Origin of the sequence: Paenirhizobium daejeonense, assembly GCF_014280875.1 — a bacterium.
Classification (GTDB): Bacteria; Pseudomonadota; Alphaproteobacteria; order Rhizobiales; family Rhizobiaceae; genus Allorhizobium; species Allorhizobium daejeonense.
Genome location: NZ_JACLAL010000008.1, coordinates 98,428 through 154,978, shown reverse-complemented (window position 1 = coordinate 154,978; position 56,551 = coordinate 98,428). Strand labels below are relative to the sequence as shown.

At 59.5% G+C, this 56,551-nt stretch carries 57 protein-coding genes and 1 tRNA gene (1 of these 58 cut by a window edge); 24 read left to right on the top strand and 34 right to left on the bottom strand.

From position 1 onward, the window contains the following. From lon to clpP, 3 genes are all read right to left on the bottom strand, one after another. Positions 1–2,241, bottom strand: the 5' portion of a protein-coding gene (gene lon, locus H4I99_RS19390) for an endopeptidase La (RefSeq protein ID WP_163904832.1). Its footprint begins 177 nt before the window's first position; only the first 2,241 of its 2,418 coding nucleotides appear in the window; the start codon lies at positions 2,239–2,241; its stop codon lies beyond the left edge, outside the window. A gap of 426 nt (positions 2,242–2,667) precedes the next feature. Next, entirely contained in the window at positions 2,668–3,945 is a 1,278-nt protein-coding gene (clpX, locus tag H4I99_RS19385; RefSeq protein WP_163904830.1) for an ATP-dependent Clp protease ATP-binding subunit ClpX, read from the bottom strand. 297 nt (positions 3,946–4,242) lie between these two features. Further along, on the bottom strand, positions 4,243–4,875 hold the full coding sequence (clpP, locus tag H4I99_RS19380; protein ID WP_163904828.1) for an ATP-dependent Clp endopeptidase proteolytic subunit ClpP: 633 nt from the start codon (positions 4,873–4,875) through the stop codon (positions 4,243–4,245). A 365-nt stretch (positions 4,876–5,240) separates the two neighbouring features. On the opposite strand from clpP, the gene H4I99_RS19375 reads away from it, so the two are divergent. Further along, positions 5,241–6,503 (top strand): GGDEF domain-containing protein, encoded by a 1,263-nt coding sequence (locus H4I99_RS19375; protein WP_163904827.1) that lies wholly within the window; start codon positions 5,241–5,243, stop codon positions 6,501–6,503. 48 nt (positions 6,504–6,551) lie between these two features. Continuing rightward, a complete protein-coding gene (locus tag H4I99_RS19370) occupies positions 6,552–7,796 on the top strand; it encodes a cytochrome P450 (RefSeq protein ID WP_163904825.1) in 1,245 nt (414 codons plus the stop codon). Between the two features lie 15 nt (positions 7,797–7,811). On the opposite strand, the gene H4I99_RS19365 is transcribed toward H4I99_RS19370, so the two are convergent. From H4I99_RS19365 to H4I99_RS19355, 3 genes are all read right to left on the bottom strand, one after another. Then, on the bottom strand, positions 7,812–9,110 hold the full coding sequence (locus H4I99_RS19365) for an MFS transporter (RefSeq protein WP_163904823.1): 1,299 nt from the start codon (positions 9,108–9,110) through the stop codon (positions 7,812–7,814). Positions 9,111–9,169: 59 nt separating this feature from the next. Then, on the bottom strand, positions 9,170–9,592 hold the full coding sequence (locus H4I99_RS19360; protein WP_163904821.1) for a MarR family winged helix-turn-helix transcriptional regulator: 423 nt from the start codon (positions 9,590–9,592) through the stop codon (positions 9,170–9,172). A gap of 105 nt (positions 9,593–9,697) precedes the next feature. Beyond that, entirely contained in the window at positions 9,698–10,588 is an 891-nt protein-coding gene (locus H4I99_RS19355) for a LysR family transcriptional regulator (protein WP_163904818.1), read from the bottom strand. 96 nt (positions 10,589–10,684) lie between these two features. On the opposite strand from H4I99_RS19355, the gene H4I99_RS19350 reads away from it, so the two are divergent. Continuing rightward, the gene (locus H4I99_RS19350; RefSeq protein ID WP_163904816.1) at positions 10,685–11,107 is read left to right on the top strand and encodes a CidA/LrgA family protein; all 423 of its coding nucleotides are present in this window, start codon (positions 10,685–10,687) and stop codon (positions 11,105–11,107) included. Continuing rightward, complete coding sequence (locus H4I99_RS19345; protein ID WP_163904814.1) at positions 11,079–11,792, top strand: LrgB family protein; 714 nt, start codon at positions 11,079–11,081, stop codon at positions 11,790–11,792. The genes H4I99_RS19350 and H4I99_RS19345 overlap by 29 nt, the downstream gene beginning before the upstream one ends. A gap of 25 nt (positions 11,793–11,817) precedes the next feature. Here H4I99_RS19345 and H4I99_RS19340 read toward each other — a convergent pair whose 3' ends face one another. Next, positions 11,818–12,162: a cupin domain-containing protein gene (locus tag H4I99_RS19340; protein ID WP_163904812.1), complete on the bottom strand. Its 345-nt coding sequence runs from the start codon at positions 12,160–12,162 to the stop codon at positions 11,818–11,820. Between the two features lie 49 nt (positions 12,163–12,211). Then, a complete protein-coding gene (locus H4I99_RS19335) occupies positions 12,212–13,495 on the bottom strand; it encodes an O-acetylhomoserine aminocarboxypropyltransferase (RefSeq protein WP_163904810.1) in 1,284 nt (427 codons plus the stop codon). A gap of 165 nt (positions 13,496–13,660) precedes the next feature. On the opposite strand from H4I99_RS19335, the gene H4I99_RS19330 reads away from it, so the two are divergent. Then, the gene (locus tag H4I99_RS19330) at positions 13,661–14,089 is read left to right on the top strand and encodes a DUF6455 family protein (protein ID WP_163904808.1); all 429 of its coding nucleotides are present in this window, start codon (positions 13,661–13,663) and stop codon (positions 14,087–14,089) included. Between the two features lie 25 nt (positions 14,090–14,114). Here the strand turns inward: H4I99_RS19330 and H4I99_RS19325 are convergent, their stop codons facing one another. After that, positions 14,115–14,543, bottom strand: a complete 429-nt coding sequence (locus tag H4I99_RS19325; protein ID WP_163904806.1) for a CoA-binding protein — start codon at positions 14,541–14,543, stop codon at positions 14,115–14,117. A 159-nt stretch (positions 14,544–14,702) separates the two neighbouring features. Between H4I99_RS19325 and H4I99_RS19320 the strand changes: the two genes are divergently transcribed. Beyond that, a complete protein-coding gene (locus tag H4I99_RS19320) occupies positions 14,703–15,038 on the top strand; it encodes a DUF2242 domain-containing protein (RefSeq protein ID WP_163904804.1) in 336 nt (111 codons plus the stop codon). Positions 15,039–15,078: 40 nt separating this feature from the next. On the opposite strand, the gene H4I99_RS19315 is transcribed toward H4I99_RS19320, so the two are convergent. From H4I99_RS19315 to H4I99_RS19305, 3 genes are all read right to left on the bottom strand, one after another. Further along, complete coding sequence (locus tag H4I99_RS19315) at positions 15,079–15,540, bottom strand: CoA-binding protein (protein WP_163906255.1); 462 nt, start codon at positions 15,538–15,540, stop codon at positions 15,079–15,081. 127 nt (positions 15,541–15,667) lie between these two features. Further along, entirely contained in the window at positions 15,668–16,102 is a 435-nt protein-coding gene (locus tag H4I99_RS19310) for a VOC family protein (protein ID WP_246225595.1), read from the bottom strand. Positions 16,103–16,283: 181 nt separating this feature from the next. Next, positions 16,284–17,114, bottom strand: a complete 831-nt coding sequence (locus H4I99_RS19305; RefSeq protein WP_163904800.1) for an enoyl-CoA hydratase — start codon at positions 17,112–17,114, stop codon at positions 16,284–16,286. Between the two features lie 108 nt (positions 17,115–17,222). On the opposite strand from H4I99_RS19305, the gene H4I99_RS19300 reads away from it, so the two are divergent. The 6 genes from H4I99_RS19300 (at position 17,223) to H4I99_RS19275 (ending at position 21,935) form a co-directional block, all read left to right on the top strand. Further along, positions 17,223–17,651: a PaaI family thioesterase gene (locus H4I99_RS19300; RefSeq protein ID WP_163904798.1), complete on the top strand. Its 429-nt coding sequence runs from the start codon at positions 17,223–17,225 to the stop codon at positions 17,649–17,651. Between the two features lie 275 nt (positions 17,652–17,926). Then, positions 17,927–18,391 carry a 50S ribosomal protein L13 gene (rplM, locus tag H4I99_RS19295; protein WP_099057446.1) on the top strand — a complete coding sequence of 155 codons (465 nt, stop codon included), beginning with the start codon at positions 17,927–17,929 and terminating at the stop codon, positions 18,389–18,391. A 2-nt stretch (positions 18,392–18,393) separates the two neighbouring features. Continuing rightward, positions 18,394–18,861 carry a 30S ribosomal protein S9 gene (gene rpsI / locus H4I99_RS19290; protein ID WP_163904796.1) on the top strand — a complete coding sequence of 156 codons (468 nt, stop codon included), beginning with the start codon at positions 18,394–18,396 and terminating at the stop codon, positions 18,859–18,861. Positions 18,862–19,010: 149 nt separating this feature from the next. Further along, the gene (speB, locus tag H4I99_RS19285; protein WP_163904794.1) at positions 19,011–19,964 is read left to right on the top strand and encodes an agmatinase; all 954 of its coding nucleotides are present in this window, start codon (positions 19,011–19,013) and stop codon (positions 19,962–19,964) included. Between the two features lie 69 nt (positions 19,965–20,033). Next, entirely contained in the window at positions 20,034–20,966 is a 933-nt protein-coding gene (gene argC, locus H4I99_RS19280; protein ID WP_163904792.1) for an N-acetyl-gamma-glutamyl-phosphate reductase, read from the top strand. 141 nt (positions 20,967–21,107) lie between these two features. After that, positions 21,108–21,935 carry a DODA-type extradiol aromatic ring-opening family dioxygenase gene (locus H4I99_RS19275; RefSeq protein WP_163904790.1) on the top strand — a complete coding sequence of 276 codons (828 nt, stop codon included), beginning with the start codon at positions 21,108–21,110 and terminating at the stop codon, positions 21,933–21,935. Between the two features lie 129 nt (positions 21,936–22,064). Here the strand turns inward: H4I99_RS19275 and H4I99_RS19270 are convergent, their stop codons facing one another. The 3 genes from H4I99_RS19270 to H4I99_RS19260 form a co-directional block, all read right to left on the bottom strand. Then, the gene (locus H4I99_RS19270; protein ID WP_244625186.1) at positions 22,065–22,532 is read right to left on the bottom strand and encodes a cupin domain-containing protein; all 468 of its coding nucleotides are present in this window, start codon (positions 22,530–22,532) and stop codon (positions 22,065–22,067) included. Beyond that, entirely contained in the window at positions 22,525–23,163 is a 639-nt protein-coding gene (locus tag H4I99_RS19265; RefSeq protein ID WP_163904787.1) for a TetR/AcrR family transcriptional regulator, read from the bottom strand. Before H4I99_RS19265 ends, H4I99_RS19270 begins: the two co-directional genes overlap by 8 nt. Positions 23,164–23,280: 117 nt before the next feature. Continuing rightward, positions 23,281–24,384 carry a COX15/CtaA family protein gene (locus tag H4I99_RS19260; protein ID WP_163904785.1) on the bottom strand — a complete coding sequence of 368 codons (1,104 nt, stop codon included), beginning with the start codon at positions 24,382–24,384 and terminating at the stop codon, positions 23,281–23,283. Between the two features lie 127 nt (positions 24,385–24,511). Between H4I99_RS19260 and H4I99_RS19255 the strand changes: the two genes are divergently transcribed. Further along, positions 24,512–24,721 (top strand): DUF2842 domain-containing protein, encoded by a 210-nt coding sequence (locus tag H4I99_RS19255; RefSeq protein ID WP_163904783.1) that lies wholly within the window; start codon positions 24,512–24,514, stop codon positions 24,719–24,721. 129 nt (positions 24,722–24,850) lie between these two features. Beyond that, positions 24,851–26,119, top strand: a complete 1,269-nt coding sequence (locus H4I99_RS19250; RefSeq protein ID WP_246225593.1) for a GNAT family N-acetyltransferase — start codon at positions 24,851–24,853, stop codon at positions 26,117–26,119. A gap of 21 nt (positions 26,120–26,140) precedes the next feature. On the opposite strand, the gene H4I99_RS19245 is transcribed toward H4I99_RS19250, so the two are convergent. Next, positions 26,141–28,408, bottom strand: a complete 2,268-nt coding sequence (locus H4I99_RS19245; RefSeq protein WP_163904781.1) for an exopolysaccharide transport family protein — start codon at positions 28,406–28,408, stop codon at positions 26,141–26,143. Positions 28,409–28,597: 189 nt separating this feature from the next. On the opposite strand from H4I99_RS19245, the gene H4I99_RS19240 reads away from it, so the two are divergent. After that, a complete protein-coding gene (locus H4I99_RS19240; RefSeq protein ID WP_163904779.1) occupies positions 28,598–29,173 on the top strand; it encodes a polysaccharide biosynthesis/export family protein in 576 nt (191 codons plus the stop codon). A 3-nt stretch (positions 29,174–29,176) separates the two neighbouring features. Continuing rightward, positions 29,177–30,328, top strand: a complete 1,152-nt coding sequence (locus H4I99_RS19235; RefSeq protein ID WP_163904777.1) for a glycosyltransferase family 4 protein — start codon at positions 29,177–29,179, stop codon at positions 30,326–30,328. A gap of 13 nt (positions 30,329–30,341) precedes the next feature. Here the strand turns inward: H4I99_RS19235 and ftsH are convergent, their stop codons facing one another. Continuing rightward, the gene (gene ftsH, locus H4I99_RS19230; protein WP_163904776.1) at positions 30,342–32,168 is read right to left on the bottom strand and encodes an ATP-dependent zinc metalloprotease FtsH; all 1,827 of its coding nucleotides are present in this window, start codon (positions 32,166–32,168) and stop codon (positions 30,342–30,344) included. 222 nt (positions 32,169–32,390) lie between these two features. Between ftsH and H4I99_RS19225 the strand changes: the two genes are divergently transcribed. From H4I99_RS19225 to H4I99_RS19205, 5 genes are read left to right on the top strand one after another with little or no spacing between them, the layout of a single operon-like run. Next, a complete protein-coding gene (locus tag H4I99_RS19225; RefSeq protein ID WP_163904775.1) occupies positions 32,391–33,950 on the top strand; it encodes an undecaprenyl-phosphate glucose phosphotransferase in 1,560 nt (519 codons plus the stop codon). Then, positions 33,947–35,191, top strand: coding sequence for an O-antigen ligase family protein (locus H4I99_RS19220; protein ID WP_163904774.1), 1,245 nt, complete (start codon positions 33,947–33,949; stop codon positions 35,189–35,191). The genes H4I99_RS19225 and H4I99_RS19220 overlap by 4 nt, the downstream gene beginning before the upstream one ends. After that, positions 35,149–36,336 (top strand): glycosyltransferase family 4 protein, encoded by a 1,188-nt coding sequence (locus H4I99_RS19215; RefSeq protein ID WP_244625185.1) that lies wholly within the window; start codon positions 35,149–35,151, stop codon positions 36,334–36,336. The genes H4I99_RS19220 and H4I99_RS19215 overlap by 43 nt, the downstream gene beginning before the upstream one ends. Before the next feature lie 50 nt (positions 36,337–36,386). Then, entirely contained in the window at positions 36,387–36,683 is a 297-nt protein-coding gene (locus H4I99_RS19210; RefSeq protein WP_163904773.1) for a hypothetical protein, read from the top strand. Between the two features lie 58 nt (positions 36,684–36,741). Beyond that, positions 36,742–36,891, top strand: coding sequence for a hypothetical protein (locus H4I99_RS19205; protein ID WP_164490810.1), 150 nt, complete (start codon positions 36,742–36,744; stop codon positions 36,889–36,891). An 83-nt stretch (positions 36,892–36,974) separates the two neighbouring features. On the opposite strand, the gene H4I99_RS19200 is transcribed toward H4I99_RS19205, so the two are convergent. Then, a complete protein-coding gene (locus H4I99_RS19200) occupies positions 36,975–37,991 on the bottom strand; it encodes an extracellular catalytic domain type 1 short-chain-length polyhydroxyalkanoate depolymerase (RefSeq protein ID WP_164490811.1) in 1,017 nt (338 codons plus the stop codon). 261 nt (positions 37,992–38,252) lie between these two features. Beyond that, positions 38,253–38,329 (bottom strand) — tRNA-Pro (locus H4I99_RS19195). 396 nt (positions 38,330–38,725) lie between these two features. Here H4I99_RS19195 and H4I99_RS19190 point away from each other — a divergent pair. Together H4I99_RS19190 and H4I99_RS19185 are read left to right on the top strand one after the other, a co-directional pair. After that, positions 38,726–38,953, top strand: a complete 228-nt coding sequence (locus H4I99_RS19190) for a hypothetical protein (RefSeq protein WP_163904772.1) — start codon at positions 38,726–38,728, stop codon at positions 38,951–38,953. 307 nt (positions 38,954–39,260) lie between these two features. Then, a complete protein-coding gene (locus tag H4I99_RS19185) occupies positions 39,261–39,830 on the top strand; it encodes a transglutaminase-like cysteine peptidase (protein WP_163904771.1) in 570 nt (189 codons plus the stop codon). Between the two features lie 45 nt (positions 39,831–39,875). On the opposite strand, the gene H4I99_RS19180 is transcribed toward H4I99_RS19185, so the two are convergent. The 6 genes from H4I99_RS19180 to H4I99_RS19155 all read right to left on the bottom strand — a co-directional run bounded on the left by H4I99_RS19180 (position 39,876) and on the right by H4I99_RS19155 (position 44,223). Further along, a complete protein-coding gene (locus H4I99_RS19180) occupies positions 39,876–40,409 on the bottom strand; it encodes a MerR family transcriptional regulator (protein ID WP_163906249.1) in 534 nt (177 codons plus the stop codon). 122 nt (positions 40,410–40,531) lie between these two features. Beyond that, positions 40,532–40,870 carry an integration host factor subunit alpha gene (locus tag H4I99_RS19175; protein ID WP_099057427.1) on the bottom strand — a complete coding sequence of 113 codons (339 nt, stop codon included), beginning with the start codon at positions 40,868–40,870 and terminating at the stop codon, positions 40,532–40,534. A 109-nt stretch (positions 40,871–40,979) separates the two neighbouring features. Continuing rightward, a complete protein-coding gene (locus H4I99_RS19170; protein WP_163904770.1) occupies positions 40,980–41,951 on the bottom strand; it encodes a beta-ketoacyl-ACP synthase III in 972 nt (323 codons plus the stop codon). Between the two features lie 21 nt (positions 41,952–41,972). Continuing rightward, on the bottom strand, positions 41,973–43,019 hold the full coding sequence (plsX, locus tag H4I99_RS19165) for a phosphate acyltransferase PlsX (RefSeq protein ID WP_163904769.1): 1,047 nt from the start codon (positions 43,017–43,019) through the stop codon (positions 41,973–41,975). A 99-nt stretch (positions 43,020–43,118) separates the two neighbouring features. Further along, positions 43,119–43,676: a YceD family protein gene (locus H4I99_RS19160; RefSeq protein WP_163904768.1), complete on the bottom strand. Its 558-nt coding sequence runs from the start codon at positions 43,674–43,676 to the stop codon at positions 43,119–43,121. 1 nt (position 43,677) lies between these two features. Beyond that, the gene (locus tag H4I99_RS19155) at positions 43,678–44,223 is read right to left on the bottom strand and encodes a ubiquinol-cytochrome C chaperone family protein (RefSeq protein WP_163904767.1); all 546 of its coding nucleotides are present in this window, start codon (positions 44,221–44,223) and stop codon (positions 43,678–43,680) included. Positions 44,224–44,494: 271 nt separating this feature from the next. Here H4I99_RS19155 and H4I99_RS19150 point away from each other — a divergent pair, with 271 nt between their 5' ends. Then, complete coding sequence (locus H4I99_RS19150) at positions 44,495–44,992, top strand: outer membrane protein assembly factor BamE (protein WP_425314394.1); 498 nt, start codon at positions 44,495–44,497, stop codon at positions 44,990–44,992. 73 nt (positions 44,993–45,065) lie between these two features. Here H4I99_RS19150 and H4I99_RS19145 read toward each other — a convergent pair whose 3' ends face one another. The 9 genes from H4I99_RS19145 to H4I99_RS19105 form a co-directional block, all read right to left on the bottom strand. After that, entirely contained in the window at positions 45,066–47,204 is a 2,139-nt protein-coding gene (locus tag H4I99_RS19145) for a sodium-translocating pyrophosphatase (RefSeq protein WP_163904766.1), read from the bottom strand. A 151-nt stretch (positions 47,205–47,355) separates the two neighbouring features. Continuing rightward, the gene (locus H4I99_RS19140) at positions 47,356–48,585 is read right to left on the bottom strand and encodes an MFS transporter (protein ID WP_163904764.1); all 1,230 of its coding nucleotides are present in this window, start codon (positions 48,583–48,585) and stop codon (positions 47,356–47,358) included. Positions 48,586–48,603: 18 nt separating this feature from the next. Beyond that, on the bottom strand, positions 48,604–49,083 hold the full coding sequence (nusB, locus tag H4I99_RS19135; RefSeq protein WP_163904762.1) for a transcription antitermination factor NusB: 480 nt from the start codon (positions 49,081–49,083) through the stop codon (positions 48,604–48,606). A 6-nt stretch (positions 49,084–49,089) separates the two neighbouring features. Further along, the gene (gene ribH, locus H4I99_RS19130) at positions 49,090–49,548 is read right to left on the bottom strand and encodes a 6,7-dimethyl-8-ribityllumazine synthase (protein WP_163904760.1); all 459 of its coding nucleotides are present in this window, start codon (positions 49,546–49,548) and stop codon (positions 49,090–49,092) included. Between the two features lie 341 nt (positions 49,549–49,889). Next, complete coding sequence (gene ribD, locus H4I99_RS19125; protein ID WP_163904758.1) at positions 49,890–50,975, bottom strand: bifunctional diaminohydroxyphosphoribosylaminopyrimidine deaminase/5-amino-6-(5-phosphoribosylamino)uracil reductase RibD; 1,086 nt, start codon at positions 50,973–50,975, stop codon at positions 49,890–49,892. A 3-nt stretch (positions 50,976–50,978) separates the two neighbouring features. Beyond that, the gene (nrdR, locus tag H4I99_RS19120) at positions 50,979–51,455 is read right to left on the bottom strand and encodes a transcriptional regulator NrdR (RefSeq protein WP_099057418.1); all 477 of its coding nucleotides are present in this window, start codon (positions 51,453–51,455) and stop codon (positions 50,979–50,981) included. Positions 51,456–51,464: 9 nt separating this feature from the next. After that, the gene (glyA, locus tag H4I99_RS19115) at positions 51,465–52,754 is read right to left on the bottom strand and encodes a serine hydroxymethyltransferase (protein ID WP_163904756.1); all 1,290 of its coding nucleotides are present in this window, start codon (positions 52,752–52,754) and stop codon (positions 51,465–51,467) included. 138 nt (positions 52,755–52,892) lie between these two features. Further along, a complete protein-coding gene (locus tag H4I99_RS19110; RefSeq protein ID WP_163904754.1) occupies positions 52,893–54,947 on the bottom strand; it encodes a putative bifunctional diguanylate cyclase/phosphodiesterase in 2,055 nt (684 codons plus the stop codon). Positions 54,948–55,102: 155 nt separating this feature from the next. Next, positions 55,103–56,476, bottom strand: a complete 1,374-nt coding sequence (locus tag H4I99_RS19105) for an aminotransferase class I/II-fold pyridoxal phosphate-dependent enzyme (RefSeq protein WP_163904752.1) — start codon at positions 56,474–56,476, stop codon at positions 55,103–55,105. Positions 56,477–56,551: the final 75 nt, after the last annotated feature.

Below are 56,551 nucleotides of genomic sequence, written 5' to 3'. Positions count from 1 at the left end.
GTCCGCCAGATCCTTGGCGTTTTCTTCCGGGATCAGAACCTTCTTGATGCCGCCGCGCAGAGCGGCAAGCAGCTTTTCCTTGAGGCCACCGATCGGCAGGACGCGACCGCGCAGGGTGACTTCACCCGTCATGGCGACATCCTTGGAAACCGGGATACCGGTCATGATCGACACGATAGCGGTCGCCATGGCAATACCGGCGGACGGACCGTCCTTCGGAGTTGCACCTTCCGGAACGTGCACGTGGATGTCGCTCTTGTCGAACCGCGGCGGCTCGATGCCGAAATCCACAGCCCGCGAGCGAACATAGGATGCAGCAGCCGAAATCGACTCCTTCATGACGTCCTTGAGGTTGCCGGTGACCGTCATGCGGCCCTTGCCCGGCATCATCACGCCTTCGATGGTCAGCAGTTCGCCACCCACCTCGGTCCAGGCCAGACCGGTAACGATACCGACCTGATCTTCGCCTTCAGCTTCACCATGCCGGAAGCGCGGCACGCCGAGATAGTCGTGAATGTTCTCGGCGGTGACGGCGACTGACTTCACCTTGCCCTTGATGATCTCGGTGACCGCCTTGCGGGCGAGCTTCATCAATTCGCGCTCGAAGGAACGTACACCTGCTTCGCGGGTGTACTGCTGGATCACCGCCATCAACGCATCGTCGCTGACCGAAAATTCTTCCGGACGCAGCGCATGTTCCTTGATGGCCTTGGGCAGCAGGTGCCGCTTGGCGATTTCCCGCTTTTCATCCTCGGTGTAACCGGCGATGCGGATGATCTCCATGCGGTCCATCAGCGGACCCGGAATGTTCAGCGTGTTGGCCGTGGTGACGAACATCACATTGGACAGGTCGTATTCCACTTCCAGGTAGTGGTCCATGAAGGTGGAGTTCTGTTCCGGATCCAGCACCTCGAGCAGCGCCGAAGACGGATCGCCACGGAAATCCATGCCCATCTTGTCGATCTCGTCGAGCAGGAAGAGCGGGTTGGACTTCTTGGCCTTCTTCATCGACTGCACGATCTTGCCGGGCATCGAACCGATATAGGTGCGGCGGTGACCACGGATCTCGGCCTCGTCACGCACGCCGCCAAGCGCCATGCGGACATATTCGCGGCCGGTCGCCTTGGCGATCGACTTGGCGAGCGAGGTCTTGCCGACGCCCGGAGGGCCGACGAGGCAAAGGATCGGACCCTTGATCTTGGTCGCGCGAGCCTGAACGGCGAGATATTCGACGATGCGCTCCTTGACCTTGTCCAGACCGAAATGATCCTCGTCGAGGATCTTCTCGGCGGCATTCAGATCAACCTTGACCTTGGACTTCTTGCCCCAGGGCAGGCCTAGCAGCCAGTCGAGGTAGTTGCGAACGACCGTCGCTTCCGCCGACATGGGGCTCATGTGGCGCAGCTTCTTCAGTTCGGCATCGGCCTTTTCCTTGGCTTCCTTGGAAAGCTTGGTCTTGGAGATGCGCTCTTCCAGCTCGGCCATCTCGTCACGACCATCCTCGCCGTCGCCGAGTTCCTTCTGAATCGCCTTCATCTGTTCGTTCAGGTAGTACTCGCGCTGGGTCTTCTCCATCTGACGCTTGACGCGCGAGCGGATGCGCTTTTCGACCTGAAGGACGGAGATTTCGCCTTCCATGAAGCCGAGAGCCTTTTCGAGACGCTGCTTGACGCTGACGGTCTCAAGCATCTCCTGCTTCTCGGTGATCTTGATCGACAGGTGCGATGCAACCGTATCGGCCAGCTTCGAGTAGTCCTCGATCTGGCTCGCGGCGCCTACGACTTCCGGCGAGATCTTCTTGTTCAGCTTGACGTAGTTCTCAAACTCGGACACGACCGAGCGGGACAGAGCCTCGATTTCGACAGCGTCTTCGACTGGCTCAGCGAGAACCTGCGCCGTCGCCTCGTAGAACTCTTCACGCGCGGTGTAGGTATCGATGCGGGCACGTGCCCTGCCCTCGATCAGCACCTTCACCGTGCCGTCCGGCAGCTTCAGTAGCTGGAGAACATTGGCGACCGTGCCGACCTCGTAAATGGCGGAGGGTTCCGGATCGTCATCGCCGGCGTTGATCTGGGTCGCCAGCATGATCTGCTTGTCGGAGCCCATGACCTCTTCGAGAGCGCGAATGGACTTCTCGCGCCCGACGAACAAAGGCACGATCATGTGTGGGAAAACCACGATGTCGCGCAGAGGCAATACGGGATAGATATTGCTCTCGTTTGCTGCAGACGTTTTCGACATTTCACTTCCTTTCCGACGTCCCGGGCAAGCCCAGGACCAAATGCCATACCCCGAAGGCGACAGGCATATTTCTTGCTCCTCCAAGAAATGGAGTTCTCAGAACGCGAATTCAAGCCTTCCGCCCGTGCTCGGCCACCGAGATTGTGACGACGATATTACAGTCAGTGGCCCGAACCTACAAATAACCCGTTGGTCTGGCCTGAAGCGAGACGAACGGCCAGCCCGGCGATCCGATCTGCGGCAACTGCCGCGAGCGAAGCACTTCGTTCTTTTCTAACCCAAGCCGTGGCCGGCGAAAACTGTCGTATGAACGATTTACGGTAGCGGCCGAGGCCACGGATCAAAACAACACTGGAAAACAGTCGCAAAAACGAAAAAGGCCCGCCACTACGGCGGGCCTTCATCACAATTTCAATCCTTCGCGGATCAGGCCGAGGCGTTGGCCTTTTCCTCCTGGCGATCGGCATAGATGTAGAGCGGCCGGGAATTTCCGTTGACGACGTCGTCGGAAATAACGACTTCGCGAACGCCCTCCAGTTCCGGCAGTTCGAACATCGTGTCGAGCAGGATCTTTTCCATGATCGAGCGCAGGCCGCGGGCACCGGTCTTGCGGATAATAGCCTTGCGGGCGATCTCGCGCAGTGCGTCCTCGTGGAAGGTCAGTTCGACGTCTTCCATCTCGAACAGGCGCTGGTACTGCTTGACGAGCGCGTTCTTCGGCTCGGACAGGATCTGGATGAGGGCATCCTCATCAAGGTCTTCCAGCGTCGCCAGAACCGGCAGACGACCGATGAATTCCGGGATAAGGCCGAACTTGACCAGATCTTCCGGCTCCAGTTCGCGCAGCACTTCGCCGACACGCCGATCGTCCGGAGACGCCACGGTGGCACCGAAGCCGATCGAGGTCTTTTCGCCACGTGCCGAGATGATCTTGTCGAGACCTGCGAAAGCACCGCCGCAGATGAACAGGATGTTCGTCGTGTCGACCTGCAGGAATTCCTGCTGCGGATGCTTGCGGCCGCCCTGAGGCGGCACGGAAGCAACCGTGCCTTCCATGATCTTCAAGAGCGCCTGCTGTACGCCTTCGCCCGATACGTCGCGGGTGATGGACGGGTTGTCCGACTTGCGGGAAATCTTGTCCACTTCGTCGATGTAGACGATGCCGCGCTGGGCGCGTTCGACGTTGTAGTCAGCCGCCTGCAGAAGCTTCAGGATGATGTTTTCCACGTCCTCACCGACATAGCCGGCTTCGGTCAGTGTCGTGGCATCGGCCATGGTGAACGGCACGTCGATGATGCGCGCGAGCGTCTGGGCAAGATAGGTCTTGCCGCAGCCGGTCGGGCCGACGAGCAGAATGTTCGACTTCGCCAGTTCGACCTCACCGCCCTTGGAGGCGTGAGAGAGGCGCTTGTAATGGTTGTGCACCGCGACGGAGAGGATCTTCTTGGCCTGTTTCTGGCCGATCACATATTCGTCGAGGATCTTGATGATGTCCTGCGGCGTCGGAACGCCGTCACGGGACTTCACCATGGAACTCTTGTTCTCCTCGCGGATGATGTCCATGCACAATTCGACGCATTCATCGCAGATGAACACCGTCGGGCCGGCAATCAGCTTGCGGACCTCGTGCTGGCTCTTGCCGCAGAAGGAACAATAAAGGGTATTCTTGGAGTCACCGCCGTTGCTACCGCTGACCTTGCTCATATCTTCATCCTTCCAGCACGCCGCCCCTCCGCCTCGACGGAGGGCGGTCACTCTCTACGCCCGGCGCTGATCGCCCTTCGACCCCAGGCTCATTCGATCCTGAGAGGTACTAGCCGGCCCATGCGACCCACAAACCAGGACCGGCGGCAACGAAACCTCTACAGACCGCAAGCTATGTCATAAAAATTCAACACAGCCTTAATAGTTACTATTAGCGCTTTCGCAGCCAGATTAAACCCCTTACGTGATCACGACCGCTTCAGTTCATTGCAGTCGTGATCATATCGCAACGGAGCATCAGGCTGCCGGCACGCCCTCGATTTCCTGACGCGAGGTCAGGATCTTGTCGATCAGACCCCAGTCCTTCGCTTCGCCGGCTTCCATGAAGTGGTCACGATCAAGCGTCTGCTCGACTTCTTCATAGGTGCGGCCGGTGTGCTTTACGTAAACTTCGTTCAGGCGACGCTTCATCTTGATGATGTCACGAGCATGGCGTTCGATGTCCGAAGCCTGGCCCTGGAAGCCGCCCGAGGGCTGGTGAACCATGATGCGTGCATTCGGCGTCGCAAAACGCATGCCCTTCTCGCCGGCAGCGAGCAGAAGCGAGCCCATGGATGCCGCCTGACCGATGCAAAGCGTCGAGACTGCGGGGCGAATGAACTGCATGGTGTCATAGATTGCCATGCCGGCGGTCACGACGCCGCCCGGTGAATTGATGTAGAGGGCGATTTCCTTCTTGGGGTTCTCGGCCTCGAGAAACAGCAATTGCGCGCAGACGAGCGAAGCCATGGTGTCTTCCACCGGCCCCGTGAGGAAGATGATGCGTTCCTTCAGCAGGCGGGAAAAGATGTCGTAGGAGCGTTCGCCGCGATTGGTCTGCTCCACGACCATCGGCACCAGAGCCATGGCGGTATCAACTGGATTTCTCATGTCCGTCCTTTGTCAGCCTGTTCCCCGAACACCTTGGGGCGGCGGGAATCACGTAATATCTGTCAATCCCTACATAGAGTGTCCGCACCCTCGACTTCAAGACGCGAGCTTCGGATATCCTTAATCGTCAAGCGCTGGTCTCTGCCGTCGGCGTAAGGCTTTTGCGGCAAATTGCCTAATCTTTCCGAACGCCTGGGAAGTCACTTCACAAGAAACGGCTCATATGGTGAACGTTCGGTAACGTTCAATACGGGGACAGAAAAACTGGGGACGGCCATGGCATCGCCGTTTTCGTAGGAACTGATTAACCTGTCTTCATCACTTTGACGTCATATTCTCGAAAAACCACTTCAGGATCGACCACTGTGCTCGATGTCAAAACGGCGTTCCTTCTCTGGGCGACAGAAGCCGGCACGCTGGCGATGCTGCTGGCCGTGGTCTGGTTGCGGGCGCGCGGCGAAAAACACTACCTGATGTTCGCGCTGGGCTTCGCGGCGCATGCCGCCGGTATCGTGCTCGTCACTTTCCGCGGACAGATCCCCGACTTCGTCTCGATCCAGGTCGCAAATTTTACCGCGCTTTCGGCCTACGGCTTCTGGCTGTCTGGCGTGCGCTACCTCGATCAGCGCCCGCCGCTCTCCATCGCGGCGATCCCGAGCCTCATGTGGCTCGCCGGAAATCTGCTGCCTCTCGTGCGGGAAACCTTCGCCTATCGGGTGGCTCTTTATGACGTCGCTGCGGCGACGGGCTACCTGATGATGGCTGCCGTGGTGACGAACGCCCGCTTCAGCTCCGATCGCCATCGCAAGGCGCTGATTGGCATCTGGCTTACACAGGCGCTGCTGAATCTCGGGTTTGCTGTGGCTGTAGCGATAAACAACCCCGCCAACTTCAAGGAGATTTCGATCAGCGGTCTGGTGGGGATTGCTGGCATTGTTGGTTTCGTGGGCTCCATCGCCGTTCTGGCAAAAATCCTGATGGATCGCTCCGCCGACAGGCTGCGAATGCTTGCACTGACAGACCCGCTGACCGGCGCCCTCAACCGGCGAGGACTGCTCGACGAGTTCGAAACCATTCGCAGCCGCGCCGGCGAGGCGAAACGGAACGTCGCATTGCTGGTGTTCGACCTCGACCGCTTCAAGAAGATCAACGACAGCCACGGACACCAGGCCGGGAACGCCGTGCTGACGAGCTTTACGCAGTCCTGCCGATCGCTGATGCCCTCTAACGCCTGTTTTGGCCGCAGCGGCGGCGAGGAATTTGCAGCCCTGCTCGATGTCACCAGCATGCACGACGCTGTTCTAGTAGCGGAGGCGATCCGCCGCACCATCGCTGACAAGCCGATCGCCTTCGGCGGCCAGATCATCCGCACTACGGCGAGCATCGGCATTGCCACCCTGCCCGCTGCAGAGGCCGATTTCGACCGCCTGATGAGTGGCGCGGACCGCGCTCTCTACAAGGCGAAGGCCAGAGGAAGAAACCGTACAGCCGTGCTGACTGGCGAGAAGGTACTATGCGTTCCCTCATCCACGCCACAGGCCATCGATGAGCAGGCGGACAGGCAGGTCGCGGCATTGCGCCGGCTGCAGACAGTCGCCTCCTCGCAACAGGATCTTTACCGCTCCTGAACACGCCCCCTTCCGGCCACGCTCCGGATTGGCTAGAGAACTTTTCCCATGACCGACCTCTCCTTCCTTTCCATCGACAAGGCTTCGCGCCGTGTCAGCCTCGACGGCCGCAATCCGGCTTTCTATTCCGATCCGAATCGCGTCTATGCGGCGCTGCACGCCGAATGCCCGACCTTTTTCTGGGAGGAACAGAAGCAGTGGTTCGTAACCAGCTACGACACCGTGAACGCGCTGTTGCGCGACCGGCGCTTCGGCCGACAGATCCTGCACATCGCCACCCGCGAAGAACTGGGCATGCCCGACCCAGCCGCCCACACGCGCCATTTCGACGCCGCGGAAGCGCATTCCCTTCTGGAATTGGAACCGCCGGAGCACACCCGGCTGAGAACGCTCGTCAATCGCGCCTTTGTCTCGCGGCACGTCGAGAAGATGAAGCCGGAAATCGAAGAGCTTGCCAACCGGCTGATCGACGCCTTCGAGAAGGATGGCCAGACGGAACTGCTCTCGACCTTCGCCGACATCATTCCGGTGACCATGATCGCCCGCATGATCGGCATTCCCGAGGAGATGGGGCCTCAGCTGCTCAAATGGTCCCACGACTATGTTGGCATGTACATGTTCAAGCGCACCCGCGCGGACGAGGAAGCTGCCGATCGCTCGGCGCAGGAATTCGCCGACTATGTGCGTAGCATGATCGCGGAGCGTCGCGCCAATCCGCAGGACGATCTCCTCAGCCACATGATCCACACCGAACACAAGGGTCAGTACCTCACCGAGGACGAGCTCATCTCGACGACGATCGTGCTGCTGAATGCCGGCCATGAGGCAACGGTGCACCAGATTGGCAACTCGGTGCGCGTCATCCTCGAAAGCGGCCTCTCACCTGCCGAAATGTTTCGCGATGAGAAGGCGGCCGAAAGGACCGTCGAGGAGACCCTCCGCATCTGCGCTCCGGTCCACATCTTCCAGCGTTATTGTCTGGAGCCGGCGGAAATCGACGGCGTGTCGTTCAAGCGCGGTGAAAAGGTGAGCATGATCCTCGCCGCCGCCAATCTCGATCCCGAGAAATTCACGGATCCTCTGACCTTCCGCCCGGAACGCGACGAGGCGCCGAACCTCTCATTCGGCGCGGGTATCCATTTCTGCATTGGTGCACCGCTCGCACGTCTCGAGCTCAACATCGTCCTGCCACTGCTGTTCCAGCGGCTGCCCGGTATGCGGATCGCTGCTCCGCCACAGGTGAAGGACGTTTATCACTTCCACGGACTGGAGCGGCTGGACCTCGCCTGGTGAGCGAAGTCCACGCGATCATTCTGCCGCCTGAACGACCGTATCGCGACGGACGGTCTTGCCGATCGAAAGAACCGACAGGGCAGCGAGCAGGCACATGAAACCGGCGATGTAGACGGCCGGCAGGAAGGTCTCGTAATCCGTCCGGATGTAGCCCGCTCCAAACGTGGCTGTCGCGGCGCCTAGCTGGTGGGCGGCAAAGATCCAGCCGAAGACGATATTCGCCTTATCGCGACCGAAATTCTCCACTGTGAGCTTGACCGTCGGCGGCACAGTAGCAACCCAGTCGAGACCGTAGAAGACGGCAAAGATCGATAGCGTTACATAGTCGAAGCCCGAGGCAGACAGGAAAATCAGCGAAAGACCACGCAGGCCGTAGAACCAGAAGAGCAGCCAGCGATTGTCGAAACGGTCGGACAGCCAGCCGGCACCGAGCGTGCCGATGAAATCGAAGATACCGATCATCGCCAGCATGCCGGCGGCACTGACGGCAGCCACCCCATAATCGCCGCAGATCGAAATCCAGTGCGTCTGGATCAGGCCGTTGGTGGAAAGACCACAGACGAAGAAGGTGAAGAACAGGATCCAGAACACCGGCTTCACCGAGGCTTCACGCAGGGCGGCAATCGGCGCCACCAGAAGAGACGACAGTCGCGCCGAGCGGATTGGGGCCGGCTGCAGTTCACGGCTGCCATAGGGCGCGAGTCCGAGATCGGCAGGATAGTTTCGCATCAACGCCAGCACAATCACCATGGCAAGCGCCAGCACCACGACATTGAGCGACAGGGCGACACGCCAGCCATAGGCTTCCGTGAGACTTGCCAGCAACGGCAGGAAGATGAGCTGGCCGGTCGCGTTGCTCACCGTCATCAGACCGACGACCACGCCACGGCGCGCGTGGAACCACCGGGTGGCGACGGTTGCGCCGAGAACGAGCGCCGTCATGCCGGTGCCGACCCCGATGACGATGCCCCAAAGCACGACCATTTCCCAGAGTTCCGTCATGCGGAAGGAGAGAAGAATGCCGCCGCCGATCAGCGTGAGAGCCACGCCGATCACGGCGCGCATACCGAAATGATTCATCAGGGCGGCGGCAAACGGCCCGAGCAATCCGAAGAGCGCGAGGCGGATTGCCATGGCGGAGGAGATTTCTTCGGTGGTCCATCCGAACTCACGGCTGAGCGGCGTGATCAGAACACCGGCCGATCCCATGGCCCCCGCGGTCGCGAGCATGGTGAGGAAGGTAATCCCGGCGACGACCCATCCGTAATGGATGTTACGTGCCGCCAGGTAGTTGGCCAGTCTGGCTGAGATCAAGGTCGTTCTCCTGTGGTCGCGGCCTGTCGAGCAAGCACGCAAGTTATTTCCGTATTTCGTTAATTAGCTAAATTATCTTCAGTGACCATATCCAGCGCCGACACGATCTCCTCAAGGCCGCCAGGCCCCAACCTCCTGGAGATGCGCGCCTGAACCTCTTCCCAGATCGGCAAAGCCTGCCCCAGAAGAACCTCCCCGTCCCCAGTCAAAACCAGCGCACTTTCCCTGTGGTCTTCAGCGGATGCGGCAGTCACGAGGCCCATACGCTCAAGGATCTTGGTGTTGCGACCGACGGTCGAACGATCCAGCTCCATCCTCTTGCCGAGATCGGTCAGAGAAACCGGCTGCATTCGCCCTATGTTTCTCAACTGACTAAACTGCGTGACATTGATGCCAAGCGGAGCCAGCGCCTCGTCATATAGCGACGTGAGGCGTCGTGAGGCGTTGCGCAGTGTGATGCAGTAGCAAGAGGATTTCGTCATATTGCGGGTATATACCCGTATATTGGCAAAACGCAATACTGCCAATATCAAAGAGGCCGAAAACGACAGAAGGACGCCAGCCCGGAATCATCAACAGGCGATCAATCAGGGCGCTGGCGGCATGCTGGCTGAACGGGCAAGTTCCAGCCAGGCCTTGGCCGCGAAGGACAGATAGCCGCCACGCCGCCAGACCCAGGCCATATGCCAGTCCATCTGCGGCGAATGCACCGGAATATGGGTGACGCCCGGACGAACACGCCGTTCCGCGATCATCCTTGGCAGAAAGCCGATACCGAGGCCCGCGCCAACCAGTTCGACTATGAAGTTGATCTGGCCGCTGCGGGCCGCGATCACCGGATCAAATCCAGCCTCGCGGCAGGCGTCCAGAATGATCGGATTGAGGGCGAACCCGGCATCGAACAGGACGAATGGCATGGACTGGAGGTCATGAAGGGCAACACCCTCCTGTTTTGCTAGCGGATGATCTTCCGGGATGAGGACGTGAAGCGGCTCGCGCGTCACCTCCTGCCATTCGAAACGATCCGGCACCGGCAGCAGCGAGGCGCCAAGCTCCACCTCCCCTGCCATCACCAGTTCCTCCAGCTTGCGACTGCCATGCTCGACAAGCTGGATTTCCACCTCCGGGTGGCGGCTGCGGTAGATGGCGAAGAGGGGTGCAAACAGCGCATCGCTGCCGATCGGCGGAAGCCCGAGCTGCAGGCGTCCGCGGCGCAGACCACGGAGTTCGGAAAGCTCGGCCAGAAGATCCTCACGCAGGGTGAGCATGGTCTGCGCACGGCGAAACACGATCTCGCCGGCATCCGTTAGCGCAACCTTGTGGCCGGCGCGGTCGATAAGCTCGAACCCGAGCTCCTCCTCGAGCTGGCGGACAGCCTTACTCACCGCAGACTGGGTGATGAACACAGTCCGGGCCGCCTGGGAAAAGCCGCCCTGACGGATGACCTCAACAAATGCGCGAAGGGTGCGGATCTCCATAACTATTCCAATTTCGACTTATATCTATAACATCAATTCATTTTGCTCATAGCACGACCACGCCTATATTTCCAGCAACCACACAAGGTGCTGAAAATGTCATCCCGCAACATAACTCTCCTCGCCCGCCGCCAACTGCACTCGAACCGTCTGGTACAGATCGCCATTATCGCAGCCTTCTGGCTGGCCGGAGAATCCATAACCCGTTTGCTGGCTCTGCCGATCCCCGGCGGCGTCATCGGCATGGCGATGGTGCTGATGCTTCTGGCGAGCGGCCGGCTGCGTCCGGCCAGCATGCGTAACGGCGCCCGCTGGCTGCTTGCGGAAATGTTGCTGTTCTTCGTTCCGGCGGTTCTTGCCGTCCTCGACCATCAGGAATTCATCGGCCTTCTGGGCCTCAAGGTTCTAGCGGTCATTCTGGGCGGCACAATCGCCGTCATGGCTTCCACCGCGATTGCCGTCGATATCGGCTATCGCTTTATGCTCGCCCATGGAGGCGACCGTGCCCTTCGCCACTAATCCCGCCCTGCTGACCGCCTTCTGGTCGGCGGCCACCATCTTCTTCTACCTCGTCTCGAAGGCGATCTACCGGCGCTGGCCGCAGAGTTGGCTTTCGCCGCTGATCGTGACCCCGATGGCGCTGATTGCACTCGCCCTGCTGCTGCGGGCCAATTATGCAGAATATATCCACGCCACCCACTGGCTGGTCGCTATGCTCGGCCCCGTGACGGTCGCCTTCGCGATCCCGATCTTCGAGGAGCGCCATACGATCCGGCGCTACTGGCCGGTACTGGCTTTCGGCGTGTTCGTCGGCAGCGCCACAGCCATGCTGACGGCATGGGCGCTTGCGAGCCTGCTCAGCATCGACGGGGCGTTGCGCCTCAGCCTTCTGCCACGCTCGATCAGCACGCCCTTCGCCATGACCATTTCGCAGGACATCGGCGGCGTGCCGGATCTGACCGCGATCTTCGTGGTCATCACCGGGGTCTGCGGTGCGGCTTTGGGGGAAACCCTGCTGCGCGTCCTGCCTATCCGCTCGACGCTTGCCCGCGGAGCTCTTTTCGGCATGGGCGCCCATGGGGCGGGCGTGGCGAAGGCACACCAGATCGGCTCGGAAGAAGGCTCGATTGCCGGCCTCGTGATGGTACTGGTCGGCCTCGTCAATGTTCTGGCCGCGCCGCTGATCAGCATGCTGCTGCGCTGACGGCGCGACCTGTTCGTTTCAGCTCTCAGAGCTTGATGACGTAGTCCTTGAGGGTGGTCTCGATGACTTCCCAGGTGCCCTTCAGGCCCGGTCGCACGATCAGCCGGTCACCCGCCCGCAGGTGGATCGGTTCGCAACCTTCCTCGGTGAGGATCGAATGGCCCTCATGGATATGGAAATACTCCCACTCGTCGTAGGAAACCTTCCACTTGCCCGGCGTCGCCTGCCAGACGCCGGAAAAGAGCGAACCGTCGCGATCCTCGATGTTCCAAGTGGTGAAACGAGGATCGCCGGCAATGATCTGGTCGGCGGCGGGTGCGCCCTCTTCCGGCTCGATGCCGGTGAGGTCGAATGTCAGGGAATTCGTCATTGGTTCTCCGATACGCCACAGCCCCAGAGCTACGGCGCGGTTGCTTTGATCAGACCTTGGCGAGTGACTGCTCAAGATCGCCGATAATATCCTCGGCATCCTCGATGCCGACCGACAGGCGCACGACATCCGGCCCAGCACCGGCTGCAATCTGCTGTTCCTCGGAAAGCTGGGCATGGGTGGTGGAGGCCGGATGAATGACCAACGAGCGGGTGTCGCCGATATTGGCAAGGTGCGAGAAGAGCTGCAGTCCCTCGACAAGCGCCTTGCCCGCGGCATAGCCGCCCTTCACGCCGAAAGTAAAGACGGCGCCGGCGCCCTTCGGTGAATAACGCTGCTGCAGCGCGTGGTTCGGATCGTCAGGCAGGCCGGCGTAATTCACCCACGCCACCTTGGGGTGCTGCTTCAGCCAGGTCGCTACCCGCAGGGCGTTTTCGCAATGACGCTGCATGCGCAGCGGTAGCGTTTCAATTCCGGTGAGAAGCAGGAATGAATTCATCGGGGAGATTGCGGGACCAAGGTCGCGAAGGCCAAGCACGCGGCAGGCGATCGCGAAGGCAAAATTGCCAAAGGTCTGGTGCAGGACGACGCCGGAATATTCCGGCCGCGGCCTCGACAGCATCGGAAACTTGTCGGACTGCGACCAGTCAAACGTGCCGCCATCCACAATAATGCCGCCCATCGAATTGCCGTGGCCGCCGAGGAACTTCGTTGCCGAATGGACGACGATATCCGCACCATGCTCGAGGGGGCGAACGAGATAGGGGCTCGCCATGGTGTTGTCGACGATCAGCGGCAGGCCGTGGTGGCGGGCGACATCGGCGATTGCGGCGATATCGACGAAGGTGCCGCCCGGATTGGCAAGGCTTTCGATAAAGATGGCACGCGTGCGGTCATCTATCTGGGCAGCGAAGCTTTCCGGATCGGCGGGATCGGCCCAGCGAACCTGCCAGCCGAAGTTCTGGAAGGCATGGCCGAACTGGTTGATTGAGCCGCCATACAGCTTCTTTGCTGCAACGAAATTGTCGCCCGGCTGCATCAGCGTATGGAAAACCAGCATCTGGGCCGCGTGCCCGGAGGCGACCGCCAATGCCGCGGTACCCCCTTCCAGAGCCGCGACACGCTCTTCCAGCACGGCCTGAGTCGGGTTCATGATGCGGGTGTAAATGTTGCCGAACTGCTTCAGCCCGAACAGCGCCGCGGCATGGTCGGCGTCGTTGAAGACATAGGCCGTGGTCTGGTAGATCGGTGTGATCCGCGCGCCCGTCGTTGGATCCGGCTGGGCTCCGGCATGAACCGCCAGCGTGGCAAAACCCGGATTGTCTGTCGTCATGATTGTAACCTCCCTTGATTTGGTTGGGCGGATCATAACGTCTGGCCTTCGGTTGTCAGCCGGCTTTTTCGTCACGCCGGAAAGCGAGCGCCCCGCAGGATTGATCGAAGTCAATGCGACCACATCGCCAGAGGCTCAGGATTGCCTCAAAATGGAGGTGTTTCGATGGAAACTGCAGTTAATGATGCTACCAGAACTGTTTTTTCGCGTCTGGCCGGCTGGTTCGCCAAGAGTTGGGAAAGCTCAGCCGAAGCCGACATGATCGCTTCGCTCGACGATTCGACGATCCGTAATATCGCCAATGATTGCGGAATCACGCCGGATCAGCTGATCGAGCTTGCCAAGGTTGGTCCCCACGCCGCCGACGAAATGCTGGCGATGATGCGCGCGCTGAACATCGACCCGACCGAAGTGGAGTTGCGGTTGCGCAACGAATTCCGCGATATGCAGATCACGTGTTCTCATTGCGCCTCGAAGGGCGAATGTCGCAAGGATCTGGCGCGAGGTGCAGCAGCCGAGAATTTCGGCCATTATTGCGGCAATGCCGAACATCTCAATGCGCTTCGCGCCAATCCGGATTTACTGATCGCATAAGACGCTCAGCGCGTCCCGGTCTTTCTCAAAGGCCGAGGCGCGGAATCTCGATGGCCGGGCAATGGTTCATGACAACCTTGATCCCGGCCGCTTCCGCCCTTGCCGCCGCGCTGTCGTCCCTGACACCGAGTTGAGACCAGATCACTTTCGGGCGAGTTTCCAGCGCCAACGCATCGTCGACCACCTCGCCCAGATATTCGGAGGCGCGGAAAACATCGATCATATCGATCGGTTCGCCGATATCGGCCAGTTGCGCCACGGTATTTTGGCCAAGGATTTCTTTTCCGGCCTGTCCCGGGTTGACGGGGATCACCTTATAACCACTGGACAACAAAAATCGCATAACGCCGTAACTCGGCCGGTCGGGCTTCGGCGAGGCGCCGACAAGAGCTATTGTTCTCGTACCCTGCAGGATCTCAGTGAGATAAGCATCGTCATAGCGGTCGTGGTCCATGATCATCGACATCCTCATTCGTGGCGATTTCAGGCGGAATGTGCTATCGTTTTATAGCTAGGAGATAAATGGGACTTGCCCAGCCAACAACAAGGGATGGAAGAGCGAGAGCCGCGTTCATTCGCCCCCGCTCGCTCCGGAACAAAGAGAGACATATCGATGAAAAAGCTTGTTTTATTGGCCGTCGCCGCAACCGTCGCCTCATCGCCCGCGCTGGCAATTTCGCGCTACAACTCACCTTCGATGACATGCGAGGCGGCCCGCGCAGCCATATTGAGCCAAGGCGCGGTCATCCTTCGCTATCCGTCCAAGCGCGTGGCTGGAATGACTCTTTACGACCGTTACGTGCACGACAACAGCCAATGCGACCAACAGGACTACGCTGAACGCGCGTATGTCCCAACGCGCGACAATCCGCGCTGCCCGGTTCTGGCCTGCAAACCGATTGACGACAACGAAAACTCCATGTTCCGGCGTCCGTGGATTCGTTTCTGATCAGAGCCCGCGCAGCGGCGCTTCTGTATTGGCTCCCCTTTCAGGCCGCAGAACGCGGCAACCTTGTGTGCTGGAGTTCGTAGACCAGCGGATACTCGGTAACGAGCCCTCGGTCCATCACGACCTTTATACCGGCGGCTTCGGCCCGCCGCGCCGCCTTATCGTCGCGGACACCGAGCTGTCCCCATATGGCACTCGGTAATTCCGGCAGATTCAGGGTTTCCTCGACAACCATTCCAAACTGATCAGGCCGACGGAAAACATCGACAATGTCGATTGCAACGGGAACATCGGCAAGCCTCGCATAAACCGGCTGCCCCAAGATGGTCTGACCGGCATATTTGGGATTGATCGGAAAGACACGATAGCCCTTGCCGAGCAGAAAACCGCCAATCCAGTAACTGGGACGTCGGTTATCGGACGACGCGCCAAGAATCGCTACGGTCCTCGCGTTATTCAGAATTTCGGCTAGATAGGCTGCGGGATAGGTATCATGTCTCATGGAAATCTCCTCCCGGCCGTATACGGCCTTGCGAACAATCCCCTCGCCCGTCACCTTGTATAAAGCTCCTTCCTTAAGAAGATCTGGCAGCAACAGGTCAAATACAATCTGTTCAGGAATGAGGGCTTCATCGTTCCGGCAGCGAGAGATGCCCTTGCTCATCCAGCGGAGCGAATGGATTATGAGCGACCTCCCAGAGATGACCGTCGGGATCGGCGAAATAGCCGGAATAACCACCCCAGAAGACCTTTTCAGGCTTTTTGACTAGCGTGGCACCGCAGGAAATAGCGAAATCGACGACGGCATCGACTTCCTGGGGGTTCGAGACATTGTGGGCGAGCGTGACGCCGGAAAAGCCAACGGGCGTATTCTCCACTCCCGCATCTTCGGCGAGAGCGGCTCGCGAAAAGAGTGCAAGCACGATCCCCTTGAGCTGGATGAAGGTTATGGCTCCCTGTGAAGCACTCGAACGGCTCCACCCCAGCCTTTCGTAGAAGGCGGTGCTGCGCGCCAAATCAGCGACGCCCAGCGTAATCAACGATATACGGCGATCAATGGTCACAGGAACATTTCCCCACGCTGATAAATTCTCCATATGTTCTATTTATGTTCATCTATTGGTTTCGTCAATATTAGGATCGCCTCATAGTTGCAATTGTACGTATCGTGATCTTTTTGATATATAATTGATAGTTACAACCATATGCATTCGAGGACGAAAACACTCTCCGGCAAGAATGGGATTACTCCCCTGTCCAGGTCGGATGACGCTTGTTGAGAAAGGCGCCGATGCCTTCGGCCGCGTCGCGTGCAAGCATGTTTTCGACCATGACCTGCGCCGCATAGTCGTAGGCTCCCTCCAGAGGCATATCGATCTGGCGATAAAAGGCTTCCTTGCCGATCTTAAGGATCAGCGGTGACTTGGACGCGATCACGGATGCATATTTGTCCACGACCTGAGCGAGGTACTGCTTGGGCACGATCCGATTGACGAGACCGAAATCCTTGGCGGTGGATGCGTCGATGGTCTCGCCCGTCAGCAGCATCTCCATGGCCTGCTTGCGATGCGCGGCGCGACTAACCGCGACCATCGGCGTCGAGCAGAAAAGGCCGATATTCACGCCCGGCGTGCAGAAGGTCGCCGTATCCGTGCAGATGGCGAGATCGCAGGAGGCCACGAGTTGGCAGCCCGCTGCCGTCGCAAGTCCATCGACCTCGGCAATCACGGGTTTCGGCAGATGCGTGATCTTCAACATCAGGTCGGCGCAGAGCCGCATGGTCTTTTCGAAGAAAGCCCGGCCGCGATCCGGATCCGTCCGGTGCGCCGTCATTTCCTTCAGGTCATGACCGGCGGAGAACAGCTTGCCTGACGCGGCAAGGATGATAACGCGCACTTCAGGGTCGTTGCCCGCCGTCTCCAGCGCCCCCGTCAGGGCCTCCATGGTGGCGATGGACAGGGCATTGGCGGGCGGATTGTGGAGTGTGAGGCGCAGCACGCCGTGCGACAGAGCCGACAATATCGGCCCCTCTCCCACCTCGCCTGCATTCTTTTTGAACGACACCACTTCCGCCATGACAACCTCCCGGGCTTCTCGTTTTCATATCCGTGGAAGCCTGCCATAAATGCCGCTGGCTTCGCCATCGAAAATCGAAGCCTTGGACCAAGGGAGGAACCGTCCGACATGCAGCCGATCATGACCGCCGAGGAAATCAACCATTTCATGGAAACAGATTTTCCGCAAATCCACACGGACGGGCGCGTGTTCACTGTGACAACGGTGGAGCCCGGAGCGGTGACGATGACCTTCGACCCGTCGGAACGGCATCTGCGACCCGGCGGCACGGTTTCAGGTCCGGCCATGTTCGCGCTCTCCGACGTTTGCGCCTACGCCGCAGTGCTCGCCCATATCGGTCCGGTGGCACTCGCCGTTACCACCAGCCTCAACATCAACTTCCTTCGCCTGCCGAAGCCGCAGCCAATCAGTTGCAGATGCAGCATCCTGAAACTTGGTAAGCGACTGGCGGTCATCGACGCCATCCTTACCCAGGATGGAAGTTCCGAGCCGATCGCGCAGGCGACCGCCACCTATTCCATTCCGCCGAAGGGCTGAAAGAGCCGAAATACCCTCGATTCGATGCGGCCAGGCTCGCCCGAATGTGAGGTAAAATAATACCACAATTACAAGCTATTGTTTTTGCTTCGCTTTTCTTCACGTCATGAAGATCCGATACTATTGACCGCAATTCGGTCGCAGCTTATACACCGCTCAAGTTTGCGGCCCCTCCGGACCGCATTCTTTTTTCGTGCATCGCATGTACGAAACCAAGCAACAAGAAACGCCCGATCGCCGCACGGTGCACGGGTCCAAAACGGAAAGATAACACCATGTCTACCTTCGTTCAGAAGCCCGCCGAGGTGGAGAAGAAGTGGATCATCATCGATGCCGAAGGCCTCGTTGTCGGTCGCCTCGCCTCCCTCATTGCCATGCGCCTGCGCGGCAAGCACAAGGCCACATACACCCCCCACGTTGACGACGGCGACAACGTCATCGTCATCAATGCCGAGAAGGTCGCCCTGACCGGCAAGAAGTATTCCGACAAGAAGTACTACTGGCACACCGGTTATCCGGGCGGCATCAAGGAGCGCACGGCTCGCCAGATCATCGAAGGCCGCTTCCCGGAGCGCGTCATCGAGAAGGCTGTCGAACGCATGGTTCCGCGTGGCCCGCTCGGCCGTCGCCAGATGAAGAACCTGCGCGTTTATGCCGGTTCCAACCATCCCCATGAAGCCCAGCAGCCGGTTGCCCTCGACGTGGCCAAGCTGAACAGCAAGAACGTAAGGAGCGCCTGATAATGGCTGACCTCTCTTCCCTGAAGGACCTCGGCACCACCGAGCAGGCCGCCGCTCCGGCGCATGTCCGCAAGGTCGATTCCCTCGGCCGCTCCTACGCTACCGGCAAGCGCAAAAACGCTGTCGCCCGTGTATGGGTAAAGCCGGGTTCCGGCAAGATCATCGTCAACGGCCGTGACTTCACGACCTACTTCGCCCGTCCGGTTCTGCAGATGATCCTGCAGCAGCCGATCGTCGCTGCTGCCCGCACCGGTCAGTTCGACATCATCGCTACCGTTACCGGCGGTGGTCTTTCCGGTCAGGCCGGTGCCGTTCGTCACGGTCTGTCCAAGGCTCTCACCTACTTCGAACCGGGCCTGCGCTCGATCCTGAAGAAGGGTGGCTTCCTGACCCGCGACAGCCGCGTTGTCGAACGCAAGAAGTACGGCAAGGCCAAGGCCCGTCGTTCGTTCCAGTTCTCCAAGCGTTAATCGCTGGATATCCGGAAACGGAATGCAAGGCGGGGCTTCGGCTCCGCCTTTTTTCGTTTCGGGGCGATCCTTCAGCATTTCGGATTTGCGGAACGCGGACCATCACCTATGTTCAGGCCGACTACAAATAAGAGACGAAGACAAGAGACATGGCGAGCAAATCGATCGACAACGCTTTTACTGCCAAAGCCGTTCGCGGCGCCGCGACCGACCCGACCTATGCCGGCGCGCTCTCCTTCATGCGCCGCAAATTTTCGAAGTCGTTGAAGGATGTCGACGCCGCCGTCCTCGGCATCCCCTTCGACGCGGCCGTCTCTAACCGACCTGGCGCCCGCTTCGGGCCGCAGGCGATCAGGCGCGCCTCCGCGATCTTCGACAACGACCCGCAATATCCGTTTTCCCGCGACCTCTTCGAAAAAATGGCGGTTGTCGATTATGGCGACGTTCTGCTCGACTATGGCAATCACGAGAAAACGCCCGGCCTGATCGAGAAAGAGGCCGCTAAGATCATCGCTTCCGGCGCTTATCTGCTCGGCCTTGGCGGCGATCACTTCGTCACCTGGCCACTTCTCAAGGCCCATGCCGCCAAGCATGGACCGCTGGCACTCGTGCATTTCGACGCGCACCAGGATACCTGGGACGACGACGGCAAGCGGATCGACCACGGCTCCTTCGTCTGCCGCGCCGTACGCGAAGGCGTGATCGACCCGACCCATTCCATCCAGATCGGCATCCGGACCCACGCGCCGGAGGATTTCGGCATCCGCATCCTGCACGGCTATGAGGTCGAGGACCTCGGCGCGCAGACGATCGCCGACCGCATCCTTGCCCATGTCGGCAGGAAGCCCTGCTATCTCACCTTCGACATCGACTGCCTCGACCCGGCATTTGCCCCCGGGACAGGTACGCCGGTCGCTGGCGGCCCCTCCTCGGCCAAGATGCTCTCGGTCCTGCGTAAACTCGGACCACTCGATATTCGCGGCTCAGATATCGTCGAGGTTGCTCCGGCCTATGATCACGCCGACATCACCGCCATTGCAGGCGCGACGGTCGCGATGTATATGCTCGGCCTGCATGCCGAAAGGCTCGCAATCCGCACCTGACATATTGATTCAGCATCCTCCGAAACAGATTCCGGAAAATCCACCAACCTCCTGACAGGGGAAGATAAAATGACAGCGAAGATCTTCATCGACGGCGAACACGGCACCACGGGACTGCAGATCCGCACCCGCATGGCCGGCCGCCGCGACGTCGAACTGCTGTCCATCCCAGAGGCGGAGCGGCGCAATCAGGCGATGCGGGAAGACATGCTGAACAGCGCGGACGTCGCCATTCTCTGCCTGCCCGATGATGCTTCGCGGGAAGCGGTGCAGATGGTTTCCGGCAACAACAAGGTCCGGATCATCGACACCTCGACGGCCTTCCGTATCGCCCCGGACTGGGCTTACGGTTTTGCGGAGATGGACAAGGCGCAGACGGAAAAGATCCGCTCCTCCCGTTTCGTCGCCAACCCCGGCTGCTACCCGACCGGTGCAATCGGCCTCATCCGGCCGCTTAGGGCTGCTGACATCCTGCCTGATGGCTATCCGGTCACGATCAACGCGATCTCCGGTTACACCGGGGGCGGCAAACAGATGATCGCCCAGATGGAAGACCAGAGCCGGCCCGACGCCATTTCGGCGAACAATTTCCTCTACGGCCTGCCCCTCAAGCACAAGCACGTGCCGGAGATGAAGACACACGGCCTGCTCGACCGAGCCCCGCTGTTTTCCCCTTCCGTCGGCCGCTTTGCACAGGGTATGATTGTGCAGGTTCCGCTCTTCCTGGACGACCTGAAGGAAGGCACGACGATCGAGACGATCCATGCAGCCCTTGTCGCGCATTATGCCGGGCAGAATATCGTCAGCGTCGTTTCGCTTGAGGAAAGCGCCAAACTCGCTCGCATAGACGCCGAGGAACTGGTGGGTCAGGACACGATGAAGCTTTTCGTGTTCGGCACGCAGGGCGGCCCGCATGTCAACCTCGTCGCGGTTCTCGACAATCTCGGCAAGGGTGCTTCCGGGGCAGCTGTTCAGAACATGGACCTGATGCTTTCCGCCTGAGGCAGGGCAGAAACGTTCTCAAGAATTGACGAACGACAGCTTGATTGTTCATTCCGAGTGAACGATTCGTCGTCCGATCGACGGATCGTTTGCCCTTGATCAAGTTGCTATATTCCGCTTCATCAACAGATGAGGCGCGAAATGAGCGACACCCGTTTTCCGGTCTATTTCATCCCCCATGGCGGCGGTCCCTGGCCCTTCATGCAGTTTCCGGCGGGACCGGACGGCAAGAAGCCGTGGGCGGATCTTTCGGACTTCCTGAAATCGCTTCCGAGGGATGTCGGCCGCACGCCGAAAGCCATTCTCATGGTGTCCGGCCATTGGGAAGGAGAACCGGTGCCGACCCTGAGCTCGGCCAGCCGTCCCGGCATGCTCTATGATTATTATGGCTTTCCGCCCCAGACCTATGAACTCACCTACCCTGCTCCGGGCGCTCCCGATGTGGCGCACCGGGCAAAGCAGCTTCTCGAAGCCGCGGGCATTCCGGCTGCGGAGGATACCAAGCGCGGCTATGACCATGGCGTATTCATCCCGCTGATGGTCGCCTATCCAGATGCCGATGTGCCTGTCGTGATGATGTCGCTCAAGAACACGCTCGACGTTCCAAGCCATGTGGCAATCGGCAAGGCTCTGGAGCCGCTGCGTGACGAGGGCGTGCTGATTGTCGGCTCCGGCATGAGCTACCACAACATGCGGATGTTCTTCCACGACAACCCCGAGCACACACAGCAAGCCATCCGCTTCGACGACTGGCTGAGCGATGTGGTAGCAATCGAGGACCCGGATCAGAGGGCGGCAAGACTTGCAACGTGGGAACTGAACCCGGACGCACAGGCCTGCCACATTCCAGACCACGACCACCTCGTACCCCTGTTCGTCGCAGCCGGCGCCGCCGGTCGCGACGCCGGCAAGCACATCTTCCGTGGTGAATTCCGCGGCAAGCCTTATTCCGGATACAGGTTCGGCTAAGGTCACAAGATCTGCTCTCGACAATCTCGGCAAGGGTGCTTCGGGGGCAGCCGTCCAGAACATGGCCATGATGCTTTCTGCCGGAAGGCCGGCGGCCCGCCGGCCTTCTGTCGAAAACGATCCGGGACGTCACGCTGCCAGAATATGGATGCCGTAGGTCTCGGTGAGAGCCATGATGCGACCGATCGCCTCGGGTGTCGGCGGACCGGCCGGCGGCTCGTGGCTGGCAGCAGCCTCGAAAAATTCCATCATCCGGTCGTCTACGACGGACATCATCAGCGCCGGCACCTGCGAGGCGTTACGATAGGCGTGTGGCGCATGGGCCGGAATGGTTACCACGTCGCCGGGTACGGCCTCGGTCTCGGTCGGCTTGCCATCGATCAGTGCCCAGATCGTCACCGTGCCCTGCAGGATGCGAAAGATCTCCGGCGAGGCATGGCTGTGTGGCGGCGTGCCGCTGCCCGGCGGAACGGCCACGTCGATGACATTGAAGCCGGTACCTTCCAGCCTGCCGCGCTTCATCACCTCATCGCCCATCACCCACATCTTTCCGGCGCTTGCGGCCGGATGCACTTTTGCTGAAAAATTGTCATTCATTCCCATCTTCCTCCAACTGTTCGTCCTTCAACAGGCGCCCTTCCCGTCTTGCCGCATCGAGCAGGGCGCCGATCGCCCATGCGGCCGCTTTTCCAGCCTCCCTTCCCGACAGCCCCCAGTAATCCTTCATGGTCTGCCAAGCGGTGGCGCTGAAAAGAATCTGGACCGTCGCTTCGAGCTGCCTTGCCCGTTTGGGGTCCAGATTGTCCGTCACATCCGAGAGACTTTTGCGGAACGCCGCTTGCCGCTCGCCATTCGCCTGCAGACGCATCTGCCGGCCGGCGCCGCTCGCATGGGAGGCGCGCACGATGCCCTCGATACCGTCGAGCGACGCGAAGAGTTCCGGCGGCAACTCCACCAGATCCTGCTCGCTTTCCGGCCAGAAGCGCACGCCGAGCGAGGCGTTGGCGCTTTGCCAGAAAGCCGACAACAGGTCCTCCTTGGTCGGAAAATGTCGGAAGATGGTGCGGCGGTTCACACCGCTCACCTCCGCCAGTTCGTCGAACCCGAGCGCATTGGCGGGATCGGCTTCCAGCATTGTTCGCACGCCCGCGAGAATTTTTTCGCGGGTGGCCTGAGCCTGCTCCGCCCGCAACGGGCTTTCGTATTTTGTCACTTTCAATGTATTCATGTCATCATGAGTGACATTAACTGCGGGAAACGTCAAGCAGGAAAAGCGGCGACGAAAAAGGCGGGCGGAATTTTATCCGCCCGCCCTCCGGTGGGATTGGGAATGGGGTGGTAAAACTCAGCGGCGCAGGACGACCGCCGTCTCTGGCGCGTATTCTCCGTAAAACCCGCGCCAGTGGGCGATGGCGAAACCGAGGACGATGAGGGCTCCGCCCTGATGGGCAAGGGCGGCGTCGAACGGCACCTGCAGGAGCAGCGTGGTGATGCCAATAGCCGCCTGGATCATGATCAGGGCGAAGAGCACGACGCTGCGACGGGAGTGGGTCGTCTGGGGTGCGGCCCTCAACGACTGGATCATGTGCCACAGCGCGACAGCCAGAAGCAGATAGGCACCGAGGCGGTGGACGTACTGAACCGTCTTGGGATTTTCGAACAGATTGATCCACCAGGGTTGCTGGATGAAGAGATCGGAGGGAACGACCGCTCCGTCCATCAGAGGCCAGGTATTGTAGGCAAGGCCTGCGTCCAAGCCGGCGACAAGAGCTCCGAGATAGATCTGGAACAGGGCGAGGAATGCCAGCATTCCTGCCCAGCGACGTGATGTCGCAGTCGGGGGAGCATCCCCACTATGCGGCGACAGACCGCGCATGATCCACATGCAGGCGGCAAAGATCAGACAGGCAATCACGAGATGTGTTGCGAGGCGATACTGGGAAACGCTCGTAAGCTTGCTCAGCCCCGATGACACCATCCACCAGCCGATGAAACCCTGAAAACCGCCGAGAGCCAACAACCCGACCAGCGGCCAGCGCAGACGGCGCTCGACCTTGCCCGTCAGCCAGAAGTAAAGAAGCGGCAGAGCGAAGATCACGCCGATGCTGCGGGCCAGCAGGCGATGCGCCCATTCCCACCAGAAGATCGACTTGAACTCGTCGACCGTCATGCCCTTGTTGATCTGCTGGTACTGCGGAATACGCTGGTAGAGCGCGAATTCCTCCTGCCATTCCTCGGCCGAAAGCGGGGGGATGACGCCATGAATGGGTTTCCATTCGGTGATGGAAAGGCCGGAGCCGGTCAGCCGCGTGGCGCCCCCCACCAGCACGAGACAGAAAAGCGTGACCAGCACGACGCCAAGCCATATGCGGATCGAGCGTCGATTGCGTCCGCTACGCTCCATTGCCTGACGAACCTGGATCTCGGTGGTGCTTGCCGCGTCAGTCATTCTGCCATCCTCGTTTATGCTGTTGATTTGCATCACTTGGCCATGCAAAACAAGACCTCTGCCCGCTGGTGGGCATTCACGCCTGCTCGAAATAGGCCCGTTGGCAAGAAGACAAGAAGGATAGACGATGCCCGCCCGTTTGCGCTCGTTCATTGGCACGATCCTCATCATCATCCTCGTCGTCGCCTATGCGATCCTCGCGACCACCATCGCCTCGAGCCTGCTCGCGACTTCGCCGTGGTGGGTGCATCTCCTCTACTTTCTGCTGTCCGGCCTGCTGTGGATCCTGCCGGCCATGTTCATCATCAAGTGGATGGCCGGCCCCGTCCGCAAATGATGGAAAGCGAGGCGGTTAACCGACCGATAACCGCACTCGGCGGAAAAACTGCGACGAAGCCTGTTCGCTAACCGTTTCTCTGCACGCCTGGGCTAGTCTCCCCACAGTCTCGTCGGACGGGAGAGTGTTGTGCAGATATCGCCGGTGGAATTTCCAAGCCTTGCGGCCATAGACCGCTTGAGCCACACGCAGCATGTGGAGTTTCCGCACGCCGGCATGACGGTTGCCAGCAGCGCCCTCGACATCACTTTGCACGAGAGCATGGCGCCGCTGGAAAAGGAATGGCGCGCGCTTGAAGCCGATCCGATCAACTCACTTCACCAGAGCTATGACTGGTGCCTCGCATGGGCAAAGACCCATCGCAATCCGCTTGCCATCATCCGGGGCAAGCGTGGCGGCAAGACGGCCTTCATCCTGCCCCTGGAAATCGTCCGCGCCAGCATGGTGCGGTCCGCGCAATTTATCGCCGCGCGATACAACAACATCAACAGCGGCCTCTTTTCCGCTGATTTCCGTGCGGAATCCAACGCCGCTGAGGCTACGCAGATATCGCAAGCGATTACCGGGCTACTCACCGGCAAGGCCGATCTCGTCAACCTGCAAAACATCCCGCTGGAATGGCGTGGCGAGAAAAGCCCGTTTGCAGCGCTCCCAGCCATCGAAAACCAGAATCACGCCTTCCAGCTGCCGTTGACGGAGGATTTCCAGAAGACCATCGGGCAATTGAACGCCAAGCGTCGGCGCAAGAAATTTCGCGGACAGGTTCGCAAGATTGAGGCCACCGGCGGTTTCGAGCATTTCGTCGCCCGGTCGCCGCGGGAAAAGAGCACCCTGCTCAATCTCTTCTTCGAACAGAAGGCTATCCGCTTCAAGGCGCTCGGATTGCCGAACACGTTTCAGGCGCCCGAGACACAGGCCTTCTTTCACCTGCTTCTGGAAGTGGACGGAAGCAGCCTCGATACACCGCTGGAGCTGCATGCCGTGCGGCTCAAGGGCCAGTATGAAGGTCGGATTGCCGCCATCGCAGGCCTGTCACGCAAGGGCGATCACGTGATCTGCCAGTTCGGCTCGATCGACGAAAGCCTGCTGCCGGAGGCAAGCCCGGGCGAATTGCTGTTCTGGCTGATGATCGAGCGTTCCTGCGAGGAAGGCGCTGCGCTCTTCGACTTCGGGCTTGGCGATCAGGAATACAAGCGACGCTGGTGTACGGTCGAAACGGTGCAGCATGACATCCTGCTGCCGATCAGCGCCGCCGGTCATGTTGCTTCCTTCGCCCAACGGGGCGTGGTGCGCACCAAGGCGGTTATCAAGGGCAATCCGCAGCTGTATTCGTTCATTCAGAGACTGCGGGCGCATGCAGACGACATGCCCGCCCAGGCGACCGGAACCGACGACTAAAGCCTTTCAGGACCATCCTTTTCAGGCGGCGGCGCGTTTACCCTGCCGTGCCGAAGCGGTGGCCTTGCCGGTCATAAGTACTAGATCGGTGTAGCCTACCTTCTCGAAGGCTTCCATGATTCGAGCTAGTTCCTCCATGTCCGGCTCGGGCGCCGACAGGATGATTTCCTGTTCGCTACTCCGGCTCAGACGCGCAATGCCCTGAACATCAGCAGGACCGCATTCCACCAGCACCAGATCATAGGCTTCCGACAGCGCATCTGTGATCATCGAGAGGCGGTCAGCACCACGCATGGCCTGCCGGATATCGGCATTGCCCTGCGGCACGATGTCAGCGTCGGAAAGACGATCCGGGTGGATCGCCTCGAAGAAGGGGGCAGTGCCGCACAAGAGGTCGGTGATGCCGGGAAGATCCCGGCGGGAAGCCATCAACCACGTCGGACATGCCGAGCCCGTCATATCGATCAGTACGACTTTCAAGCCCCGTTCCGCCACTTCGCGTGCCAGCATCACCGTCGCCGTCGAGCCCTCATCACCAGAAGGTGAGAGGACCAGCGCTACGCCCACCTGATCGTCCACGAGATAGCGGGCAACGGCTTCGATGGAGAATTCGTCCGCTGGTTCCTCTTCCGCAAGCTCAAGCACCTGTTCCATCTCTTCTGCCAGTTCATCGTCAGGGGCGACCGAGAGCAGGCTTGCCGGAAGCTCTTCGCGAGCAACGCCAACAGAAGTATGGGAAGCGGCGGTATACGCAGTCGTCTCCTCGGCGATCACCGTTTTTTCAACGGCAGCGGCTTGCTCCATGTTAGCCGGCTCGACGAGAGCAGTATCGTCTATGTTGCTCGGCGCCTCAAAACGAGCCGGCAACTGCGCGGGAAGGTCATCCTCAACAGGACGAAGCGCCCGGCCGCTGAACAGCTCCGACAACATCACTACGATAGCGCTGAGAATGAAAGCGGCAAGCGCCACGACTATGGTGATCGGCAGAACTTTGGGAAAGTTCGGCTCGTTCGGCTCTACGGCCTGCGAGACAAGACGGGCATCCGCCGGGCTCGCATCCTTGGCCATGCGCGTGGTCGCCTCGCGATAGCGGGCGAGATAGGTTTCAAGAAGCTGACGCTGAGCAGCGGCTTCACGCTCCAATGCCTTGAGGCCAACCTCGTCCTCGCCAGCGCGAGCGGATTCGGCTTTCACCGTGTTAAGCTGCTGGATGAGCTGCGTCTCGCGTGCGCGGGCGACGGTTGCAGCGTTTTCAAGACTTGCGGCAACCTTGGCGGATTCGGTGGCAATCTGCTCGCGGATGCCGGCAAGCTGAGACCTGAGAGCCTTCATCTGCGGATGGCCATCGAGCAGCGTCGTCGACAGATCGGAGATCTGCGCGCGAATGGTGGACTCGGTACCTTTCAATCGCTGGATAGCTTCCGAGCCGGCAACGGCTTCGAGCGTTTCGGTGGAGCGGCCCGCTTTCAACGCCGCGCGCACATCTTCCGCCCTCGCCTCGGCATTGGCACGCTCGCCGCGAACGCGCGCCAGTTCAGCAGAAATATCGCTCAACTGCTGGGAGGAAAAGGTCGTGGTCTCGCTCAGCGGGAGCAGTCCTGCGGAGGCCCGATAGTCGGCAACCTTCTTCTCGGCCTCTTGCACCTTCTCACGCAAGTTGGCGATTTCCGGCTCCAGCCAGCGTGCGGCCTCGGAATTGCTGTCGAGCTTGGCGCCGCTCTGAATGGCACTATAAACCTTGGCAATCTCATTGGGGATGGCTGCCGCAAGCTTCGGGTCTTCGGAGTTGAACTCGATGCCGATGACACGCGATTTCTCGACCTGATAGACCTGCAGCTTTTCCTGAAAGGTCTTGAGCACCCGCTCCTCGGGCGCCAGATCGAGCGGGTTCTTCTTCAGCCCAAGGAGAACCAGAAGATGTGATATAATAGAAGGATTGGTATCCGGATCGAACTCTTCCAGTTCGTAAAGCTTCAGATCGCGCACAACCTGCTTGATCAAGTCGACCGATTGAAGAAGCTGCACCTGGCTGACGATGTTCAACTCGTCGAGAACGGGCTCGGACGTAGCTCCCGCCCGGTCCGTGGTGGAATAATTGGGCTGCCTCGGCTCGATGAGAATACGCGCCTCGCTGCGATAGCTCGGCGCAATGAGATTTGCGCCAACAAAGGCAAGGCCACCGGCAAGAGCCGTGACCGCCAGAATGCGCAGACGTCTTTGCCACACAGCTCTAAAGAGCTGCGCCAGATCGATATCTACGTCCTGTTGCCCGTTGCCTACGCTCGACATGCCATACTCCCGGTACAAATCCGGACGGATGGTAAAGGAACATGGTAACCCAAGCGTTAATCACTTTAATCTTGCAGCGACATTGTTTAGGCTCTTCTCATCCGCATCAATACCGCTCTTTACCTCGCGTTAACCCTAATCGAATGATAACGAAGCTATCCGAATTCTGTACCGGGAGCGCGTCCGCGCATGTCATCGTTAGGTGTTAAGGGAATGGTCTGGCTACTCGCCGCACTGGCACTAGCCGTGCTGGGCGGCTGCGCGACATATAAGCCGGCACCCAAGGTCTTCCACGAGGCAACGATACAGCCCTACCGCCTCGACAGCGGTGACAGACTACGGATAACCGTCTTCGAACAGGCAAGCCTGACCAACACCTACACCGTCGATCAGGCCGGCTATATCGCCTTCCCGCTCGTGGGCCAGGTGGCGGCACGCGGCGCGACTCTGCCCCAGCTCGAAGGCGTGATCGCCCAGAAACTTCGGCAAGGATATCTTCGCGATCCCGACGTCTCCATCGAGATCGACCGCTATCGCTCCATCTTCGTCATGGGCGAAGTCGGTCAGCCGGGCCAGTATGCCTATGTTCCCGGCATGACGGTGCTCAATGCGATCGCCGTTTCCGGCGGCTTCTCCACCCGGGCCAACCAGCGTGATGTCGATGTGACCCGCAAGATCAACGGGGAGATCCTGACCGGCCGTGTGCCGATCACCGACCCCATTCTCGCGGGCGATACGATCTACGTCAGAGAGCGGCTCTTCTGATCGATGCCGCAAACCTTCCCCCTACGCATCGTGCACTGTTTCCGGTCCCCGATTGGCGGCATCTTCCGCCATGTGCGTGACCTTGCTGAACAGCATGCGCGCGCGGGACATGAGGTCGGTATCCTTTGCGACAGTTCAACCGGCAGCGAGCACGAAGACCGGATGTTCGAGCAGATCCGGCCGTATCTGTCGCTGGGCCTGACACGCATGCCGATCCAGCGTTCGATAGGGTTCAGCGATGCTGCGGCATTGCATGCCAGTTACAAGGAAATAAGGAGCTTGCAGCCGAATGTGTTGCACGGCCACGGCGCCAAGGGCGGCGCCGTCGCACGCATCATCGGCTCAGCCTTGCGGGTCAAAAAGTATAGCGTTGCCCGCGTCTATTCGCCCCATGGGGGCAGCCTGCATTTCGATCCGAAATCGATGGCAGGCCGGGGGGTGTTTGCAACCGAGCGCCTGCTCGAGCGCATGACGGACGCACTCGTCTTCGTCTGCGAATACGAACGCCAGACCTATGTGCGAAAGATCGGACGGCCGCGCTGTGCCGACCGAATGATCTATAACGGCATCAGCGATCGGGATTTCGTTCGCATACCGCCCCGTTCCGATGGCGTCCACTTTCTCTATCTCGGCATGCTTCGCGACCTCAAGGGACCGGATGTCTTCATCGACGCCTTTGCCCGTACGGAACGCATGGTCGGGCACCCGCTAAGTGCCCTCATCATCGGTGACGGACCGGATCGCGACAAATACGACGCCATGATGCAGCAGCGCGGACTCGGACGGCGCATCGGCCTCCTACCGGCCATGCCGGTCAAGGATGCTTTTGCAATGTCCGACACTGTCGTCGTCCCGTCCCGCGCCGAGGCAATGCCCTACATCGTACTGGAAGCGCTCGGAGCCGGAAAAACCGTCATCGCATCGCGGGTCGGCGGAGTTCCTGAAGCGCTCGGCACTGAAAGCGAGGCGCTGGTCGAACCCGGCAACGCCGAGGATCTGGCTCGTGTGATGACGAAGGCCATCACCACCCAGGGGTGGGGAACCGCGACCATGCCGGATCCGGAGGACTTCAAGGCGAAATTCTCCGCATCCACCATGGCAGACCAGATCGCCAGCCTTTACCGGGAACGTCTCGACGCGACATTCCTGAACTGACATCCGGCGCCGGTCATACTGCCGGGGCGCTCGCAAGCGCGCTGCTACGCGTCAACGGCGGATAATCGGCAGGCGTCAGGGTCTCTTTCTCAAGCAGCAGCCTGGAGCCACTCTCCAGCTCGGACCGCCGCCCTTCCAGCACGTGCTTCGCCTGCTGATAGGCATCGTCTATCATCGAACGCACGGCGAGATCCACCTCACGCGCCGTGGCCTCGGAGTAGTCCTTCGGGCGCATGCGCATCTGGCCATCGTCCAGCCACTGGTTGCGCTGCGGTTCCAGAACCGCCTGTCCAACTGAGGCATCCATGCCGAAGCGGGTGACGATCTCGCGGGCAATGTCCGTCACCTTCGCAAGATCATCGGAAGCGCCGGTCGATATCTCTCCGAAGACGATGTCCTCGGCGGCGCGACCGGCGAGCAGGACCACCATGCGTTCCTTGAGTTCGTCGAAGGTGATCAGGAAGCGGTCCTCGGTCGGACGTTGCAGAGTGTAACCGAGCGCCCCTATTGAGCGGGGAATGATCGAGACCTTCTGCACGGGATCGGCGGTCTTGAGCGCAGACGCGACCAGCGCATGCCCCATCTCGTGATAGGCGACGCGACGGCGCTCCTCGGGATTGAGAATACGGCTGCGCCGTTCGGTGCCGGCAATCACCCGCTCAACCGCTGCGACGAAATCCTCCATCGCCACTTTGCCCGCACTGCGGCGGGTGGCAAGGATCGCGGCCTCGTTGATCAGGTTCGCGAGATCGGCCCCTGTGAAACCCGGCGTCAGCCCCGCGATCGCGTCGATATCGACATCACGGTCGATGACGACGTTCTTCATGTGCACTGCGAGGATCGCCGCGCGGCCCTTTCGGTCCGGGCGGTCGATCACCACCTGCCGGTCGAAGCGCCCGGCGCGCATCAGGGCCTGATCGAGAATCTCGGGACGATTGGTTGCGGCAAGCAGCACGATACCGACGCGCGGGTCGAAACCGTCGAGTTCAGCCAGCAACTGATTGAGCGTCTGTTCCTTTTCGTCATTGCCCCCGAAACCGCCGAACGAATTGCGTGCACGACCGAGCGCGTCGAGTTCATCGATAAATATGATGCAAGGGGCTGCGGCTCTGGCCTGTTCGAACAGGTCGCGTACGCGGGCGGCGCCGACGCCGACGAACATCTCGACGAACTCGGAACCCGAAATGGAGAAGAAGGGAACGCCCGCCTCGCCGGCCACTGCGCGCGCCATCAGCGTCTTGCCGGTGCCGGGCGGACCAACAAGCAGGATGCCCTTCGGAATACGCGCCCCCAGCCGGCCATAGCGATCCTTGTCCTTGAGAAAGGAAACGATCTCCTCCAGCTCTGCCTTCGCCTCGTCGATGCCGGCGACATCGTCGAAGGTCACGCCCGTCTTGCGCTCGAGATAAATCTTGGCCCGCGACTTTCCGATATTAATCAGGCCGCCCATTCCCTGGCGCTCGGCAATTCCGCGGAAGAAGAAAGACCAAAGGGCGAAGAAGATGACGACCGGCAGGACCCATGACAGGATCGTCGTAAGCCAGTTGCTGTCGCTTGCTCCGCTGATCTTCACACCGGCCTTTTCGAAGACCTCGGCAAAGGCCGGATCAACCCGGTTTGCTAAGAAATATTTGCGGCCGTCCTGCGGCTCCTTGTACTCGCCCTGCACCGTCGTCTCGGTGAGCGTGACGGAGGCAACCTTGCCCTGATTCACCGCATCCAGCATCTCCGTGTAGGTGAGCTGCGCGTAGTCGCGGTAACCCATCCAGGCCTGGAACAGAAGCAACAGCGAGAAGGCAAAAAGAAAATAGCTGAGGTTGAAAACGTGTTTCTTTTCCATGCGGGAGCGCCCTTCGCAAAGCCATCGGCAAAGAAGTCTTCCATCGCACGGTCCCTCCCGCAAGACTTTGATTTCCGTCAAATCGTGGATGGCGGGAACAACCGGTGTAACTGTATCAAAACACGACGGATATTTCGCCATTGCATCGGTTTTTCTCTATCCGATCAAACGTTTCTTAGGACCTTTCCCTTAGGCTTCGGCCACAAAAGGTGAGATCCTCAAATGAACCAGATGGAAAAGCCCGAGCAGTTCGACGTTGACGCGCTGCGAAAGAAGATCTCGGAAAACGCCGCCATGGGCGATGCCAAGCCCGGCGCGGCGGATATCGTGGAGATCAATCCACTGGCCCGCCAGATTGCCGGGCAGTTTCAGGAATCCAGCTATTCTCCGACGATAATCACCGGTCAGCTCAGACTTCTGGAGTTCCTCTGCCTGCTCGCCTTCGGCCTTGGCATCCACTACTTCATCTCCGTCAATCCGGCAGAACATTTCATTGGCGTACTGGCTATCAGTCTGATCGGATCGGGTGTTGCCCTGCTGTTGCTACAAGCGGCCGATTGCTATCACATTTCGTCGCTGCGGACGCCGTTACGCTCCACGGGGCGCTATTTCGGCGCATTGACCGTGGCGCTGGCACTTGTTGCGCTTTCACTCTTCGTTTTCATCGATAACGGTCTCGACTTCCGGGATTGGTTTGTCATCTGGTACGGCAGCGGCCTTGCCTTCCTGTTCGTCGAACGCAATCTCGTCGGCTTCGCCATTCGCCGCTGGGGGCGCAATGGCGTGATGGAACGTCGCGCAGTCATCGTCGGTGGCGGTCAGCCCGCCAAGGATCTTATCCGTGCGCTGGAACAGCAGCCGGAAAACGATATCCGCATCTGCGGGATCTTCGATGACCGCGGCTCCGGTCGCTCGCCCGATGTGGTCGCCGGCTACCCCAAGCTCGGCACTGTTGCCGAACTCGTCGAATTCGCCCGTCTCGCCCGCATCGACATGCTGATCATCTCGCTGCCGCTCAGCGCCGAGGCGCGCATCCTGCAGCTTCTCAAGATGCTCTGGGTTCTGCCGACCGACGTGCGGCTCGCGGCCCACTCCAACAGCCTGCGTTTTCGTCCGCGCTCCTATTCTCATGTCGGCGCAGTGCCGATGCTCGATATTCTCGACAAGCCGATCCGCGACTGGGACTCGGTGGCAAAGCGCATCTTCGACATATTCTTCAGCCTCTTGGCTCTCTCGCTCCTGTGGCCGGTCTTCATCGGCACCGCCATCGCGATCAAGCTGAACTCCAAGGGCCCGGTCTTCTTCATGCAGAAGCGCCATGGCTTCAACAATGAGGTCATCAACGTCCTGAAATTTCGCTCGATGTACACAGAGATGAGCGATCCGTCGGCACGCAAGGCAGTTACCAAGGGTGATCCTCGGGTCACCAAGGTCGGGCGCTTCATCCGCAAGTCGTCGATCGATGAATTGCCGCAGCTGTTCAATGTGCTGCGTGGCGACCTCTCGCTTGTCGGCCCTCGCCCGCATGCTGTGTCCGCCGCGACCCATGACCGGGTTTATGCGGAAGTCGTTGACGGCTATTTCGCTCGCCACCGCGTCAAGCCCGGCGTGACCGGCTGGGCGCAGATCAACGGATGGCGCGGTGAAATCGACAGCGACGACAAGATCAAGTACCGGACAGCTTACGACCTCTTCTACATCGAGAACTGGTCGCTACTCTTCGATCTCAAGATCCTGTTCCTGACACCTATCCGGCTGCTGAACACGGAAAACGCCTATTGAGTACGATCGAGGTTCAGGCTCCCGTCGTTTTCAGGCCGCAGCGCGCGGCACTGGCGATCATCGGTTCCGCGATGGTCGCCTTCGGCGTTTTCCTGTCCGGCTTCGTCATTTCCGAACCCGCCCCCTATGAACTGGTACTCGTGGTCCAGGTCGCGATCTGGTTCCTGCTCGGACTGAAGATCTCCCGCGCAGTCGCACCGCTACTGGTGTTCCTGCTGGTCTTCAATATCGGCGGCATTCTCTCGCTCACGGTCATGCGGGATCTGGCCGAGGGGCCGATGTATCTCGCGGTCTCCACCTTTCTGGCGCTGACCTCGGTGTTTTATGCGGCGATCATCGAGGATGACTACCGGCGGCTGAGGCTTATCTTCCGCGCCTGGGTGGCTGCGGCCGTGATCACCGCACTCCTCGGCATACTCGGCTATTTCCATGCCTTTCCGGGCGCGGAAGCCTTCACCCGCTATGACCGCGCCATGGGCGCATTTCAGGACCCAAATGTCTTTGGTCCTTTCCTGATCGCACCTTCACTCTACCTGATCCATGGCCTCCTGACCGGGCGGCTTTCCGGCGCACCCTTCAAGATCGCCGGTCTGCTGATCATTGCGCTCGGCGTCTTCCTGTCATTCTCGCGCGCGGCATGGGCGCTCTTTCTCTTTTCCGCCATCGCTCTGGTGCTGATTCTGCTGCTCAAAGAGCGCACAGGGGCCTTCCGGCTGAAGATCCTGCTGCTGTCGCTCGCAGCCGTCGTATTGTTGGTCGTCGCCGTTACGGTGGCACTACAGTTCGAGCAGGTCCGCAATCTGTTTCTCGACCGTACGACCTTGGTGAAGGATTATGACGGCGGCCATCTCGGCCGTTTCGCCCGTCACCGCATCGGCTTCCTGAACGCCATGGAACAGCCGCTCGGCATAGGACCAATGGTATTCAGCAAGATCTTTCCCGAAGACGAGCATAATATCTGGCTGAAATCGCTGACCACTTACGGCTGGCTCGGATTCATTTCCTATATCTCGATGATGGCATGGACGGTCACCATCGGCTTCCGCTACCTGCTGCGCAATCGCCCGTGGCAGCCCTATCTGATGATTTCCTGGATCGTCGTCCTCGGTCACATGATTATCGGCAACGTTATCGATACAGACCACTGGCGGCACTTCTACATGCTGCTGGGCATCGTATGGGGCTGCGGCGCGCTCGAATGGCGCTACCAGCGGGCGCAACGACGATCCATACCGACATGACCAAGTCCGACGCGAACGTCCCTTTGCACATCCTCCAGGTTCTGGAACCAAGCGGCGGCGGCTCCGGCCGCCATTTCGTCGATCTCTGCGGCGGATTGAAAGCTCACGGTCACGCAGTGACCGCGGTCTACTCGCCTGTGCGGGCGGAGGAACGCTTCGTTGAGGAACTCAAGGCCCTCGATCTCCGGAAGGTCATCGCCCTCCCCATGCAACGGGCTGTCGGTCCTGCCGATGCATCCGCATGGCAAGCATTGGCTCAAGTTGTGCGTGCGGAAGGTCCGTTCGACATTATCCACGGCCATAGCTCCAAGGCCGGCGCGTTGACGCGCATCCGTCTCCCGGGCCCGCATGTACCGCGTATCTATACGCCTCACGCCTTCCGCACGATGGATCCGACGCTCGGAGCCAAAGGCCGCCTGCTCTTCGGTAAGGTGGAAACCCTGCTCGGCCGCTTCTTCACCGACCGGCTGATCTGCGTCTCGCAGAGTGAATACGAGCATGCGCTGACGCTCGGCATTCCGGCGGAATTGCTCCGTGTCGTCGTCAATGGCGTGGGGGAAATGCCGCGGGGAAACGGCCCGACGATCCGCAGGCGTTTCGGCCTGCCGGAACACGCTATCATCTTCGGTTTCGTCGGCCGCCTTTCTGCACAGAAAGCGCCGGAAAGGCTGATTGCCGCGTTTGCAGATATAGCCCAAAATCTACCTGCCGCACGCCTGCTGATGGTGGGACATGGCGAACTGGAACAGGCGATCCGCCTGCAGGTTGAGACCGCCAATCTTGCAGATCGGATCACCATCACTGCGGATATAACGGGCGCTGAAGCCATGCAGGCGTTCGACGTGCTGGTGATGCCCAGCCGCTATGAAGCGATGTCTTACGTGATGCTGGAAGCGGCGGCGAGCGGATTGCCGATGATCGTCACCGATGTCGGCGGAGCGCGCAATGTCGTTACGCCCGATGAGAACGGCATCATCCTTGCTAACAATGATGCCCCTTCATCGCTAGCGGAGGCGATGCAAAGGCTTGCGGATGAAGCAACACGCACCCGCTTCTCCGGCAATGCCTGCAACCGTCGCCATTCTTTCGGAATGGAGACAATGATCGACAAGACGCTTGCGATTTACTCCGAAGTCCTGAACTGACCCGGGTTCGACCGGATTGATTTCGAGCCCGATTTCGCCATATTGCTCTTATGGCTACACCTGCTCAAATCCGCGCCGCGCGGGCGCTTCTCGGTATCACCGTCGACCAGCTTTCGGCAAAGAGTGGTATTTCCGCATTCCTGATCATTCAGACAGAGGCGGAAGAACAGGCCAATATCGATCCGTCGACGCTTCATGCATTGAAACTGGCTTTACAGGCCTGCGGCATCCTCTTCATTAGCGATGGTGACAGCCCGCCCGGTGGCGCCGGCGTGCGCTTCGCGGAGCGCGATGAGGAAGATGACGGAGTACGTCCGGAAGACCTCAACGCCGCGAATGACGACTGAACGGAACAAATTGCTTCCCTCCGGATTACTGCCCTGTTGAAACAGATCAGGAGCAGTCATGAACCGGAATAATGGTCTCTATCTCATCATCGGTGCACTTGCCGTGGTCGTCATCGGCCTCGGATATTACGTCTATCAAGAAGAGACCAAGCCAAAGGGTATCGAACTCAACATTGGCCGCGGCGGCGTGTCGATAGAAGAGAACTGAGGCTCCCGCGTTCATCCCTTCCCCAATAAGCCTCCGACCGGGCAGGGTTTCGGATAAAGCGCGCCTGCCCGCCAGTCCGATAATCAGACGCTTGCCATGAATGTGCGTGCCATGTGCAGCGGCGCGCTTAGCCGCCCTTCAAGCATGAAGGGCGCTCCGCCCTCCCCCGGCTTCCTTCGTGGCTTCTTCAGAACGGGCAGCCCATGCTCCATGCCGTCGACGAGGCAAAATTCGATCAGCGGTCGGCCCGACTCGTCGAACCAGACGCGGGCTGCGTTTCCTTCAATATCGACATCTCTACCGTCATCCTCCCGAAGCCCGTAGAGATCAAGCCACTGCATCAGCGTAGCGCGGGCGTTGGCGGTTGAGACGACGCGGTCGGCGGTGCCGTGCCAGATGGATATCGTCGGACGCCAGTTAATTTCGGGTGAGACCGCGCGCACAAGGTCCCCCCATTCCTGCGGTGTGCGGTTTGCGCCCGATTTCATAACGGACAGAGCGGTCATCGCGTCGCGGGCGGAGCCGAAGGGCAAACCTGCAACGATCTGGCCAGCAGCGAAGAGATCGGGATAGGTGGCAAGCAGGGCGGAAGCCATGCCGCCGCCGGCAGACAATCCCTGCAGGAAGATGCGGTCGCGATCGATTCCGTGCCGCTCGCAGACGTTCTCGATCATCTGGCGGATCGACATCAACTCGCCGCGGTCGCGCGCCACCGCGCTGGGCCGGAACCAGTTGAAGCAGAGGTTCGGATTGTTAGACTGGCGCTGCTCGGGGTAAAGCAGGACGAAGCCGCCTTCTCTCGCAAGCATGCTCCAGTTGCTGCCCTTGTCGAAGTCCTCGGCCGTTTGAAGACATCCGTGCAAGACGACCATCAGCGCCGGCTTGGTCTGTCCCTTGGGCGGCACATATTCCATCATACGCAGATGCCCGGGATTCGTGCCGAAGCCGCTGATCTCAGTTAGATGTGGGCGAGGACCACGAAGTCTGGGACTTGCAGGTGCGACAGGCGTGATGACCTCCGCGGCGCGGGTCAAACGCTTTTGCCACTTCTTTTGCTGGGCCGTTATGTAGGAAAACGGCACGGGAATTTTCATACGCATGGAAATGCAGTTTCCGTTCGATTGTTCGGCTCTCACTCCCACGGGAAAGCCCGCCACGGATCCGGAACAGGCCGCACTCCGCTACTTCGGGTACGACGCGCTCACGCTCCTCCAGCAGCGGACATAGCCCATATAATGCTGCAACGCAGCAATGATAGGGCAGAATCAGGAAAATTTTAGAGAGAACCGTAGCTCCGACGCGCCACAATTCCGGAAAGATCCGGAACCGACGAATAATTTGCTGGGAAATCAAGAATTTAATGGTCGGGGCGGCGGGATTCGAACCCACGACCCCTTGACCCCCAGTCAAGTGCGCTACCGGGCTGCGCTACGCCCCGACCTGCCGTTAAGGCCCGTCCCAGATAGTCGTTCAGGAAGCCAAGCGCAAGCGGAAAAACAGTTTTCCGTGCAAATTCGAAACCTCCCAAGCAAACGACCGACTGAGTTATTTCCTATCAAGCGCATATGGTCAGCCTTTTGTCAGCTAGCACCGTTCAGACTGCCTGCCGATAAACGGCGTGACGACTGCCCCCGGCCTGCCTGTGCCGTGGCAGAGACGATGCTGACAGCTTGCGAAGAGATGAACTCGTCGCGCTTGTGAAGTACCAACCGACCGCATGAGGCCGAGGCTGGTCAAGGTGTAAGTGACAATGCTGTCAATTCAATCCCTCGAAAGTTCAGCAGCCTACCAAGTTCCCCAGACACGGACAACGTCCCAGCCCCCCAGCGGACCAGTGACGAAGCCCGACGCACTCGCAGGCGTCGGCGTATCGTCCGCCGCTGTATCCTTTCCCGGCCTGGGCGACGTGATCCTCTCCAATGCGTCTGGCAACGGTCCAGATGGTGACGAAACCGCCTCCGGCACCGAAATCAACGATGGCGATGCCGATGACTTGCCTGCCGGCTCCCCAACGCTCAGCGTTGCCGAAGACGGCACCTACAGCGTGGGCATCCATGCCTGACAAAACTATGAGACGGCGGGATCAACCCGCCGTCTTCTTCGCGAACTTTCCTTCAAATGCGACGTGAAGGAGGATCGATTCTACGGGCGACACATAGCGAAGCGTACACTGTACCTCACCCAGAAAACCGCCTGCCATCCATCACATATACCGTCAGGATTTTGACAGTCAGCAGAATTCCTGCCAACACTCTCCCCTCTCCGCGGAACATTGACCAAGATTAAGGGTTAGAATCAATCGGGCATGCGTATCCGTGTGCATCCCGTGTCGTTCGTGCAGCGCAAGCAATCAGCCATGGAGCCGTGAGATGCCTCTCATGACCATCTGCATCCTTGTCGCCGCTGTCGCGATGTTCTTCTCGTGGTCAGCCAGCGAAACTCAAGCCGGGGGCCGCCCGGCGGCGCCGTTTCTCGATGAAAAAATGGCGACTATCGCACCCTATGCCTTTGTAAGGCTTTGCGTGAACGCACCACGCGAGTGCCGCCCGAAAGGTGGCGCAAGCCGAACCCAGTTGAACAGAAAGGTGGAGCGTGCTCTCAAGGCGGTCAATACCAGCGTCAATCAGGCAATACTGCCGGGCTCGGATACCAAGGGAAACGACACCTGGCGCCTTTCGCCGAAATCCGGAGACTGCGAGGATTACGCGGTAACGAAGCGAAAGAAACTGATCGACCGCGGGCTGCCTCCCCGCTCCATCCGGCTTGCCATGGCGACGACACCCAGCGGCGAAGCGCATGTCGTGGTCATCGTGAAGACGCCAAAGGCCGATCTTGTGCTGGATAACAGAAATGACGAGATCAAGCCGGTAAACAAGGTTGATCTCCGCTGGTTGATGATCGAGTCAGCCGACAATCCCAAGCGTTGGCGCTGGCTCTGACAGACGACGGAGAATACGATTTCTGATGTGGAAAGAGCGCAGGATTCAGCGAACCTGATCAAGGAGGCGCTTGCATTCGAGAAGATCGAAAAGAGCCTCCTGCAGCAAGGCACGGTCTTCCTTGCCCACCGAGCTCTTGCCGACGGAGATTTCAGGCATGTCGTCCTCACCGCCACCGAATCCGAAGAAGCGCCCGCTGACTCTCGCCTTGGGACGCCCGACGACCTGATCCTCATCCGATGGCCCAAGCTTCGGCTCGTCCGATTTCTGAGAATTGGCCGCAATCAGCGCTTCCATGGTGGCATGATCGCCGGTCGCCACCGCCATCACGAACTTGTTACCGTTGGTCTTCAGGAGCTTCTGAACACCCTTGATGGTGTAGCCCTGATCGTAAAGCAAATGTCGGATGCCCTTAAGAAGCTCGATATCATCAGGCCGGTAATAGCGCCGGCCACCACCACGCTTCATAGGCTTGATCTGCGGAAAACGCGTCTCCCAGAAGCGCAGGACATGCTGCGGAAGGTCGAGATCTTCGGCAACTTCACTGATCGTGCGGAAGGCGTCCGGGCTCTTATCCAACTGCATGTTCACGCTCCATGGCTCGCGCGTCTACGCGACTCTCCACTCATTTCAACGATTTGCAGCGATAAATTCAAGCACCCTATTAGGGGTAATCCTCATGAGACCAGCGCAGCACGCCGTCAGGAAGCGGGGTTCTGAGGCTTCTGCTTGGCCTTGCGCGACAGATGAGAACGCAAAATCCGCTGCTTGAGAACGTTGGAAGCCTTGAATGTCATGACCCGTCGCGGAGAAATCGGGACTTCTTCGCCGGTCTTTGGGTTACGGCCGATTCGCTCATTCTTGCTCCGCACCTGGAAGGTTGCGAAGGAGGAAAGCTTAACGGTCTCGCCACGCACGATAGCGTTGCAAATCTCGTCGATCACGGTCTCGACGAGCTCCGCCGATTCGGTGCGTGAGAGGCCAACTTTGCGAAAGACCGATTCCGCCAAATCCGCTCGCGTCACTGTCTTTCCGGCCATGTGGTCCCGCCCGCATAAATCAATGATCTTGTTGAAGCGCTGTGAGAGTATTGCCCTTGGGCGTGACGGTCAAGCGCTTGTATGAAATCCTTTATTTCGAATCTCGCGCTTACCAGCGCAACAGGACGGCGCCCCAGGTAAACCCGCCGCCCATCGCTTCGAGCATGACGAGATCGCCCTTCTTGATGCGGCCATCACCGGCGGCGACCGCAAGCGCCAGCGGAATCGAGGCTGCCGAGGTATTGCCGTGCACATCGACGGTAATGACCACCTTTTCCGAGGGAATGCCGAGCTTCTTCGCCGAGCCATCAATGATACGACGGTTGGCCTGATGCGGCACCAGCCAGTCGATATCGTCAGCAGAGGTCCCGGTGGCGTCGAATGCCGCCTCGATGACGTCGGTAATCATGCCGACCGCGTGCTTAAACACCTCACGTCCCTCCATACGGAGATGACCGACCGTTCCAGTGGTCGAGGGACCACCATCGACATAGAGCTTTTCCTTGTGCGTGCCATCCGAACGGAGCTGCGAGGTCAAGACACCACGATCATCGGTGGTTCCCTCCCCTTCCGCTGCTTCGAGGACCAGCGCGCCAGCACCGTCCCCGAAGAGCACGCAGGTGGTGCGGTCCGTCCAGTCGAGGATGCGGGAGAAGGTTTCCGCGCCGATCACCAGAACTCGCTTGGCCATACCGCCACGAATATAGAGATCCGCCGTCGCCATGGCATAGACGAAGCCCGAACAGACGGCCTGAACGTCGAAGGCAAAGCCGTGATGGATGCCGAGCCGGTTCTGGATATTGACTGCAGTCGCCGGGAAGGTGTTGTCCGGGGTGGAAGTCGCACAGATAATCAGGTCGATATCGGATGCGGTAAGACCGGCATTATCCAGAGCAGCCTTCGCGGCGGCGGCCCCTAGCGATGCGGTCGTCTCACCTTCTCCGGCAATATAGCGCTGATGAATGCCCGTGCGCTGCACGATCCATTCATCGGAGGTTTCGACAAGATCTTCCAATTCGCGATTGGTCATCACCCGCTTCGGAAGCGACGCTCCGAAGCCGCGAACAACTGCACGGATCATATTAGTTTCCTACCCCTGGGATCATGCCGCTTCGGGACCGGCCGCAGAGGGGTGCCGGGCATGATATTTCTTCAGATCGTTTTCTATCTTCTGCGTCAGGCCATTGCGGGCCATGTCATAACCGACGTCGATTGCCGCCGCAAAGCCTTCGGAGTCCGTCCCGCCATGACTCTTGATGACGATACCGTTCAAACCCAGGAAAACACCGCCATTCACCTTGCGTGGGTCCATCTTTTCGCGCAAGCGATCGAAAGCGCCCTTTGCAAGGAGATAGCCGAGCTTGGCAAGCAGGGTTCGCGACATCGCCGAACGCAGATATTCCGCAATCTGGCGGGCGGTGCCTTCTGCGGTCTTCAGGGCTATGTTGCCGGTGAAGCCTTCGGTCACAACCACGTCCACCGTTCCCTTGCCGAGATCGTCGCCTTCTACGAACCCGAAATAGTCAATGGTATCAAGGCCCGCCTCGCGGATCAGACGCCCAGCTTCCTTGACTTCTTCCTGTCCCTTGATCTCTTCCACGCCGACATTGAGCAGACCGACGGACGGACGCTCCAGTTCGAAAAGCGCGCGAGCCATGGCTCCACCCATCAGCGCAAAGTCGAGAAGCTGCTGAGCATCCGCGCCGATCGTGGCGCCGACGTCGAGCACGATGCTTTCACCGGAAAGTGTCGGCCAGATGGCCGCAATTGCCGGACGCTCGATGGAAGCCATCGTGCGGAGGCAGAATTTCGCCATGGCCATCAGGGCACCGGTATTGCCGGCGGAAACGACGACATCAGCCTGGCCGGTCTTCACCGCCTCGATGGAACGCCACATGCTGGAGACGTAGCGGCCACGGCGAAGCGCCTGGCTCGGCTTTTCATCCATGCCGACCGCCACTTCGCAGTGATGGAAGACGGACTTTTCCTTGAGCTTGGGATATTGCGCCAAAAGAGGCAGGCAGCGTTCCTGCTGTCCGAAAAGAATGAACGTAGTGTCGGGATGCCGTTCCAGCGCCTTGGCAGCTCCAGGAATGACGACTTCAGGGCCGAAGTCGCCTCCCATCACGTCGAGAGAAATTCTGATCACTTATATCTGATCCTTCTTTTCGCTGCCGGGCGAAATTTTCGGCCAAAATACCGTTTTTGCCGCCACGCACAACCCAATTCAAAGGGTTTCCGCAGCGCTTCAGTCCTTTTTCCAGTCCTTCAGCACCGCGAAAGGTGAAGGGCGCCGATCATCTTCAACGGAACCTTCCTGGTGCCCTGCGAAATCCACGCCGGGCTTGCGGGGATAAGGGTCGATGGCAAGTGCAGCAAACTCTGCCACCAGCGCACCCGCGTCGATGGCGTCCCCGGAAAAGGTCTCCGGCAAATCAGGACCATCCGGGTCGAGAACCATCTCACCGGCCTCGTCAGTTACAATGCGCGCCAGCTTAGAACCTTCCGGCACGAAGATCTGGTCGATCTCCTGGTCAATCGCCGTGGTGACGGGATCCAGCGTCACGACACAGGACTGTACGATCTCCCCAGTCACTCGTCCTTTGATACGTACCCCGTCCTTCTTCCAGCGGGCAATCTGAAGATCGGCTGCAAGCCGGTTGACCGCCAGCACCTTCCACAATCGAGCCAGCCACACGCATTCGCGCTCATCGGCTTCCACATGCACCTGCACCGGGTTGGCAGAGATATGCCCCACCTTCACCAGATAGGTGAATCCGGTGGCGTCTTTCCTGTTCGTCGTCATATCAGTGTGTTCCTCCGGGAACCACAAATCGGGCGGATCCGGTTTCGATCACGTCCTCGCCCAGACCGGCCAAGGCTTCCTCAGCCTCGATCATCCAATTGGCCAGACCCTGCATAGAAGGCGCGGTCTCCACCGTTTCCGGGTATATATTGCGTCGAAGCGCCGTCGCCAACTCCTCGCGCGCACCTTTATCCAGGCAAGCCGCATAGGCTTCAAGGCGACCATAGAACATGCCTGCAAGCTTCTTCATACGCTTCGGCACGCCCTGATCGCCGATGCCGAGTTCCCGGATGGAATGATCGACGTCCTGAAAGAAGGCATCGACGATTTCCTGGGCAATTTCCTGTCCGCTACGAGGCGAGCGGGCCGTGCGGCGAAAGAACAGAATCAGGACCACGGACAGCATCTCGAAGCGACCCATCACTGTGTCGGGCACACCGAGATCTGTATAAAAGAATGGTGTGCGAGCGATAGATGTCAGCGACGCATACTGGCGCTCGACAATGAGCCGGTTATGCTTTTTCTGCCGAAAGAAGCCGAATACCATCCAATTCCACCAAAAAGAACCGCGGGAACAAGCCCACCTGCCCATGCCGTTGTTGCATGATTGCGAAAGCTGGTTTACCGAAGCAGGCGTGAATTGCAATGCCGTTTCTGCCTGCCTGCGCCAAGCCGGCAAGGCAACACCGGTCTCCGATCGCCGGACCGAAAGCGAGTTTGTCGCGGCCGGCCGTTCGTCCCCGGAAAGGCCACAATGGTATGCGCAACAGGTTTGCGGGCGTTTCTTCGAAACGTCCATCTTTAGAGTCATGGGAGACTTGCGGTTGGAAATGCGGTACCTCAGATCGAACAGAAACGTTCTCGGATGCACTGCTGTCGCGCTTGCTGTGGCGGTCGGGAGCCTTTCGGGTTGCACTACCCAAGAAGTCTTCCACAATGGTTACGTCGTAGACCAGAGCGCGCTTGAGCTCGTACCGGTTGGCTCCAGCCGCGAACAGGTGCTCCTGTCGCTCGGCACCCCGTCGACGACTGCCACCTTCGATGGCGAAGTCTTCTATTACATTTCTCAGACGCGCACCCGTTCGGCCGCCTTCATGAAACAACGGTTGGTGGAACAGCAGATCCTCGCCATCTATTTCGACAAGGATGGCGTTGTGTCGCAACGTGCGAACTACACCATGAAGGACGGCAAGGTCTTCGACATGATTTCCCGCACCACTCCGACAGGGGGCAAGGATCTCACCTTCCTGCAGCAAGTTCTTTCCGGTGGCGGCGGCGCAGCCAATAGCATCAAGAACATGCTTGGCGGCAATTGATCGCTCGGCAGACGACAAAAGAAAACCGCGGAACTTCATTCCGCGGTTTTTTTATTGAAGAAGTGATCTGTCGTCAGCCGGCCAGCACGGCCAGCAGCAGAAGCGCGACGATATTGGTGATCTTGATCGCCGGGTTTACGGCCGGGCCGGCGGTATCCTTGTAGGGATCTCCCACCGTGTCACCGGTAACGGATGCCTTGTGGGCGTCCGATCCCTTCAGGTGCTTGACGCCATCCTTGTCGATGAAGCCGTCCTCGAAGCTCTTCTTGGCGTTGTCCCAGGCACCGCCGCCCGAGGTCATGGAAATTGCCACGAAGAGACCGTTGACGATGACGCCAAGCAGCGAGGCACCGAGTGCCGCAAAAGCCGAGGCCTTGGAGCCGGAAATCAGTAGCACACCGAAATAGACGACGAGCGGAGCCAGCACCGGGAGCAATGACGGAACGATCATTTCGCGGATCGCGGCCTTGGTCAGCATGTCGACGGCGCGGCCATAGTCCGGCCGTTCCGTGCCCTGCATGATGCCGGGCTTCTCCTTGAACTGGCGCCGCACCTCCTCGACGATCGAGCCTGCGGCTCGACCCACCGCCGTCATGGCGATACCGCCGAAGAGATAGGGAATGAGGCCGCCGAAGATCAGACCGGCCACGACATAGGGATTGGACAGACTGAAGGAAATATCCCCGATACCCGAAAAATACGGGTATTTATCGCTGTTGGCAGCAAAATACTGCAGGTCGTTGGAATAGGCGGCAAAGAGCACAAGAGCGCCAAGGCCCGCCGAGCCGATCGCATAGCCCTTGGTTACCGCCTTGGTGGTATTGCCGACCGCGTCGAGCGCATCGGTGGATTTGCGGACTTCCGGCGGCAGGTGCGACATTTCCGCGATACCGCCTGCATTGTCGGTCACGGGACCGAATGCATCGAGCGCCACGATCATGCCGGCAAGGCCGAGCATGGTGGTGACGGCGATTGCCGTGCCGAACAGGCCGGCAAGCTGGAAGGTGGCGATGATGCCGCCGACGATGACGATTGCCGGAAGTGCCGTTGATTCCAGCGAAACAGCAAGCCCCTGGATGACGTTGGTGCCGTGGCCGGTCACGGAAGCCTGCGCGATCGAGTTGACCGGCCGCTTGTTGGTGCCGGTGTAGAATTCGGTGATGACGACAATCAGGGCCGTCACAACGAGACCGAGAATGCCGCAGATGAACAGATTCCACCCCGTAATGTCCTGACCTCCAACGGTGCCGACGGAACCCCAGCCGATGGTCAGCGACGTGGCAGCGCCGAGACCGAGAATCGACAGGATGCCGGTTACGATCAGCCCTTTGTAGAGTGCTCCCATGATCGAGCCGTTGGTGCCGAGCTTGACGAAGAAGGTGCCGATGATCGAGGTGACGATGCAGGCGCCGCAAATTGCCAGCGGATAGGTCATCGCGATATCGAGCGTCGGCGAACCGGCGAAGAAGATCGCGGCCAGAACCATCGTGGCGACGACGGATACCGCATAGGTTTCAAACAGGTCGGCCGCCATGCCGGCGCAGTCGCCGACATTGTCGCCGACGTTATCGGCAATGGTTGCCGGATTGCGCGGGTCGTCTTCCGGAATACCGGCTTCGACCTTGCCCACCAAATCGCCGCCAACGTCGGCGCCCTTGGTGAAGATACCGCCGCCGAGACGGGCGAAAATCGATATTAGCGAAGCGCCGAAACCAAGGGCTACGAGTGAATCGATAACCTCACGGGAACCGCTCTCATGACCGAGTATCGCGGTCAGAATGTAGAAATAGATGGAGACACCGAGAAGTGCGAGACCGGCCACCAGCATGCCGGTGATGGCACCTGACTTGAAGGCGATGTCGAGACCGGCCGAAAGGCTCTGGGAAGAGGCCTGCGCGGTGCGCACATTGGCGCGGACCGAGACATGCATGCCGATGAAGCCGGCCGCGCCGGAAAGCACCGCACCGATCAGAAAGCCGATCGCGGCAGTCGGGGAAAGAAGGATCCAGGCGGCAATGAAAACAACGGCACCCACGATGGCAATCGTCAGATACTGGCGAGCGAGGTAGGCCTGGGCGCCTTCACGAATATAGCCCGCAATCTCCTGCATGCGTGCGTTGCCCTGATCGGCCGCCAGCACGGAGCGCGTGGCCCAGATCGCATAGGCCACAGACAGAAGACCGCATAAAATAACAACTGGTAGAACCGTCATTCGCAATACCCTCCCGTATTGCCCGCGCCTCACTCCTCGCGGGCGGTGACATCCGGACTCGGCCCCCTCCTCCGAGGTCGTCCGGCTTGGGGCGAGATTGCTTCGCGCTTTCCTTTACGTCAAGTCCCGCTGGTGTCGCAGGACTGGAGGCTCAACCTTTCCTTGCGGCAGCAGTTGCGCGCATCTGCAGGACAACCAGGATGAGGCAGACGATGGTAACGGGCCAGACGACGAGGTTCATGACAGACCAGCCGAATGCCGTGAAAACCTTGCCGGAAGAAAAGGAGGAAAGCGCCACGGTGCTGAACAGGATAATATCGTGGAAGCCTTGCACCTTGTCGGCCTCATGCGGCCGATAGCTGGAAGCGACGATCGCGGTTGCGCCGATGAAGCCGAAATTCCAGCCGACGCCGAGCAGCACCAGCGCACCCCAGAAATTCCAGAGTTCAACCCCCATGTGCGCGACGATTGCACAGGCCATCAGAATGAGGAGACCCGCGGCGACAACCTTCTCCGTACCGAAACGGGAGATCAGCATGCCGGTAAAGAAGCTCGGGGCGAACATGGCGATGACATGCCACTGGATGCCGAGCGTCGCGAGTTCGGAGGAAAAACCGCAGCCGATCACCATGGCAAGCGGCGCGCCGGTCATCATGAAGGTCATCAGCGCATAAGAACTGATGCCGCAGATCATGCCGGTGATGAAGCGCTGGTTGGTGACGATTTCGCGCAGCGGCCTAGCCGGTTCGCCGTTCTCGCCGATTTTTCCGACCGCGTCGGGCAGCTTCAGGAAGGCCAGAACCACGATCGCCAGCAGCATCAACGGTACCAGACCGATGAACGCACCGGCGAAGGTGACCGGGGCCATCGCATCCTTCAGCCAGATGGCGAGCTGCGGCCCGACAATCGCCGATACGATACCGCCGGCCAGGATCCAGGAGATGGCCTTGCCCTTGTAGAAGCTCGGCGAGGCATCGGCAGCGGCGAAGCGGATCTTCTGGGTGAAGCCGCCCGAAAGACCGATCAGCATCAGGCCGAAAGCAAAGAGCCAGAAATCGGAGCGGAAGAGCGCGAGTGCCGCCACCGCGCCACCGGTAGCTCCCATCATGGCGCCGAGCATGAAGCTTTCACGTCGGCCCAAAAAGCGCGAGGCGACCGCAACGACGATCGCACCGAGCGCTACGCCGACGTTGAACCCGGTGAGCGGCGCTGTGGCCAGGGACTTGTCCAGTCCAAGAAGCTGGAAACCTGCGAGGCCGCCAACCGCAAAGCTGAGCGGAGCAGCCGAGCCCAGAATGGACTGCGCCGCGGCGAGGAGAAAGACATTGCGTCTGGCAGACCGCAACTGGCCTTCCAACCCCCTAGGCTCAGCAGCAGTCATTCCCGTCAGTCCTTCAGATTATTTATTTGCCGGAGCGCGCACCTGCTTGGCGATGCGGTCGAGGACTGCATTGACGAGCTTCGGCTCATCCTGCTCGAAAAATGCGCGGGCGATCTCGACATATTCCGTGACGATCACAGCAATCGGCACATCCTTGCGCTCAAGCAGCTCGAACGTACCGGCACGCAGAATGGCGCGAACAGTGCTGTCGATGCGCGAAAGCGCCCAGTCGTCCTGCAGAGCCTGTCGGATCATAGGATCGATGGTCTTCTGGTCACGCACGACGCCCGCGACGATGGAGCGGAACCAGGAGGGATCGGCCTTCAGGTAGGTATCGCCATCGATCTCCTGACCGAGACGGTGGGCTTCGTATTCGGCTACCACTTCAAGTACGCCGGTGCCACCAATATCCATCTGGTACAGCGCCTGCACAGCGGCAAGGCGCGCTGCCCCGCGCTGGTTGGCGGATTTCACCGGCTGGTTTTCTTCCTTCGACATGTTGCGTCAGTTACCCAGTTTTTCTTTCAGCGCTATCATCGTCAGCGCAGCGCGAGCGGCGAAGCCACCCTTGTCCTTGTCGGAACGGCGAACGCGGGCCCAGGCCTGGTCGTCGTTCTCTACCGTCAGGATGCCGTTGCCGATCGGAAGCGATTCGGAGACAGCAAGATCCATGATAGCGCGCGAGGATTCGTTCGCGACGATATCGAAATGATAGGTTTCGCCACGAATGACCAGACCGAGCGCGACGAAGCCGTCGTAAACGGTGCCATCCTCATCCGCCGCATCGAGCGCCATGGCAATTGCCGGCGGAATTTCGAGTGCACCAGGAACGGTCACGACGTCATAGGTCGCTCCCGCTTCCTTGAGGGCAAAGGTTGCGCCTTCCAGAAGCGCGTCTGCCATATCATCGTAGAATCGCGCCTCGACGATCAGAAGATGGGGTGCGGATTTCTTCTTTGCCATGATTACGATCCCGGTTTTTCAAAGAGAGTGCGGCCATTGGCCAGTCAGTGGGGTCAAACCACGGCGCATCGCCAATGGCAAGCGTTTTTAGCTGAGCGAGCATCTGTGACGAGGTTCCACGTTCTCCCGCGGACCATCATTTTTCGGAACAAAATCCTCGGCCCAAGCCTTTAGCCCTCAGTCACCACCACATGACGGAGGCAGCGCAGCCGTTGCTACCGCCACAGACAAGGGAGGATTTCAAATGGGTCGCGGCATATTGCTCTGGCTTATCGGTGTACCGATTCCACTCATCATTCTGATCATGCTGTTCTGGCGTTAACGCAGCAGAACAGCCTGCGTCAGTCGGGACGGCGGAAGATCTCCAGACGATCCGGTCCGAGAGCGAGCGATCGCTCCAGGACAAACTCCGGTGGCAACCTCGCCGGAGTTACTGGAGAGGGTATACCGCCCGTCCCGACGACGACATCGCCACGAAAGAGCCAGATTTCGTCAATCACTCCCAGATCGAGGAAGGACCGGGCGATCTGAGCGCCCCCCTCCACCAGAAGGGAAGAAGTGCCGCGGGCAGCGAGAGCAAACAATAATGCCCCGAGATCCTCCGATTGCAGGACCTCCACGCCGGCAGCACGAAGCGCCTCGCGACGGCCTGACAAGGCGCCGTCATCACCTGGTCCCGCAATGCAGATGACGGGAAGCTCGTTCGCCGTTTTCACCAACTTCGAACCAAGCGGCAATTCGAGCCTGCGATCCAAAATCACCCGGATGGGCGAAAGTTGCTGAAGTCCTGGGAGACGGACGGTGAGTTCGGGATCATCAGCCAGCGCGGTTCCAATTCCGACGAGGATAGCATCGGTTTCGGCGCGAAGCATCTGCACCTGGGCGCGGGCCACAGGACCGGTGATCGCCACCTGCCCCTCTCCTTCACGGCCGATCATCCCATCCTGGGAAACGGCAAGCTTCAGAATCACTTGCGGGCGGCCCTTCGTCTGGCGGGTGAGGTAACCCGTGAGCGCCTTCCGCCCCTCCTCTTCCAGAACACCGCTTTCAACTTCTATGCCGGCCGCCTCCAGCATGCCGAGCCCCCGCCCCGACACCCGTTCGTCCGGATCGGTCACGGAAACGACCACGCGTGCGACGCCGCCGGCTATCAGCGCCTCGGCGCAGGGCGGTGTCTTGCCGTGATGCGAGCACGGCTCAAGGGTGACATAGGCAGTCGCCCCCCTCGCCTTTTCTCCCGCATCGGCGAGAGCCTGCGGTTCGGCATGGGGCCGCCCGCCTTCAGCCGTGACGCCACGGCCGACGATGACGCCGTCCCTGACGATCACGCAGCCAACGGAAGGATTTGTAGAGGTACGTCCGAGATTCCACTGGGACAGGCGGATCGCGGCCGCCATGAAGCGCTCGTCATCGGGCGCCGCGGCCAAGGATCACTCCATGCCGCTATCGCGGGAGATCTTCGCATTGATCTCTGCGATCACCTGCTCGAAATCTTCCGCATGAGAGAAGTCGCGATAGACGGAGGCGTAACGGACAAAGCCGACGTCATCGAGGCTTTTCAGCGCCTCAAGCACCTGCAGCCCGATTTCCTCAGAGGGAATTTCCGTCTCGCCCGAGCTTTCAAGCCTGCGGACAATGCCGGAGACCGCACGCTCGATGCGATCGTTGTCGACCGGCCTCTTGCGCAGCGCGATCTGGAACGAGCGCACAAGCTTGTTGCGATCGAAGGGCACCTTGCGACCGGTCTTCTTGACGACCATGAGCTCGCGGAGCTGCACCCGTTCGAAGGTGGTGAAACGACCGCCGCAATCCGGACAAATCCTCCGCCGGCGGATGGAGGTGTTATCCTCCGCCGGACGGGAATCCTTGACCTGGGTATCGTCTGAACCGCAGAAGGGACAGCGCATGCGTCTTCCTTACATGTAAGGATACATCGGGAAGCGGCCGGTCAGCGCGACCACCTTTTCCCGGACGGAAGCTTCGACCGCGGCATTGCCTTCGTCGGAATTCGCGACCTTCAGGCCATCGAGAACTTCGATGATGAGGTTGCCGATTTCCTTGAATTCCGCTTCCTTGAAGCCACGGGTCGTGCCGGCAGGCGTGCCGAGACGAACACCGGAGGTGACGAAGGGCTTTTCGGGGTCGAACGGAATGCCGTTCTTGTTGCAGGTGATGTACCCGCGACCAAGCGCTGCTTCTGCCCGCTTGCCGGTGGCGTTCTTCTTGCGAAGGTCGACCAGCATCAGGTGGTTGTCCGTGCCGCCCGATACGATGTCGAGGCCGCCGGCAACCAGGGTCTCGGACAGCGCCTTGGCGTTCTTGACGATCTGGGCCGCGTAATCCTTGAATTCCGGCTGCAACGCTTCACCGAAGGCAACGGCCTTGGCGGCGATGATGTGCATCAACGGACCGCCTTGCAGGCCGGGGAATACAGCGGAATTGAACTTCTTCGCCAGATCCTCGTCGTTCGTCAGAATGACGCCGCCGCGCGGGCCGCGGAGCGACTTGTGCGTCGTAGTAGTGGCGACGTGACAATGCGGGAACGGCGACGGATGCTGGCCACCGGCAACGAGGCCGGCGATGTGGGCCATGTCGACCATCAGGTATGCGCCGACTTCATCGGCAATCTCGCGGAAGCGCTTCCAGTCCCAGATACGGGAATAGGCGGTACCGCCGGCGATGATCAGCTTCGGCTTGTGGGTGCGAGCCTTTTCGGCAACGGCATCCATGTCGAGCAGGTTGTCGCCTTCACGCACGCCGTAAGAAACGACGTTGAACCACTTGCCCGACATGTTGACCGGCGAACCATGCGTCAGGTGCCCCCCGGAATTCAGGTCGAGGCCCATGAAGGTGTCACCTGGCTGCAGCAGAGCAAGGAAGACCGCCTGGTTCATCTGTGAACCGGAATTCGGCTGAACGTTGGCGAAGTTGACGCCGAACAGCTTCTTGGCGCGTTCGATCGCCAGTTCTTCGGCTATATCGACAAATTGGCAGCCGCCGTAATAGCGCTTGCCCGGATACCCTTCGGCATACTTGTTCGTCATGATCGAACCCTGCGCCTCAAGGACTGCACGGGATACGATATTTTCCGAGGCGATCAGCTCGATTTCGTGACGTTGGCGACCCAGTTCCTTCTCGATCGCGCCGAAGATTTCCGGATCGGTCTCGGCAAGCGGACGGGAGAAGAAGGCATCTGTGTTCGACATGATTGAATGCTCCTGACGGGTTGATGCCAAGGGGTCTTAACGTCCCCGATGGTCAAGGGCAATACGGGACGCGACATTTGCGCATCAAAGAGCGATGACACGCTGCCTGCTGACCAGAAATCGAAAAAGAAGTGAGGATCAGGAGGCCTTGCGCCACTGATGCTGTTCGACGAATCGCTCCAAATCGGCAGCGCTCATCGGTTTTGCGAAGGCATAGCCCTGCAACACGTCACACCCAAGTTCCTTGAGAATGTGCGCCTGTTCCATCGTCTCGACGCCCTCCGCGATCACTTCGATGCCGAGCGACTTGCCCATATCGATGATCGAGGAAACCAGTCTGCGCTTCTCGATTGAAACGAGCACCGGCGCAACGAACTGGCGGTCGATCTTCAAACGTTTGGGATTGAGCTTGAGCAGACTGACGATGGAGGCGTAGCCGGTGCCGAAATCATCGATCTCGATCTCGATCCCGAGTTCCTTTATCTGCTCGATATTTGAGGAGATCGACTCATCGGTTTCATCGAGGAAGACCGATTCCACCAGTTCGAACGAGACTGTGCCGGGCTTGATTTGCAGCGCACGCAGATTGTCGAGCAACTGGCGATCGTTCAGCCGGCGAGCCGAAACGTTCACAGCCACCTTGGGAACCGTAAAGCCCCTGCCGTTCCATCGTTCCAGATCGGCGATGGCGCGATCCAGGATAATGGCGTCGATGGTGCTGAGCACATTGAGATCCTCGGCGATTCCGAGGAAGTGCGACGGTGGCAGAATGCCCTTGGCAGGATGGTTCCAGCGCACCAGCGCTTCGACACCGACGATCTCGTGAGTGCGCGCATCAAATTGCGGTTGATAGAAACTGATAAATTCCTTCTGCTCGATGCCGCGCAGGATGTCGTCCGCCGTCCGTTTGGTGTCTACGATCTCGCGCTGGATCTCCTCGGAGAAGAATTCGCTATGCCCCTTGGCGCGCTGCTTGACGCGGTAGAGTGCGATATCGGAGTTGACCAGAAGGCTCTTCGGATCGATGTTTTCCCCCATGGCGACCGCGATGCCGATGCTGGCACCGACGCGGCAGAGATGCCCCTGATACGGAACGGGTTGGCGTATCTTCTCGATCAGTTCATCGGCCTTGGCAGAAAGCGCCTCATTGTTATCCTCATCCACGTGGCTGACGATAACAAATTCGTCCCCGCCAACACGAGCAATGAAATCGCCCTCTCCCACGACGGCCTTGATGAGTCTCGCAACGTGGATAAGCATCTCATCGCCCGCCGTGTGACCGAGCGTGTCGTTGATCTGCTTGAATCGGTCGAGATCCACATGCAGCAAGGCCACGCCCGTGCCGTCGCGACGGCATGATTCAGCATACTGGGCCATGACATTATCGAGATAGCGCCGGTTCGGAAGCCCGGTGAGCGCGTCGTGCAGGGCATTGTATTCGAGGCTCGCCCTCGTCGCCTCGAGTTCGCGGTTGCGGGCCTCCGCGAGGTTCTTGGCAATCACCAGAGCGGCGTTGGCCTGCTCCATTTCCTCCTTGGCTTCCGTGAGTTCCTCGAGTGTCTTTTCGTGGCGGGAGATCTCCTTGATCAACTCCGACTGGCTGTCGACCACGCTGGCGTAATAACTCGCCATGAAGAAGGCGTAGATAGTTGCGCTGAAGGCGGAGATCATCCCCGCATAGACCATGTTCTCAAGCGGAATGTTATCGGGGAAGCGCTCGCCCTGCAGAATATAGGCTGCGACGAAAACCGACAGGCCGAGCATGAGCTGGGACAACACCGCCACGCGCGTCACCAGTGTCGCCCCCATATAGAAGAAGGCAAGCATCGGCATGACAACATACCACATCAGAAAAGGCGAACTCGCGCCCCCATAGTGATAGGAGCCCCAAAGAATTGCAAAATTCAGATTGAGGATCGACAGCTGGGAGAGCACACCATAGCCGCGTGGAAACAGCTTGATCAGCGGCAGGAACAACCAGAAGCCAAAGATCGATGCGGCAAGGATCGGCACCTGCGGATAAGGGGCAGGATCGATAACAAAAAGGCTCAAGGGAATCGGCGCACCGGTTATGGGGCCGAACATGTGACTGATCAAGAACATGCGGACACGCTTGCGCGTATGCACATCTTCTTTCAGATGCGCCGGCGTCAGCCAGTCGATGGCCGCCTCGAGCCGGGAAACAAGTGTCATGCCACAGCCTTTCAACCGCAGAGCTGGTCAACTCTGTGTGAAATGTGTTTCCAAACAGTAAATTCAATTGTTAAACGCTGCTAACATCAGCGTTTGATGCCAAAAAAGGCAAACAGACGCTATCTACGCATAACAAAAAGAATATAAGCCGTCGCTCAAGCAGCCGCGGAAGTTGAAGTGCCCAATAATTTTAATGGGCTTTGGTCAACGGTCACGCAAAGTTCGAGATCGGTACGCGCCGCCTCGAGCGCCGAGCCGAGTGCCACAACGACACGATCGACATCGGAGCGGGTGTGATCCGCCATCACCTGGAAACGGAAGCGGGATTCCGCCTTGGGAACGGCCGGGTATTCCACCAGGTTGGCAATACCGCCGAAATCAGGCATGCGGCGAGAGATCAGCCGTCCCAGCGCCTCACTGCCGACGAAAACAGGAACAATCGGCGATGGAATTCCCAGTGCGCGAAGCCCTGTGTTTTCAACGGTTTTACGGAGATAGAGAATGTTGTCCATCAGCCGCTGGCGCCGTTCTTCACCTTCATCCGAGCGGATGATGTCGAGCGCTGTACCCACGACTGCGGCCTGAACCGGCGAAAGCGCATTGGAAAAGGTCTGCGTGGCGCTGAAGTATTTCAGATATTCCGCCGCAGCGCGGGTCTTTACCGAAACGAAACCTCCGTTCGATGCAAAGCTCTTGGAGAAGCTACCAATGAGGATATCGGCAGCATCGAGCAATCCAGCCGAACCGAGATTGCCAAGGCCGCCCGGCCCCATAGCGCCAAGATCGTGGGCGCAATCGATGAGAAGCGTCGCGCCATAGGTATCGCAGGCCTGACGCAGACCGGCAAAGTCCGGCATGTCGGCGTGCATGGAGAACAGGCTTTCTGTCACCACCAGGATACCGACATCCGGAGACTTTTCGCGGATCCTGCTCAACCGGCGGATGACGGCACTGGTGTTAAGATGGGCGAAATGATGGATGTTCTGGGTAGCTGCGCGCGCACCTTCCTGTAGGCAGGAATGGGCGAGAACGTCCATGACCACATGATCTTCGGGCCGGACAAAGCCCTGCACAGACGCAAAACCTGCGGACCAGCCGGTCGGATAGAGCACGACCTCCCTGCCCCCGAGGAAGTCCGAGAACTTCGCTTCGAGATCAAGCGAGTTGGCGGTGTTGCCAAGGAGAGCTGCAGACCCGGCGCTATGCACTCCATAGCGCTCGACGGCCTCAATTGCGGCACGCTTGATGCGCGGGTGTGAAGAAAGACTGAGATAATCCTGAGACGCGAAATTGATACCCTGGAAGCTCCGATCGGAATCAGAACGCACCTTACAATAGGTCGCGGGCGCAGTTTCGGTCGAACGGGCATACGGCCATACGTCATTGCGTCGGCGCAGATCCTGCCATTCGAAGAAGCCGTCTGTTCGGCCAACGAGATCGGGACCGGTCGGCGCCCGATAGTCCCTGAGACTGCCCTGAAGGGCTGATGCCGGAATGCTAACTTTCCGGCTCGAGCTGCTCATATCCATCTGCGCACAGCCTCCAACTCAAAAACAAACGGCTGCGCAGATGATATTTTCGGGATCCGGTTTACACAACCGAAA

Bases quoted from the DNA above. Each gene is read 5' to 3' on its own strand.
- H4I99_RS19350 (WP_163904816.1), top strand. From the start codon at position 10,685: ATGTCATCCCGCAACATAACTCTCCTCGCCCGCCGCCAACTGCACTCG.
- rplM (WP_099057446.1), top strand. From the start codon at position 17,927: ATGTCTACCTTCGTTCAGAAGCCCGCCGAGGTGGAGAAGAAGTGGATC.
- H4I99_RS19330 (WP_163904808.1), top strand. From the start codon at position 13,661: ATGGAAACTGCAGTTAATGATGCTACCAGAACTGTTTTTTCGCGTCTG.
- rpsI (WP_163904796.1), top strand. From the start codon at position 18,394: ATGGCTGACCTCTCTTCCCTGAAGGACCTCGGCACCACCGAGCAGGCC.
- H4I99_RS19215 (WP_244625185.1), top strand. From the start codon at position 35,149: ATGGCGCTACCAGCGGGCGCAACGACGATCCATACCGACATGACCAAG.
- H4I99_RS19205 (WP_164490810.1), top strand. From the start codon at position 36,742: ATGAACCGGAATAATGGTCTCTATCTCATCATCGGTGCACTTGCCGTG.
- H4I99_RS19110 (WP_163904754.1), bottom strand. From the start codon at position 54,947: ATGACACTTGTTTCCCGGCTCGAGGCGGCCATCGACTGGCTGACGCCG.
- nrdR (WP_099057418.1), bottom strand. From the start codon at position 51,455: ATGCGCTGTCCCTTCTGCGGTTCAGACGATACCCAGGTCAAGGATTCC.
- H4I99_RS19335 (WP_163904810.1), bottom strand. From the start codon at position 13,495: ATGACGACAGACAATCCGGGTTTTGCCACGCTGGCGGTTCATGCCGGA.
- clpP (WP_163904828.1), bottom strand. From the start codon at position 4,875: ATGAGAAATCCAGTTGATACCGCCATGGCTCTGGTGCCGATGGTCGTG.
- H4I99_RS19325 (WP_163904806.1), bottom strand. From the start codon at position 14,543: ATGGACCACGACCGCTATGACGATGCTTATCTCACTGAGATCCTGCAG.
- H4I99_RS19300 (WP_163904798.1), top strand. From the start codon at position 17,223: ATGCAGCCGATCATGACCGCCGAGGAAATCAACCATTTCATGGAAACA.
- glyA (WP_163904756.1), bottom strand. From the start codon at position 52,754: ATGTCGAACACAGATGCCTTCTTCTCCCGTCCGCTTGCCGAGACCGAT.
- speB (WP_163904794.1), top strand. From the start codon at position 19,011: ATGGCGAGCAAATCGATCGACAACGCTTTTACTGCCAAAGCCGTTCGC.
- argC (WP_163904792.1), top strand. From the start codon at position 20,034: ATGACAGCGAAGATCTTCATCGACGGCGAACACGGCACCACGGGACTG.
- H4I99_RS19210 (WP_163904773.1), top strand. From the start codon at position 36,387: ATGGCTACACCTGCTCAAATCCGCGCCGCGCGGGCGCTTCTCGGTATC.
- H4I99_RS19275 (WP_163904790.1), top strand. From the start codon at position 21,108: ATGAGCGACACCCGTTTTCCGGTCTATTTCATCCCCCATGGCGGCGGT.
- H4I99_RS19170 (WP_163904770.1), bottom strand. From the start codon at position 41,951: ATGATCCGTGCAGTTGTTCGCGGCTTCGGAGCGTCGCTTCCGAAGCGG.
- H4I99_RS19320 (WP_163904804.1), top strand. From the start codon at position 14,703: ATGAAAAAGCTTGTTTTATTGGCCGTCGCCGCAACCGTCGCCTCATCG.
- H4I99_RS19245 (WP_163904781.1), bottom strand. From the start codon at position 28,408: ATGTCGAGCGTAGGCAACGGGCAACAGGACGTAGATATCGATCTGGCG.
- H4I99_RS19315 (WP_163906255.1), bottom strand. From the start codon at position 15,540: ATGAGACATGATACCTATCCCGCAGCCTATCTAGCCGAAATTCTGAAT.
- H4I99_RS19185 (WP_163904771.1), top strand. From the start codon at position 39,261: ATGCCTCTCATGACCATCTGCATCCTTGTCGCCGCTGTCGCGATGTTC.
- ftsH (WP_163904776.1), bottom strand. From the start codon at position 32,168: ATGGAAAAGAAACACGTTTTCAACCTCAGCTATTTTCTTTTTGCCTTC.
- H4I99_RS19305 (WP_163904800.1), bottom strand. From the start codon at position 17,114: ATGGCGGAAGTGGTGTCGTTCAAAAAGAATGCAGGCGAGGTGGGAGAG.
- H4I99_RS19345 (WP_163904814.1), top strand. From the start codon at position 11,079: ATGGAGGCGACCGTGCCCTTCGCCACTAATCCCGCCCTGCTGACCGCC.
- H4I99_RS19340 (WP_163904812.1), bottom strand. From the start codon at position 12,162: ATGACGAATTCCCTGACATTCGACCTCACCGGCATCGAGCCGGAAGAG.
- clpX (WP_163904830.1), bottom strand. From the start codon at position 3,945: ATGAGCAAGGTCAGCGGTAGCAACGGCGGTGACTCCAAGAATACCCTT.
- H4I99_RS19265 (WP_163904787.1), bottom strand. From the start codon at position 23,163: ATGAATACATTGAAAGTGACAAAATACGAAAGCCCGTTGCGGGCGGAG.
- H4I99_RS19200 (WP_164490811.1), bottom strand. From the start codon at position 37,991: ATGCGTATGAAAATTCCCGTGCCGTTTTCCTACATAACGGCCCAGCAA.
- H4I99_RS19145 (WP_163904766.1), bottom strand. From the start codon at position 47,204: ATGACGGTTCTACCAGTTGTTATTTTATGCGGTCTTCTGTCTGTGGCC.
- H4I99_RS19225 (WP_163904775.1), top strand. From the start codon at position 32,391: ATGAACCAGATGGAAAAGCCCGAGCAGTTCGACGTTGACGCGCTGCGA.
- H4I99_RS19270 (WP_244625186.1), bottom strand. From the start codon at position 22,532: ATGAATGACAATTTTTCAGCAAAAGTGCATCCGGCCGCAAGCGCCGGA.
- ribH (WP_163904760.1), bottom strand. From the start codon at position 49,548: ATGGCAAAGAAGAAATCCGCACCCCATCTTCTGATCGTCGAGGCGCGA.
- nusB (WP_163904762.1), bottom strand. From the start codon at position 49,083: ATGTCGAAGGAAGAAAACCAGCCGGTGAAATCCGCCAACCAGCGCGGG.
- H4I99_RS19175 (WP_099057427.1), bottom strand. From the start codon at position 40,870: ATGGCCGGAAAGACAGTGACGCGAGCGGATTTGGCGGAATCGGTCTTT.
- H4I99_RS19235 (WP_163904777.1), top strand. From the start codon at position 29,177: ATGCCGCAAACCTTCCCCCTACGCATCGTGCACTGTTTCCGGTCCCCG.
- H4I99_RS19160 (WP_163904768.1), bottom strand. From the start codon at position 43,676: ATGACGACGAACAGGAAAGACGCCACCGGATTCACCTATCTGGTGAAG.
- H4I99_RS19360 (WP_163904821.1), bottom strand. From the start codon at position 9,592: ATGACGAAATCCTCTTGCTACTGCATCACACTGCGCAACGCCTCACGA.
- H4I99_RS19105 (WP_163904752.1), bottom strand. From the start codon at position 56,476: ATGGATATGAGCAGCTCGAGCCGGAAAGTTAGCATTCCGGCATCAGCC.
- H4I99_RS19155 (WP_163904767.1), bottom strand. From the start codon at position 44,223: ATGGTATTCGGCTTCTTTCGGCAGAAAAAGCATAACCGGCTCATTGTC.
- H4I99_RS19255 (WP_163904783.1), top strand. From the start codon at position 24,512: ATGCCCGCCCGTTTGCGCTCGTTCATTGGCACGATCCTCATCATCATC.
- H4I99_RS19260 (WP_163904785.1), bottom strand. From the start codon at position 24,384: ATGACTGACGCGGCAAGCACCACCGAGATCCAGGTTCGTCAGGCAATG.
- H4I99_RS19355 (WP_163904818.1), bottom strand. From the start codon at position 10,588: ATGGAGATCCGCACCCTTCGCGCATTTGTTGAGGTCATCCGTCAGGGC.
- H4I99_RS19140 (WP_163904764.1), bottom strand. From the start codon at position 48,585: ATGACTGCTGCTGAGCCTAGGGGGTTGGAAGGCCAGTTGCGGTCTGCC.
- H4I99_RS19370 (WP_163904825.1), top strand. From the start codon at position 6,552: ATGACCGACCTCTCCTTCCTTTCCATCGACAAGGCTTCGCGCCGTGTC.
- H4I99_RS19240 (WP_163904779.1), top strand. From the start codon at position 28,598: ATGTCATCGTTAGGTGTTAAGGGAATGGTCTGGCTACTCGCCGCACTG.